47 protein-coding genes, 1 tRNA gene and 1 pseudogene are annotated in these 43,575 nt (G+C 46.8%); 37 read left to right on the top strand and 12 right to left on the bottom strand.

Annotation, left to right across the window (positions count from 1 at the left end):
- Positions 1 to 80: 80 nt before the first annotated feature.
- The 3 genes from phaC to phaR all read right to left on the bottom strand — a co-directional run bounded on the left by phaC (position 81) and on the right by phaR (position 2,609).
- Positions 81 to 1,169 carry a class III poly(R)-hydroxyalkanoic acid synthase subunit PhaC gene (gene phaC, locus ADA01nite_RS03055; protein WP_146808431.1) on the bottom strand — a complete coding sequence of 363 codons (1,089 nt, stop codon included), beginning with the start codon at positions 1,167 to 1,169 and terminating at the stop codon, positions 81 to 83.
- A gap of 101 nt (positions 1,170 to 1,270) precedes the next feature.
- Positions 1,271 to 2,014 carry an acetoacetyl-CoA reductase gene (gene phbB, locus ADA01nite_RS03050; protein ID WP_146808430.1) on the bottom strand — a complete coding sequence of 248 codons (744 nt, stop codon included), beginning with the start codon at positions 2,012 to 2,014 and terminating at the stop codon, positions 1,271 to 1,273.
- Positions 2,015 to 2,114: 100 nt separating this feature from the next.
- Positions 2,115 to 2,609 carry a polyhydroxyalkanoic acid synthase subunit PhaR gene (gene phaR / locus ADA01nite_RS03045; RefSeq protein WP_246147197.1) on the bottom strand — a complete coding sequence of 165 codons (495 nt, stop codon included), beginning with the start codon at positions 2,607 to 2,609 and terminating at the stop codon, positions 2,115 to 2,117.
- A gap of 516 nt (positions 2,610 to 3,125) precedes the next feature.
- Here phaR and phaQ point away from each other — a divergent pair.
- The 9 genes from phaQ to ADA01nite_RS03005 all read left to right on the top strand — a co-directional run bounded on the left by phaQ (position 3,126) and on the right by ADA01nite_RS03005 (position 10,740).
- Positions 3,126 to 3,572, top strand: coding sequence for a poly-beta-hydroxybutyrate-responsive repressor (gene phaQ / locus ADA01nite_RS03040; RefSeq protein WP_371863529.1), 447 nt, complete (start codon positions 3,126 to 3,128; stop codon positions 3,570 to 3,572).
- A gap of 79 nt (positions 3,573 to 3,651) precedes the next feature.
- A complete protein-coding gene (gene phaP, locus ADA01nite_RS03035) occupies positions 3,652 to 4,230 on the top strand; it encodes a polyhydroxyalkanoic acid inclusion protein PhaP (protein WP_146808428.1) in 579 nt (192 codons plus the stop codon).
- Between the two features lie 93 nt (positions 4,231 to 4,323).
- Positions 4,324 to 4,767, top strand: coding sequence for a MaoC family dehydratase (locus ADA01nite_RS03030; RefSeq protein ID WP_146808427.1), 444 nt, complete (start codon positions 4,324 to 4,326; stop codon positions 4,765 to 4,767).
- A 182-nt stretch (positions 4,768 to 4,949) separates the two neighbouring features.
- Complete coding sequence (locus ADA01nite_RS03025; RefSeq protein ID WP_146808426.1) at positions 4,950 to 6,905, top strand: methyl-accepting chemotaxis protein; 1,956 nt, start codon at positions 4,950 to 4,952, stop codon at positions 6,903 to 6,905.
- An 18-nt stretch (positions 6,906 to 6,923) separates the two neighbouring features.
- Entirely contained in the window at positions 6,924 to 7,082 is a 159-nt protein-coding gene (locus ADA01nite_RS21885; RefSeq protein WP_170230124.1) for a hypothetical protein, read from the top strand.
- Between the two features lie 327 nt (positions 7,083 to 7,409).
- Positions 7,410 to 8,111 (top strand): class II aldolase/adducin family protein, encoded by a 702-nt coding sequence (locus tag ADA01nite_RS03020; protein ID WP_146808425.1) that lies wholly within the window; start codon positions 7,410 to 7,412, stop codon positions 8,109 to 8,111.
- Entirely contained in the window at positions 8,108 to 9,169 is a 1,062-nt protein-coding gene (gene mtnA, locus ADA01nite_RS03015; RefSeq protein WP_146808424.1) for an S-methyl-5-thioribose-1-phosphate isomerase, read from the top strand. The genes ADA01nite_RS03020 and mtnA overlap by 4 nt, the downstream gene beginning before the upstream one ends.
- A 316-nt stretch (positions 9,170 to 9,485) precedes the next feature.
- Positions 9,486 to 9,716 carry an ammonium transporter gene (locus tag ADA01nite_RS03010; protein WP_146808423.1) on the top strand — a complete coding sequence of 77 codons (231 nt, stop codon included), beginning with the start codon at positions 9,486 to 9,488 and terminating at the stop codon, positions 9,714 to 9,716.
- A gap of 4 nt (positions 9,717 to 9,720) precedes the next feature.
- Positions 9,721 to 10,740 (top strand): putative nucleotidyltransferase substrate binding domain-containing protein, encoded by a 1,020-nt coding sequence (locus ADA01nite_RS03005; RefSeq protein ID WP_146808422.1) that lies wholly within the window; start codon positions 9,721 to 9,723, stop codon positions 10,738 to 10,740.
- 282 nt (positions 10,741 to 11,022) lie between these two features.
- Here the strand turns inward: ADA01nite_RS03005 and ADA01nite_RS03000 are convergent, their stop codons facing one another.
- From ADA01nite_RS03000 to ADA01nite_RS02990, 3 genes are all read right to left on the bottom strand, one after another.
- A complete protein-coding gene (locus ADA01nite_RS03000) occupies positions 11,023 to 11,322 on the bottom strand; it encodes a YxcD family protein (RefSeq protein WP_146808421.1) in 300 nt (99 codons plus the stop codon).
- Positions 11,310 to 11,753: a hypothetical protein gene (locus ADA01nite_RS02995; protein ID WP_146808420.1), complete on the bottom strand. Its 444-nt coding sequence runs from the start codon at positions 11,751 to 11,753 to the stop codon at positions 11,310 to 11,312. Before ADA01nite_RS02995 ends, ADA01nite_RS03000 begins: the two co-directional genes overlap by 13 nt.
- Before the next feature lie 67 nt (positions 11,754 to 11,820).
- Entirely contained in the window at positions 11,821 to 13,584 is a 1,764-nt protein-coding gene (locus tag ADA01nite_RS02990) for a UbiD family decarboxylase (protein WP_146808419.1), read from the bottom strand.
- Positions 13,585 to 13,752: 168 nt separating this feature from the next.
- Between ADA01nite_RS02990 and ADA01nite_RS02985 the strand changes: the two genes are divergently transcribed.
- From ADA01nite_RS02985 to purU, 3 genes are all read left to right on the top strand, one after another.
- Positions 13,753 to 14,562 (top strand): Cof-type HAD-IIB family hydrolase, encoded by an 810-nt coding sequence (locus ADA01nite_RS02985; protein WP_170230123.1) that lies wholly within the window; start codon positions 13,753 to 13,755, stop codon positions 14,560 to 14,562.
- 207 nt (positions 14,563 to 14,769) lie between these two features.
- On the top strand, positions 14,770 to 15,363 hold the full coding sequence (gene folE / locus ADA01nite_RS02980) for a GTP cyclohydrolase I FolE (protein WP_246147196.1): 594 nt from the start codon (positions 14,770 to 14,772) through the stop codon (positions 15,361 to 15,363).
- Between the two features lie 120 nt (positions 15,364 to 15,483).
- The gene (purU, locus tag ADA01nite_RS02975; protein ID WP_146808416.1) at positions 15,484 to 16,377 is read left to right on the top strand and encodes a formyltetrahydrofolate deformylase; all 894 of its coding nucleotides are present in this window, start codon (positions 15,484 to 15,486) and stop codon (positions 16,375 to 16,377) included.
- 90 nt (positions 16,378 to 16,467) lie between these two features.
- Here purU and thpR read toward each other — a convergent pair whose 3' ends face one another.
- Positions 16,468 to 17,028, bottom strand: coding sequence for an RNA 2',3'-cyclic phosphodiesterase (gene thpR, locus ADA01nite_RS02970; RefSeq protein ID WP_146808415.1), 561 nt, complete (start codon positions 17,026 to 17,028; stop codon positions 16,468 to 16,470).
- 444 nt (positions 17,029 to 17,472) lie between these two features.
- Positions 17,473 to 17,712: pseudogene (locus ADA01nite_RS22530) on the bottom strand (IS4 family transposase); the annotation flags it as partial.
- A 57-nt stretch (positions 17,713 to 17,769) separates the two neighbouring features.
- Between ADA01nite_RS22530 and ADA01nite_RS02960 the strand changes: the two are divergent.
- From ADA01nite_RS02960 to ADA01nite_RS02915, 10 genes are all read left to right on the top strand, one after another.
- Entirely contained in the window at positions 17,770 to 18,033 is a 264-nt protein-coding gene (locus ADA01nite_RS02960; protein WP_146808414.1) for a hypothetical protein, read from the top strand.
- 68 nt (positions 18,034 to 18,101) lie between these two features.
- Positions 18,102 to 18,221, top strand: a complete 120-nt coding sequence (locus tag ADA01nite_RS22995; protein ID WP_146808413.1) for a winged helix-turn-helix domain-containing protein — start codon at positions 18,102 to 18,104, stop codon at positions 18,219 to 18,221.
- Between the two features lie 274 nt (positions 18,222 to 18,495).
- Positions 18,496 to 19,047: a DJ-1/PfpI family protein gene (locus tag ADA01nite_RS02950; protein WP_146808412.1), complete on the top strand. Its 552-nt coding sequence runs from the start codon at positions 18,496 to 18,498 to the stop codon at positions 19,045 to 19,047.
- A 66-nt stretch (positions 19,048 to 19,113) separates the two neighbouring features.
- Positions 19,114 to 19,779: a Crp/Fnr family transcriptional regulator gene (locus tag ADA01nite_RS02945; RefSeq protein WP_146808411.1), complete on the top strand. Its 666-nt coding sequence runs from the start codon at positions 19,114 to 19,116 to the stop codon at positions 19,777 to 19,779.
- Between the two features lie 40 nt (positions 19,780 to 19,819).
- Positions 19,820 to 20,014 (top strand): hypothetical protein, encoded by a 195-nt coding sequence (locus ADA01nite_RS02940; protein WP_146808410.1) that lies wholly within the window; start codon positions 19,820 to 19,822, stop codon positions 20,012 to 20,014.
- 95 nt (positions 20,015 to 20,109) lie between these two features.
- Entirely contained in the window at positions 20,110 to 20,784 is a 675-nt protein-coding gene (locus tag ADA01nite_RS02935; protein ID WP_146808409.1) for a TerC family protein, read from the top strand.
- Between the two features lie 99 nt (positions 20,785 to 20,883).
- Positions 20,884 to 21,087: an alpha/beta-type small acid-soluble spore protein gene (locus tag ADA01nite_RS02930; RefSeq protein ID WP_146808408.1), complete on the top strand. Its 204-nt coding sequence runs from the start codon at positions 20,884 to 20,886 to the stop codon at positions 21,085 to 21,087.
- Positions 21,088 to 21,417: 330 nt separating this feature from the next.
- Positions 21,418 to 23,010, top strand: a complete 1,593-nt coding sequence (gene mbcS / locus ADA01nite_RS02925) for an acyl-CoA synthetase MbcS (RefSeq protein ID WP_146808407.1) — start codon at positions 21,418 to 21,420, stop codon at positions 23,008 to 23,010.
- Positions 23,011 to 23,262: 252 nt separating this feature from the next.
- Complete coding sequence (locus ADA01nite_RS02920; RefSeq protein ID WP_146808406.1) at positions 23,263 to 24,237, top strand: CoA transferase subunit A; 975 nt, start codon at positions 23,263 to 23,265, stop codon at positions 24,235 to 24,237.
- Position 24,238: 1 nt separating this feature from the next.
- Positions 24,239 to 25,048: a CoA-transferase subunit beta gene (locus ADA01nite_RS02915; RefSeq protein ID WP_146808405.1), complete on the top strand. Its 810-nt coding sequence runs from the start codon at positions 24,239 to 24,241 to the stop codon at positions 25,046 to 25,048.
- A gap of 105 nt (positions 25,049 to 25,153) precedes the next feature.
- On the opposite strand, the gene ADA01nite_RS02910 is transcribed toward ADA01nite_RS02915, so the two are convergent.
- Entirely contained in the window at positions 25,154 to 26,104 is a 951-nt protein-coding gene (locus ADA01nite_RS02910; RefSeq protein WP_146808404.1) for an S-layer homology domain-containing protein, read from the bottom strand.
- Positions 26,105 to 26,242: 138 nt separating this feature from the next.
- On the opposite strand from ADA01nite_RS02910, the gene ADA01nite_RS02905 reads away from it, so the two are divergent.
- Positions 26,243 to 26,917 (top strand): DUF2953 domain-containing protein, encoded by a 675-nt coding sequence (locus ADA01nite_RS02905; RefSeq protein ID WP_146808403.1) that lies wholly within the window; start codon positions 26,243 to 26,245, stop codon positions 26,915 to 26,917.
- The gene (gene ytfJ, locus ADA01nite_RS02900; RefSeq protein WP_146808402.1) at positions 26,890 to 27,384 is read left to right on the top strand and encodes a GerW family sporulation protein; all 495 of its coding nucleotides are present in this window, start codon (positions 26,890 to 26,892) and stop codon (positions 27,382 to 27,384) included. Before ADA01nite_RS02905 ends, ytfJ begins: the two co-directional genes overlap by 28 nt.
- Positions 27,385 to 27,430: 46 nt before the next feature.
- Here the strand turns inward: ytfJ and pyc are convergent, their stop codons facing one another.
- Positions 27,431 to 30,886 carry a pyruvate carboxylase gene (gene pyc, locus ADA01nite_RS02895; protein ID WP_146808401.1) on the bottom strand — a complete coding sequence of 1,152 codons (3,456 nt, stop codon included), beginning with the start codon at positions 30,884 to 30,886 and terminating at the stop codon, positions 27,431 to 27,433.
- Between the two features lie 180 nt (positions 30,887 to 31,066).
- Between pyc and ADA01nite_RS02890 the strand changes: the two genes are divergently transcribed.
- From ADA01nite_RS02890 to ADA01nite_RS02870, 5 genes are all read left to right on the top strand, one after another.
- Positions 31,067 to 31,990: an RluA family pseudouridine synthase gene (locus tag ADA01nite_RS02890; RefSeq protein WP_146808400.1), complete on the top strand. Its 924-nt coding sequence runs from the start codon at positions 31,067 to 31,069 to the stop codon at positions 31,988 to 31,990.
- Positions 31,991 to 32,071: 81 nt separating this feature from the next.
- Positions 32,072 to 32,353, top strand: coding sequence for a hypothetical protein (locus tag ADA01nite_RS02885; protein WP_146808399.1), 282 nt, complete (start codon positions 32,072 to 32,074; stop codon positions 32,351 to 32,353).
- Between the two features lie 238 nt (positions 32,354 to 32,591).
- Positions 32,592 to 33,653, top strand: coding sequence for an ABC transporter substrate-binding protein (locus tag ADA01nite_RS02880; RefSeq protein WP_146808398.1), 1,062 nt, complete (start codon positions 32,592 to 32,594; stop codon positions 33,651 to 33,653).
- Between the two features lie 122 nt (positions 33,654 to 33,775).
- A complete protein-coding gene (locus ADA01nite_RS02875; RefSeq protein ID WP_146808397.1) occupies positions 33,776 to 34,723 on the top strand; it encodes an ABC transporter permease in 948 nt (315 codons plus the stop codon).
- A complete protein-coding gene (locus ADA01nite_RS02870; RefSeq protein ID WP_146808396.1) occupies positions 34,716 to 35,510 on the top strand; it encodes an ABC transporter ATP-binding protein in 795 nt (264 codons plus the stop codon). The genes ADA01nite_RS02875 and ADA01nite_RS02870 overlap by 8 nt, the downstream gene beginning before the upstream one ends.
- Before the next feature lie 40 nt (positions 35,511 to 35,550).
- Here the strand turns inward: ADA01nite_RS02870 and ADA01nite_RS02865 are convergent, their stop codons facing one another.
- A complete protein-coding gene (locus tag ADA01nite_RS02865) occupies positions 35,551 to 36,048 on the bottom strand; it encodes a DUF2062 domain-containing protein (protein WP_146808395.1) in 498 nt (165 codons plus the stop codon).
- A 145-nt stretch (positions 36,049 to 36,193) separates the two neighbouring features.
- On the opposite strand from ADA01nite_RS02865, the gene namA reads away from it, so the two are divergent.
- Both namA and ADA01nite_RS22520 read left to right on the top strand, forming a co-directional pair.
- Positions 36,194 to 37,216, top strand: a complete 1,023-nt coding sequence (namA, locus tag ADA01nite_RS02860) for an NADPH dehydrogenase NamA (RefSeq protein WP_146808394.1) — start codon at positions 36,194 to 36,196, stop codon at positions 37,214 to 37,216.
- Between the two features lie 208 nt (positions 37,217 to 37,424).
- Positions 37,425 to 38,477 (top strand): YkvA family protein, encoded by a 1,053-nt coding sequence (locus ADA01nite_RS22520; protein WP_246147195.1) that lies wholly within the window; start codon positions 37,425 to 37,427, stop codon positions 38,475 to 38,477.
- Between the two features lie 50 nt (positions 38,478 to 38,527).
- Here the strand turns inward: ADA01nite_RS22520 and ADA01nite_RS02850 are convergent, their stop codons facing one another.
- The gene (locus ADA01nite_RS02850; RefSeq protein WP_146808393.1) at positions 38,528 to 39,025 is read right to left on the bottom strand and encodes an N-acetyltransferase; all 498 of its coding nucleotides are present in this window, start codon (positions 39,023 to 39,025) and stop codon (positions 38,528 to 38,530) included.
- Positions 39,026 to 39,580: 555 nt separating this feature from the next.
- On the opposite strand from ADA01nite_RS02850, the gene ADA01nite_RS02845 reads away from it, so the two are divergent.
- The 6 genes from ADA01nite_RS02845 (at position 39,581) to ADA01nite_RS02820 (ending at position 43,491) form a co-directional block, all read left to right on the top strand.
- Complete coding sequence (locus ADA01nite_RS02845) at positions 39,581 to 40,528, top strand: hypothetical protein (protein WP_146808392.1); 948 nt, start codon at positions 39,581 to 39,583, stop codon at positions 40,526 to 40,528.
- Positions 40,529 to 40,551: 23 nt separating this feature from the next.
- Positions 40,552 to 40,833 (top strand): hypothetical protein, encoded by a 282-nt coding sequence (locus tag ADA01nite_RS02840; RefSeq protein ID WP_146808391.1) that lies wholly within the window; start codon positions 40,552 to 40,554, stop codon positions 40,831 to 40,833.
- Between the two features lie 146 nt (positions 40,834 to 40,979).
- A tRNA-Arg gene (locus tag ADA01nite_RS02835) sits at positions 40,980 to 41,056 on the top strand.
- A gap of 331 nt (positions 41,057 to 41,387) precedes the next feature.
- Positions 41,388 to 41,786 (top strand): S-layer homology domain-containing protein, encoded by a 399-nt coding sequence (locus ADA01nite_RS02830; RefSeq protein WP_170230122.1) that lies wholly within the window; start codon positions 41,388 to 41,390, stop codon positions 41,784 to 41,786.
- Positions 41,746 to 43,071: an Ig-like domain-containing domain gene (locus ADA01nite_RS02825; protein WP_146808389.1), complete on the top strand. Its 1,326-nt coding sequence runs from the start codon at positions 41,746 to 41,748 to the stop codon at positions 43,069 to 43,071. Before ADA01nite_RS02830 ends, ADA01nite_RS02825 begins: the two co-directional genes overlap by 41 nt.
- A gap of 132 nt (positions 43,072 to 43,203) precedes the next feature.
- Complete coding sequence (locus tag ADA01nite_RS02820; protein WP_146808388.1) at positions 43,204 to 43,491, top strand: hypothetical protein; 288 nt, start codon at positions 43,204 to 43,206, stop codon at positions 43,489 to 43,491.
- The last annotated feature ends 84 nt before the right edge of the window (positions 43,492 to 43,575 follow it).

The following is a 43,575-nucleotide window of genomic DNA, read 5'->3' as shown; positions in this document are numbered from 1 at the left end:
TTCCTCTTCCCCTTCCTTCTTTTCTCATCATTTTCATAGAAAAAGAGCGGCGCAGGCCGCTCTTTTTTCGTCTTTCCGTATTATTTTGACCGCTGCTCAAGCCAATCGCCGACAGTCGGGTACGTCTTGTTAATCGCCTGGCGGCCGAAACATACCGACACGTGTCCGGTCGGCATTTCCACATAGGTTTTATCCTTGCTGGAGATGACCGGCATCAATGCTTCTACCTGGTGTGGAATCGCAATATGATCGCGCTCGGCAGCGATATTCAGCACATTTGCTTTAATATTGCTTAAATCAACCTGGCGGCCGCGGATATATAGCTCACCCTTAAGCAGCTTGTTATGCTGGTAGAACTCACGAATCCACTGGCGGAACGCTTCACCGGGGAACGGAATGCCGTCGTTGACCCATTTCTGCATAAGCTGCCAGCCATTCACGAAGTTGGTGTTTTCCGCCCGCTCCACAAGATTGACATACGGACCGTAGAAGTTGACGATCGGTTTGAGCATCTTGTTTCCGAAATCGATCATCTCCGGTGGAATGACACCCATCGTATCCACCATTTTATCCAAATTGAAATATTTTTCATTGAGCCAGTTCGTAAACAGGCCGGCATCAGCAAAATCAAACGGACTCGTCATGAAGATAATGTTGCGGATTGGAAGCTGCGGATGCAGCGAGGCGAAGATGGCTGTCATCGTACCGCCCATGCAGTAGCCGAGCAAAGAGATTTCGTCAGCTCCCGAGGCTTTCAGCACTTTACGTACTGCGCGCGGGATGTAATCCATAATGTAGTCGTCCAGCTTCATGTTGCGATCTTCGAGTGCGGGCGTACCCCAATCAAGCAGGTATACATCAAACCCGCGATTGACCAGATATTCGATAAGACTGTTGCCCGGAGACAGATCCAGAATATATGGTTTGTTAATTAACGCGTATATCATCAGAAGCGGCACGCGGTGTTTCTTCGGCAGGGACGGCTGGTAACGGTACAGCTTTGTTTTATTTTTCGTCCAGATTGTTTCTTTCGGTGTTAGACCGACCTGCGGTTCGGCTTCGGTTGTTAATATTTCCGCCGCTTTCTTAAACCGGCGGTAGGTGCGCTGTACCTCCTGGGGCAGGGCATCCAATGCGTCTTCCCAACTTTTCGTTACCGGAGCTGACATGGTTTATCTCCTCCAACCTATAGGTATTCTCTCTATAAAAACTATACCAAAATGATTCAGATAAGACGAAATATTTCGCAACTTAATTTATTGCTATGTATTTACATGTAAAGACCGCCGTTGATGTTTAGCTGCTGGCCTGTGATATATTCGCCGTCCCGGCAAAGATAGAGAACGCCGCGCGCGATTTCTTCCGGCATTCCGAAACGGCGCGCCGGAATTTTAGCCACAATCTGCGCGCGAATCTCATCCGGAATCGCTTGTACCATCTCCGTATCGATAAATCCGGGGCAGATTGCGTTTACGGTTGTGCCTGATTTAGCCAGCTCAAGTGCAAGTGATTTGGTGAAGCCGATCATGCCAGCTTTTGCCGCGGAATAGTTTGTTTGTCCGAATCCGCCGGCCTGACCGATAATGGAGGAGATGTTGATAATGCGGCCCGCATCCGATTCTTGAATATGGGAAAGTGCAGCTGTTGTCATATTGTAGACGCTGTTTAAGTTGACTTGAATGACTTGATTCCAATCATCTTCGGTGATTTTGCGGAAAGTGCGATCACGGGTAATCCCGGCATTGTTTACCAGAATATCGAGTTTGCCGTATTTGTTGATCGTTTCTTCGACAAGAACACGCGCTTGCGCAGCATCGGAAACATCGGCTTGCGCAGCAAACGCTTCGCCGCCGGCCTGCTCGATTTCCTGAACTACCGCATCTGCAGCTTCGTTATTGCTGTTGTAATTAATGACGACTTTTACGCCGTTTGCGGCCAGTTCTTTGGCAATTGCCGCGCCGATTCCGCGGGACCCGCCCGTTACAATCGCTACTCTACCGTTTAATTTCACCATAAACAATAACACCCCTTAGCTGACGTCAAATTTTATAAAAGAAAATGATGAATTCAGAACATGCACATAAATCTCTTCCAAATGAAACGAACAAATGAGTTTATGCCTCTTTTTTCCCTGTGTCTTTTGCTTGCTTGTCTTCTTTTGTCACTGCCACTTCTTTTACGGAAACTTCTTTTGTCTCCGTTTGCTTTTGCAGCAGTTCTATTACTTGATCAAGCTTTTTGTCGAGACTTTTCATGTCGGTTTTCAACTGGCTGACTTCCTGGCCGACATTCAGGCTGCTGATTTGGTGCGATAAATCTTCTTCGATCATTTCTTCTAAGTTATCAACTTTAGCTTCGAGGTTGACAATTAAGGAAGCCAGATTGGAAAGATCGGCGCGGGAAGGCATGTTCGCCTGGGCCAGGTAATTTTCTGTCGATTTTTTCACCATATCCTGGTACTGCAAATACATATTCAGGAACTGGCCCATCCACTCCGAGAAATCCTCTTTCCTCATTGATTCATCAAATACCTTGCTCCATTGGGATTCTGTCTTGTCATACAAATCTTTCCACATCGCAAACGGATCAAACGGGTTCTGTTTGCTCACTGGTTCATCTCCTCTCCGGTTTTTTCACCTTACCATATATATGAGCAGCGGTGAAAATTATGTTGAAAAAGGTATTTCATGTAAAAGTATAGTAAACCAAACTTTGAAACTCAAATAAAAAGATTCGATAAATTACGGCATTTTTTTTAAGTTTTTGTTAACATCTTGTGAATGTCCATAGACAGAAAACGACCATGGCATCTCAGCGCAACTCCGACATGAAAATCACCATGGCGTCTCGGCTGCAACCCCGACATGAAAATGATGGGAAAGAGGCTGACTTTTGTGGTACGAAGGAAAGAAGAGAAAAGAACGAGACAATGATTTCAATGAGAAAAAAGGCGAACGCCTTTTTCTTCCTTAGATCTCATTTCCTCTTTCTCTCCTTCTTTTCTCACGATTTTCACAGAAAAAAGCGGTAGTTTCTAAGATTTAGAAAAAAAGTTTTCGGGAAATGTTTGACAAAAAAACTCCATAGGTGTAAATTACATATAAGAGATATTTACAGATTTGTAGGTGATGCACATGTCTGCGAGTGATGAGAAATCTCGCCCTGACACACAGGCAAAAGAGGATAAGACAATTGGTGGTGCGCCGAAAAATTTAATGGTACCGTTTCTGCTGTTGAGTTTACGCGGATGGAATGTTCACGGGTATGAGTTGATTCAGCAGTTGATTAAATTTGGATTTCCTTCTATTGATCAGGGGAATGTATACAGAACACTGCGGCAGTTGGAGAAGGATAATATGGTTAAATCAGAGTGGGATACTTCAGCCGGCGGTCCGGCAAAGCGAATCTATTCGCTAACGGACGCAGGTGAACAGTATTTGAATTCATGGGCTGCATCCCTTGAGCAATATCAATCCATGCTGGACCGATTCTTTACGATGTATACAGGATTCTTTATGCCGGGTTCAGTTAATAAACCGGCGGCAGATACAGAGGAGAAAGACAAGAAATAGTTTTGTGGCGGTACTGCAGCAAGCTGCACTTACCATATATGTTTTTCTTTTATTCAAGTTCTTAAGGAGGAATTAAACAATGGCGATTAACAAGAAGACGGAGAAAGATCCGGTGATGGTGCAGGCGCAAGCTCAGGAGAATGCGAACGTAAATATGATCGATGCCATATGGGATGGCTGGATGAACGGCGTGAAATTGATGTACGCTTACCAGCGAGAGATGGAAAACCTAACGCTGCAGACGCTTGAGCGCCAGAAAGAAATCTGGACCAAGACAACAGAAAATATGGACAAAATGGAAGAGGAAATGAAAAAGTTCCTCGAAGACGTGAAAGTCAACTATCAAAATAACGTGAAAAATATCAGCGGTGAGCAGATGGGCAAGACGTTCGAAGAATGGACACAACGCCTTGAGGAAATCGCAAACCGCATCCAGCAGCTTACATGGACACCGGGCAAAGCTAACCTGAATATAGTGAACAAATCCCAGGAGCAACTAGAGACTTCCTTAAAGAACTTAATCGCCCAGCAGCAAAGAACGCGTGAGGAAGTGCAGACATTAATGGATAACTTCCTCCAGCAGGTAAAAATAACGCAAAAGGGATTGCTTGACTCTGTTGAAGCCAACAAGAATAATACAATGAGCCTGTTCAAATAATATCTTCCCCCCCTATAGCCGGGGGGGTTTTCCTTGCTTTTTTTGTCGAAAAATGTCAAAGTCATAAGAAATAAAGAGAAAGAGGAAAAGAAGATGAATATATACGAAAAAGCTAAGCATGTAGTGGAACGCTCTTATGCTGATATTAATATTGGAGATATAGCGGAAATAGTGAAAACTATTACAGATGAAGATATCGTTGCATTCGCCCGATTGACCGGTGATGTTAATCCTATTCATCTTGATGAAGAATTTGCCAAGCAGACGTTTTTCAAAGGGAGAATTGCGCACGGCATGCTGACGGCGAGCTTTATTTCTACTGTGCTGGGCACGCAACTGCCGGGAACGAACACAATTTATTTATCGCAGAATTTGAAGTTCAAAGCACCGGTTAAAATCGGTGATACAATTACTGTGGTTGCTGAAGTGATTGAAAAGCGGGACGATAAAAAATTAATCAAGCTGCGCACCAATCTCGTAAATCAGGATGGGAAAGTGGTTGTCGAGGGTGAAGCAATGGTAATGAAAATGGAGTAGCGCCGGCTACTCCATTTTTGCTGCGTTCATTTTATTAGTTTGTAAATCGATCAGAATGATTGTGATATAAGGAGTATCCGATTTGACAAATTCAAAAACGAAAAAGTAGAGGAGAAGGAAAAAAATCATATTTGTCGAACTGAATCATATAGGACTTGGGATATGTTAGTTAGGAGAAAGGAATGTACACAATGAAGAATTGGTCCGTAAAAAGAAAACTGTTCTCCGTATTGTTTGTGGTCGTATGTGGGTTTACGCTGCTTCTTCTGCTCAATGAATGGTCAAAAAGCCAATTGTTGGATGCTTCAGCGGAAAAGGATCTCGCCAGTCAGAAAATCAGAATGACGCATACGATCGTACTGGCGATGGCGGATGCGCAGCGCAGTGCTTCGGAGACACTGCTGGCCCCTGATAAGACAAAAGCGGACGAGGTGCTAAAACAAGTAGAGAAAGCGCACCAGACGCTCGCACAAATGCAGAAAGAGGCGAAAAGCCCGGAAGAGCAAAAAATATTAAAAGAAGCACTCTCGCTAACAGAAACATATAAAAGCTTTTTTAGCGGGGTCTATCAAATCGAAGAAAGCCTCGGAAAAGTAGGAGAAACCAAAAATAAACCTGCTTACCAGATTCTTCTTGAACAGATCGAGAAAGAGATTGTCCAGACAGAGAATCAGACAGCACTTAAGTCGCTGCTTACGGCGAAAAGCTTAGAAAGCGAGTACCTATACCATCAGGGAAAGAAGAACACGGAACAGATGAAACAGGTACTGGCGCAGATAAAGCAAGCGGTACCGCAACTTGCTCCTTCTATAGATAAGTATGGTCAAGCGTATGAGAAGCTCGTCTATGCAATCGAAAACGAGAAAGTCATGATTGCGATGTACCATGACGCTGCCAATAAAATGAATCCGCTCGCCGCTTCCATTCAGAAAGCAGCGGAAGCGAAATATAAAGCCGCAGAAAATAAAGAGCAGGCGGCGATTGCGGCAATGAAGTGGATACCGCCGGTGGTGACCGGACTGATTCTGGTTCTTACCGTTCTGTTTATGCTTTATATTAATCGAGGGATCCAACGCTCCATTCAATTGCTGCTGCAAATTGCCGACCGGTTGAAACAAGGAGATTTGCGCGGCGAAAGCCGGGAGTATTCAAGCGACGAGCTGGGGCGTCTGGCTCAAGCGTTTGATGAAGTACGCCAGTCGCTGCGCCGTATCATTGAATCGTTGAATCGGGATGCACAGGTTGTGAACCAGTCATCTACCAATTTAACAACGGTTTTTCATCATTTCTCATCACAAAGTCAGGAAACGGCAAGCGGCATTGATTCCATTGCACATCATGCCGCAGAGCAAAAAGATATTAGCCGCCAGTTTGCTTCGCTGATGCAGGAATGGGAGCAGGATATGGAGGAAATCACCCTGCAAACCGAGCGAACGGACGAGAAAGTCAAAGAGCAGGGGAACATTACGGAGCGGGGCGTGAAAGCGTTGAGCAATCTGGCTCAAGCGACGGATATGAGCTACGAATTGTTTAGAAGAATCGAAGAAGTCGTAGAGGAGTTGGCTACTAAGTCGCAAAATATCGAGAAAATCACCGGTGTTATTAGCGGTATCGCCGAACAGACCAATCTGCTGGCATTGAACGCTTCCATCGAAGCAGCACGGGCGGGCGAAGCAGGCAAAGGATTCAGCGTTGTGGCGGACGAGGTGCGCAAATTAGCGGAACAATCACAGCATTCTGCACATGAAATCCAGCAGTTTATTGAGGAAATGAAGAAACAGGTGGCGGATGCGGTTCGCTCGGTGCAGGCGGCTGAAGGCCAGTTTGCACAGCAGAAGAAGGAACAGATTAACACGCGGCAGGTGTTCGACGCAACGCAGGCAGGCATGCGGTTGATCGAAGAATTTACGGAAACGACAGGAATGCTGGTGAAGAAAATGAACACACAAAAAACCCAGCTGGTAAACTATATTCAAAACATAAGCATATCTTCACAGGAGATGGCTGAGTCCACGGCACAGCTGGCCAGTGCAAGTGAGCAGCAGGCGCTGGTTCTGCAGGAAATCTCGAATAGCGCAGATGAGCTCCGAGGCCTGGCTCATTCGATTGTCCGTCAGGGTGAGAAATTTGCACTGTAGCAACAGGAGGATGTAAAAATGCGTGAATACGTCGGAGTTTGTGTGGAGTGCGGAGCAGAAGTGTATTGTCATGACGGATTTATTGGAGGAATTGTATTAGAGAAGGGAAAGCTAATTTGTTTTCCCTGTTCCGAAGCAAAGGAAAAAAAGGAGACGAACGACGAAATAGAAGAATAAGAAAATACCCCGGACGCCTAATTCGGGGCTTCTCTTATTTATTCCATCAGGATTTTTCTTTGGCTTCAGCGATCATCCGGGTAATCTCATATACACTCGGAAATTCCCATTCGCTCCATTCATTTTTATCCATTGTTCTTTTCTCCTTTCTTGCAGTTTGTAATATATCAACGTATACTCAATGAGTGAACCGTAGGAAGATAGCGGTAGTAACTTTTTTCATGTAAGTGTAATTTTCACTTATTCTCTATTATTTTACCCAAAATGATCGATTTTATTCCCTGTTTTATAAATTCACGGGGGCGTATTTGGAAAGGGGAGCGAGCAATGAATAAGGATAAGCTGGCTCACGAAATTGTGGAAGCGGGACGTCGCATATACCAGAGTGGATTCGTCGCTGCCAACGACGGAAATATTAGCGTGCGAATTGATACAGAGCATGTGCTGATTACACCAAGCGGTGTCAGCAAAGGATTTATGGAAGCGGATGCGCTTCTGCTGGTCAATCTGACTTCGGGGGAAACGATAGAGGGACAGGGGCGCCCATCCACTGAGAGTGCCATGCATTTTGATATTTATCGACATCGGCCTGATGTGCAGGCGATCGTGCACGCTCACCCGCCGACAGCGACCGGGTTTGCGGTGGCGGGAATCCCGCTTGATGAGCTTGCGCTGCCTGAGCTTATCGTTACGATGGGTACGATTCCTCTTGCGCCGTATGCCACTCCCGGCACGGAAGCACTGCCTGAGACGCTGCGGCCTTTCTATAAAGAGCACGATGCCATCCTGCTGGCCAACCATGGCGCCGTCACAATGGGACAGAGCTTGACGGAGGCGCTGTTCAAGATGGAATCGGTTGAGATGTGCGCTAAAATTTTGTTTACTGCACGTATGCTTGGACGTGTACAGGAGCTGTCTGACGAACAGGTGGACAGGCTGGTGGATGCCCGTTCTTTCTACGGGCTAAAAGGGGCCCACCCGGGCAAGAAGATTATTGAACAACGCCGCAACAAGGAGGAAAAATCATGACGAAAACATATGAACCTCTCCAGTCTGTGCGCTGGGAAAACGACGAACTTATTTTGCTTGATCAAACCAAACTGCCGGAGCAAACTGAATTTCTTACCTTGTCTGATGTAAAACAGGTATGGGAGGCAATCGAGCGACTGAAAGTACGAGGCGCGCCGGCGATTGGCATTACCGCCGCCTATGGCGTATATGTGGCTGTGCGCAGCTTCGCATCTGCGACAGTGGATGAACTGCTTTCAGAAGTGAAAAAACAGGCGGATTACCTTGCCACTTCGCGGCCGACAGCCGTTAATCTGTTCTGGGCGTTGAACCGAATGGTGCGCAGAGCGGAAGAGTCCGCTGCAGCGGGGCAGTCTCCGGCTCAAATCAAGCAGGCATTGCTAAAAGAAGCGCAGGAGATACAGGCGGAAGACGAAAGGGTCTGCCGTGCGATTGGGGAGCATGCGTTGACACTGTTTTCGGACGGAATGGGAGTACTGACACATTGCAATGCCGGTGGACTTGCCACCGCCAAGTACGGAACGGCGACAGCTCCGATGTATCTCGCGCATGAAAAGGGATGGAATATTAAAGTGTTTGCCGATGAAACCCGCCCGGTGCTTCAAGGAGCGCGCTTGACCGCGTATGAGCTGCAGCAGGCAGGCATCGATGTCACGCTCATCTGTGACAATATGGCGGCGAAAGTCATGTCGAACGGCTGGGTGCAGGCAGTTATCGTCGGTACGGACCGTGTGGCGGCAAACGGCGACGTTGCCAATAAGATTGGCACGTACGGTCTGGCCGTGCTGGCACGGGCGCATAATATTCCGTTCTACGTCGCAGCTCCGCTGTCTTCAATTGATCTTACGACACCAACCGGTAAAGAAATCCCAATCGAAGAGCGCGAAGCGGAGGAGGTTACCCGGGGGTTCGGCCGTCAGGTGGCACCGAACGATATCAAGGTGTACAATCCGGCTTTTGATGTGACCCCGAACGAGTACGTAACAGCCATTATTACGGAAAAAGGCATTGTGCGCGCGCCGTATAGGGAGAATCTGCAGGCGTTATTTGAGAAATAAACGGCAGGAACCGTGTAGAAACTTCTATGCGGTTCTTTTTTGTTGACATTTCGTTGATATCATCGGCTGGAATACGTGGAAAAGTATAGGTGCTGATATATAATGTAAATAGATGACAGATACAGGAGACTAATATGATTCATTTGATTATACTGAAAACCATATAGGCCCGGGTATATGGTTTGCGAAAAACAAAAAGAAATATTGCGTAAAGCAAGATATAAATTTCATATGTTATATTATCTGACTCAAAATAAACAATACATTGCTCTTTATATTATAATGCAAAAAAGTTGACGTATAGGGGGATGGAAAGATGAAAACAGAACCATTGCCTGGGTGGGCCGCTGCCTATGTTGCCATCCTCAGCTTCATTATCCTGTATGTGCTGAAAGTGATGACGGGACTGAAGGGGACACCGGGGGAAGAGATTACCGGACTGGATTTGAGCGAGCACGGAGCATACGGATATCCAGAGCATCTGGAATCGGCAGAAAATCCGGCGTTTGCGGTAGAAAAAACCGATATGAAAGTTGTCTCGAGGTAACGCTATGAGTACGTTGGAAGATGTAAAGCGCAGTGTGGAAGAAGAGGCTGTCAAATTGGCAGGTTCTTCTCTTCCTGTCTTTGAGAAGTACCGGATGCTGAATCTTCTGCACGACAGATTATGCCGCGAAGCGGTGCAGCGTGCGGAAGAGTGGATGGTAGCCCAGGGCTTCGGAGCTCCCCGGGAGCCGTACTGCTGGTTTGAACTCGGCAGCGGAGGGCGTGGAGAGCGAACCATCGGCAATGACCAAGATCACGGATTGATGTACGGTGATATGGACGTTACGCAGCCTGAATTAATGCATACTTCTTCGCATCAGGAATATTTCGCTTTGTTCAGTCAGCGCATCTCCTACGAATTAGAACAGGCGGGATATCCGCTTTGCTCAGGAAACGTAATGGCATCTAACAGGCGCTGGCGTCACGATATGGCAGAGTGGCAGCAGACCATCCTTTCCTGGATAGAAAGCCAAGGCATTGATGAGATACGGTATCTGCTCATGCTTTCGGATATGCGTGCCATATATGGCGATCGTATGCTTTGTTACCGCTTGAAAGCCTGGATGCATCGACGCCTGTATGAAAACAAAAAGCTGCAGCATCGCTTCGCACAGCATTCTCTTTTGCATGACATTCCGCTCGGGCTGTTTCGCAATCTCCGCTACGAGCGGTGGGGTGAGCATGCAGGAGAGTATGATTTAAAGGAAGGCGGCTATTATCAACTGGTGAATACGGTTCGTATCCTGGCTATCGCCCATCATATCGAAGCCACAGAAACGAAGGAACGGTTAAGCGAGCTGTACCGCAGCGGTGTACTCTCCGTATCGGATTACGAACGATGGCTCGATGCGCTGGCCTGTATGCTGAATGTTCGATTGCAGCATCATGTCAGGCTCCATGAGGAAGGGAAGGCGCAGCATAACTATATAGATGCAAGAAATTGGGGGCGTGAGAGGCTGAAAGAGTGGAAAGATATACTAAGCTTCTTGAAGCGTCAGCAAAAACGATTGAGGCAGATAGTGTAGTAAGTAGTAAGTAGTAAGGCAAGAAAAATGAGAGAAGAAAGAAGGATTTTCACAGAAAACCACCATGGCATCTCAGCCGCACCCCCGACATGAAAATTGTGGGAAGGGCGGCTGACTTTTGTGGTATGAAGGAAAAGAGAGAAGAGAACGTGACAATGATTTCAATGGAGAAAAAGGCGAATGCCTTTTTCTTCCCTGGATCTCCTTTCCTCTTTCTCTCCTTCTTTCCTCACAATTTTCACAGAAAAAAGCACGGGTGTAATCCCGTGCTTTTTTCTGTGCTTATCTATAGTAGTTGGCAAACGCGATAATTCCTTCATCATCGTCGAGCACCAGCTCGAGGCTGGCCGCAAAAGGGTCGCGGTGAAGCTCGTGACGAAGCCAGAAGCGAATTGCTTCAATCATATTAGCTTGAATAAGCATCTGTGTGCGGCCGTTTTCCATGGCTGATGCGGAGAAGCCATAGTCTTCATCCCACATTAATTCAACGCTGACATCATGCGGACTGATTTGTTTTTTGTCCGCAATGTACAGGCATAGCGCGTTTACGATATCCTGTTCCGACAGCTTTAGTTTCTCCATATGTTCGCTTCCTGTTCTTTCTTCTTCGTTTTATAGGCCACATACAATTTGCGGATAACGGCGATTACCATAACGACAAACAGAACATTAATAAGCAAACCGAGAATGGCGCCAAGCGAACCCAGATTGCCGAGCAATCCGCCGAGCAGAAGTCCTGCCAGGCCGCCGAACAGTAAGCCTTTCATCAGGCCGCCGCTTTTGCTTTGAGTCGGTGCTGTGGTGCTCTTAGCCGGTGCTGTATTTTTAGCCGGGCTGTTTACGACCGAGTTCTGGTTGGAAATGTTAGAATTTTGGCCGCTTCCAGGCTGGAAGTTTTTCGTGCCGGAATTGTATGATTTTCTTCCTTTGGCGTCAGCGTGGTCGACATTCACGAAAGCCCCGGTACTAAATACGAGCGCGACAGCCATGAATAGCGTAAGAATTTTTTTCATAGGTTGTGTAAACCCCCCTCTGAAATCTTGATACATGTATTAGATACGGTCGCACTTCAGTTTGGTTTCAAAATTTTTGAGGAAAATATTCGTTCCAGCGGCGATCCACCAGATCGACGATATCTTCACGCGGCACAAGCTCGTCCGGATAAAACGGCTTCATACGCGCATCAATGACAATCGGACCTTCAAACTGCACTTTATTATGGCTGAGCTTCGTTTTGGCGTATACATCATGCGCCGGATCAAAGCGAGTAAATGTTGTCCAGAGGAATGACGTCTGATCGACAATGTCATCCGCGTCATCGACCAGGAATACGAGCGGCCAGTCAGCCAGCTGGGATTGTGCATGTTCGATCAATACGGAAGGAAGCTGCTCATCCTCCGCATAAGATTTGCCGGAGATAACCAGGCATCCGCCGCAATATGCTTTAAGTTTATCGATGCCCGGAAGCATATTGCCTGTGTATTCATACGCAAGCTCACGAATCGGCTCGCCGATGCCAAGCATAATCGCTTTGCTGCCATGGTTGAACTTACGACCCGTATAATCGAGTGTATCCATAGACGTATCATGTACAATCAGTAAATCGCGCTGCGGATTGAAGCGTGCGAGTATCGTCTCCAGGAATCGTGGGAAGTCCTGCAAATTGCAAGGCGTGTCCGTTAGCATCAAGAATTTGGTAAGCGTCAGCTGGCCTTCACCCATAATGCGGAATGCATGCGCCATCGCTTCGCGGTAGTAACTCTCCCGTACGATTGCGCCCGCCAGTGAATGGAATCCCGTTTCTCCGTACGTCCACAGGGCTTTTACACCAGGCATTACCACCGGGAACATCGGGGATAGGAGGCTCTGCAGGTAGTCGCCGATAAAATAATCTTCCTGCCGTGGCTTACCGACCACGGTGGCCGGATAAATCGCATCTTTGCGGCGGTACACCTGTTTGATGTTGAACACAGGGAAATCGTGCGTCCATGAATAATAGCCGTAGTGATCACCGAACGGTCCTTCCGGCTCGCGCACATGCGGCGGTACTTCACCGCAGAATGCAAATTCTGCCTGGGCAATGAGTTTATGTGCGTGGTTCTGCACTTGTGTTACATCCAGCTTATCGCCCATAAGAAACGAAGTGAATATTAATTCCGGCAGCATTTCCGGCAGCGGCGCAATGGCCGTGACAATCAATGCCGGAGGGCCTCCAAGAAATACGGTAACCGGAAGCGCCTGATTGCGCACTTCTGCCTCATGATGATGGAAGCCGCCGCCTTTATGAATCTGCCAGTGCATACCGGTTTTATTCTTTTCCTTTACCTGCATCCGGTACATGCCGAGATTATGTTCTTTTGTTTCCGGATGTTCCGTGTAGACCAGCGGCAGAGTGAAGAACGGGCCGCCGTCAAGTTGCCAGCCGGTCAGAACGGGAAGCTTATGCAAGTCCGCTTCTTCCCTGACTTCAAGCACCGGCGCTTTGCCGTTCCCGACAGTGCGTAGACCGGTTTTGGCCACGTCTAACAGCGGCGTGCGATATTTCCATATTGTTCCGATTTTCGGCGGCAGCAGTTTGTCCATTGCGCCGATAAGCTGCTTAACCAGATTTTCCGGACGGGGACCGAATGCCAGTTCTATGCGGCGCATTGTACCGAACAGATTCGTTATGACCGGAAAGGAACTTCCTTTCGGATTGGTAAATAAAAGCGCCGGGCCGCCCTCATCAATGACGCGCCGATGAATCTCCGGAAGTTCCAGGTTCGGATCAACCGGAGCGTCAATCTCTACAATATCATTTTCTTTTCGCAATGCTTCAATAAAAGTTCGCAAATTGCTGTGCATACAGTGCGGTCTCCTTGCTTCATAGTATTCTCCATTGATATTGTACATGGTTTACTTGACCAGTGCACAAAAAATCGTATTTTCTTAATATTTTTTCGGGTGAAAACCGCTAAATTATGTATGTTATGATAGAGGAAGAAAGAATTCATGGATAGAGAGAGGATGCTTATGGCATATAAATTAGCTGCAATTGACATAGACGGTACGTTATTGACTGATGATTATAAAATAACGGAGAAGAACAAGAACGCGCTAAAAGCCGCAGAAGAAGAAGGGGTGCAGATTGTCCTCTGTTCCGGGCGCGCTCCGTTTAGCGTGACACCGCTGCTTGAAGAGCTTGGTATCGCCGGTTATTTCATTTGCCATAACGGAGCCGTTACGTCCCATTCCAACACAAAAGAAATTTTGCATGAGGTGGGATTTACGATAGATTCGCTCAAGAATGTGCTGGATTACTGCCGGACGGAGAATATTCACACCGATTTCTGTACGGCATTCGATATGTACACGGAGAGCCTGGATAGGGAGGATGTGCGGGCGATGTACGCCAAATACCTGGCTCAACCGAAGCTTGTGGAAGATGCGCTCAGCATGAAAGATACGCTGGTTAAATTTACGCTGTTCGGCACGGACGCTCAGTTGAATAAAGCATACGACGAGCTGGCGGCGATGAATCTTCCTCTACGTATGATTCGCAGCGGCCCGTCGTATATTGATATCATAGACCAGACCACATCAAAAGGATCGGCCTTAAGCAATCTGGCGAAACATCTTGATATTCCTCTGAGCGATACGATCGCCATCGGGAATTATTATAACGACCTGGATATGATTACAATGGCGGGTATCGGCGTGGCGGTTGGAAATGCCCCCGGAGATGTTAAGGAGCAGGCGGATATGGTGGTTGCGTCCAATAACGAGAGCGGCGTAGCAGAAGCGCTTGAGCGGCTCGTATTAGGAAAGAAGCAGCAAGTCTAAGAGGATTAAGATAAAGTGAGAAGAGGGAGCAGGGCCAGAAGAGGAGACTGCCTCCCTTTTTTATTTTTTATATTGCACCTGTTTTTATGGTGGAAGAGAATATTTAAAGCTTGCAATTCTTAGACAAATACTATAGGTTGTTTTTATGAGAACAGACAGCTGGCACTGCTCACTCTGTTCTATATATGTATCAAGGAGATGAACGCCATGCGCGCAGAAGCAGTTAAGTCCAGTGAAACATTTATTGACCCGATTGAAAAACATTTTTATGATATTATTCATTTGATTGGAGAAGACCCGGAACGCGAGGGTTTGAAAGAGACACCGAAGCGCATCGCCAAGATGTACCGGGAAATTTTCAGCGGCCTGGATGAAGATCCGGCTGAGGTACTCGGGAAAACATTCCCGGCAGAAGGCGCGAACGACATTGTCATTGTGCAGGATATTCCGTTCTACAGTGTATGTGAACATCATTTTGTTCCTTTCTTCGGAAAGGCGCATATTGGATATATTCCAAATGGCCGGATTGTGGGCTTAAGCAAATTTGCCCGACTGGTTGAAATTCTGGCGCGTCGTCCGCAAGTGCAGGAGCGTATTACAAACCAGATTGTCGACGCGCTTGAACAGGTAATTCAGCCCGTTGGCGCGATTGCCGTCATCGAAGCCGAGCATATGTGCATGAGCATGCGCGGCGTAAAAAAGCCGGGCAGCAAAACAAGAACGATTGCCCGTCGCGGCATTTTCGCGAAAGACAACGGAGTACAGGAAGAACGTTTCTTCCGCCTCCTGGAAAAAGAATAGTCAAGATAAAAGAAGAGAAGAGACGAGGCTATTGTCTCTTTTTTCTTTGCCGGGAAACCGGAATAAGGTATAATAGTCAGAAAAATAACCTTATACATAAAGTGTGGAGGCTAAGAAGAGATGGTTGCACAGCACGTGAAAACAGTATTCCAGGAAAAATATCGGGGAGTGGGCCGCATGCTGATCGCATGCCCGGACCGTCCGGGGATCGTGGCGGCGATATCTAGATTCTTATACGAGAACGGCGCCAATATCCTGCAGTCCGATCAGTATACCCAGGATCCGGAAGGCGGCATGTTTTTCATGCGGATTGAATTTTTTAAAGAAGGTCTTGAAGATAAAATTGACGATTTGTGTCAGGCATTTATTCCGATAGCGAATGAATTTGGAATAGACTGGAAAATTACCCGGGCGAGCCAGCCGAAGAAAATGGTTATCTTTGTATCGAAAGAGGATCATTGTCTTCAGGAACTCCTGTGGAACTGGCGCGCGGGTGATTTGAATGCGGAAATCACGATGGTAATTAGCAATCACGAGGATTCGCGCGAACTGGTAGAATCGCTCGGCATTCCGTTCCATTACCTGCCGGTAACGCCGGAAACGAAGCTTGAAGTTGAAAAAAGGCAGCGTGAATTGATGGAGGGCAATGTAGACTTTATCGTGTTGGCCCGCTATATGCAGATTCTGTCTCCGTATCTGGTTGAGCACTACCGGAACCGGGTGATTAATATTCATCACTCCTTCCTGCCGGCGTTTATCGGTGGTAAGCCGTATGATCAGGCACACAAGCGCGGCGTGAAGATTATCGGTGCCACCGCTCACTATGTGACGGAGGAACTGGACGCCGGTCCGATTATCGAACAGGATGTGAGCCGCGTTAGTCATCGTGACGACGTCAGCGACCTGAAAAAAGAGGGACGCCACATCGAACGTATTGTACTAGCCCGTGCCGTGAAATGGCACATCGAAGACCGCATCCTCGTTGACAAGAACAAGACTGTTGTATTTACGTAAACGCAAAATAATAGCAAAGCATAAAAAACGGCGCCTATTGGCTCCGTTTTTTCGGTTTGAAAAAGTCCGTGTCGCGGTGACCGCACCTCATCAAGAGGAGCCGAGAAGCGGACAGGTAACCAGCGGTTTGTAAATCGGACCTGACCGGGTAAGTGTCGACTGAAACAATACAATCGAATCCACACGCCAGGCGATAGAGCGAATCTGGATCAACTTCTCAACAGGTATCGTTTCACCTGTCATATCCGGATCTCGCCCCAGTGTGATATGCGGTGAATAGCTCCGCTCTTCTTTATAAAGCTGTGCCTGTACAAAACGATCTGTTAATGACTGCTGCAGCGCGTGCAGATTTTCGATCTGTCCGCCAATTCCCGCCCAGACGACGCGAGGACGCTTTATATTCGGAAACGCTCCAAGGTTTGTAAGCTGTATGGAGAAGGGGGAAACAGAAGCGGTCGCCTGTGCCATTTCCTTTTTTATGGCTTGGGTTTGTTCGGCGGAGCACTCCCCAAAGAAATGCAGGGTCAAATGCATTTGGGCCATTGTTTGCCATCTGCGGCACGCGAGCGGCCCGTTTTTTAGTTCTTTTTGTAGACGTATAAGCTCCTGCTTTACCTCTTGGCTGAGTTCGATGGCGGTAAATAATCTCATTCAATACCCTCCTTCCTCTTTATACATATAAGTTGAACTAAAGGATTTTAACGATTTATGTCAAAATCATCTTCTATCGTGACTTTTACGTATAGAAGAGCGACAACCGTGTTGATATACAGGAAGCCAAACAAGGTCATGAAAACGACAAAGGATAAACGCATGTTTGAACGTTATTAAACAGGATACCCTCATCTTTGCGGAAAGAAAAACAAAGACATTGCCGGGCTTCTTGACCGTACGCCGCAACAAGAAAAACGAGTGGTTGAGCGGGTTGCCACAAAGCATCCTGTTGATGTACCACCATGGTTCCTGCCTTTTAGATTTTCACAAAAAAACACCCTCCTTCCATTAGTTTAGAAAAAGGATAGTGTTCTTGGTTTTGGAAGTGCCAAAAAGTGTTAGTTTGATGGCGATGTGGTGCTCTCTCTTAATATACTTAACTCAACTTTCGCAGAATGAAATCGGTAAATAAGCCTTAATATAGGCAGGAAGGCTGGCAATCCACTGCTGAAGTTGACTTTCAATCATTGTTTTGATTCGGCTGTTTGTCTTTTTCAGGGTATCTTGAAGAAGCTCGACTAGCTGCTGAAGTGCGACCGCCCAATCGAGATCTTGTATTTCATCGCAAAGTTCGTAAAAGAAACCACCAAGCGTCCGGTCGTCGGTGTTACAGCGGTTTTGCCTTTGTTTGGATTAAATTGGTTTTATTTAAAAATTATTTATTAGGGGGAAAGATTAGTGGGTTTTTCAGAGGTATTACTATTACTGTTGAGTATGTTTGCACTTTGGTGGGTGCTTGAATTTTCAACAAGATGCCTTATTCCTAGCGTTCGAAAGCATTATTATCCGAGCTGGCTTAGGTATATATGGAATATTATTATATTAATTTTAGTTTGGAGTTTTGCTAAAACTTTTGGGTTATGGATTGTTGGAGGTACGGCAATAATTATTTCCTTTGTGTTAGAAAAGTTATTTCCTGCTAAACCAAAAAATAGTACTTAAACTTACCACCCTATGTGGCGGTTCCTGTGGTTTCAGACTTCTTTGGCTGTTTTCGTTCATAAGCCTCAATGGCTGTACTATATAACTGGACAGCCGGGTTGATTGGACAATGGATCAAGCGTGAATGGGACATTTCTTATACGGTAAAAGGGATCACAATGGAAATGGCTGAAAAAATCCATCATTGAAAATGTATTTTACCCCTCTGTGAAGGAGATTCGTGCCCGTGTGCAAGCGTTTATTCAATATATCAATCAAGCTTTGTCCTGTACGATTAATCGTTTGTGTGTAAAAATGTGATTTCTTTAGTTCATTTTATATAGTTTGCCACCTCTTCTTAAATTCCTTGCGTAAAGGGCAAGCAGGAATTCGCACTGTGCCGTCGAAAGTAATAAAAAGTCGGGTAAAAACAAAACCTGAGTTCTGAAGCATCACTATTTTTATTTAAACGGGGTGAATTCAATGAGCAAACGTGTGTTAATCATAACGGGAGACGCCGTAGAAGCACTGGAAATTTTTTATCCGTATTACCGCTGCTTGGAAGAGGGATTTGAGGTAACCATTGCCTCTCCTTCCGTAAAGAAATTGCAAACCGTCAGCCATGATTTTGTGGAAGGCATGGAGACGTATATAGAAAAACCTGCATACGGATTAGAGTCACACGCCGCGTTCGCCGATGTGGATCCCACACAGTATGACGGTCTCATTATCCCGGGCGGCCGCGCGCCGGAGTATATTCGTCTTGATGAGAGTCTGCCGGGCATTGTGCGCCATTTCTTTGAAGCGAATAAGCCGGTCGGAGCCATTTGCCATGCCGCTCAAGTGTTGTCTGTTGTGCCGGATTTAATGAAGGGAAGAGAGTACACTGCCTATTCTGCATGCAAGCCGGATGTGGTAGCATGCGGTGCGACGTATATTGACAAAACGCTACATACGCATCAAAATCTGGTATCAGGTCATGCATGGCCGGATTTGCCTGGTTTTATGCGTGAATTCATTAAATTATTGCGATAAAATAACAGGGGCGCTGCTGTTTTAGCGGCGCCCTGTTTTTCCATGGAAGGAAGAGAGGGAGAATAGGTGGAGCATAAGTCGCTGCGAGAGTTTCTCGGTACAGTATCGCTGTTTGCGTCTCTGACTGAGCAGGAGCGGGACGCAATTGTTGGCGTAATGTCCCATAAAAAAGTAAAGAAGCGCGAAATTTTATTTTATGAGGGAGAGCCTTGCACAGCCATCTACCTGCTTGCGCACGGGACGGTAAAAGTATATAAAACGACTGAAGACGGGCGGGAGCAGATTGTCAACGTACTGTACGAGCGAGATATGTTTCCCCATATCGGTATGTTCGGTGGCAGTCCGTATCCGGCGACAGCGGAAGCGATGGAAGAATCCTTACTCTATTCTATTAATGTCCAGGAGTTGACGGCGCTGCTGAAAGGGAACTCAGCGCTGTGCATTCGCCTTCTACAGATTTTGGAAGGGAAAATTCGTGACCTTCAACGCCGTCTTTCGGATGTGCTTAGCAAAGATATGAAAGAAAAAATTATGAATACGCTTTCTTCTCTGGCTAAATCCAGAGGAACAGAGGTGGCGGGAGGCTATTCACTGAAAATGGAGCTGACACATCAGGACCTGGCAGATATGGTGGGCACGACCCGGGAGACAGCAAGCCGGATTATAAGTCAGTTGAAGAAGGAAGGGCTTATCGAATTTGATGCGCATTCTATCTGGATTCGACATCAATAGTGACAGGTTACGCAAGAGGGGATGGAAAGGGGCTGTTTACATGGATAAGGCAAAGAAAAAAACAAAGCATAAGTGGATGCTTATTCCTGCCGGGTTTCTGCTCTGGAGTGTTATTTATACGCTGCTCGTGCTCTATAAACAGCGCGATCCGGGTTTTAATGCAAACAACTGGAATGAACATAAAATGCAGGTAAATCTACCTGCTGCGTCCCCGCTATCTTCTCCAGCCAAGTAGTGAGGAAAGAGAGACTGCCGAATCAGCTAATTTAATTGGTATAGCCCGTCTCAGCACTGAATATATTCAGTGCTAGAAGGTGGTGGACAGGACTCATGGATGCGTCGTTTTGGATCGGATTTATTAATATCGTTATTATTGACGTAGTGCTTAGCGGCGATAACGCCGTAGTTATCGGGATGGCGAGCCGGAGACTCCCGCCTGTCCAGAGAAAAAAGGCTGTTATGTACGGTACAGTGGGAGCGGTTGTACTGCGCATTGTGCTGACAGCACTGACGACGTGGGTACTGCTTATTCCGTATTTGAAGGCGGTCGGTGGCGTTGTGCTTGCCTGGATTGCTTTGAAGTTACTTATTGGTGAAGGAGAGGAATCCTCGGATATTAAAGCCGGCCATACGCTGGCTGGAGCGGTGCAAACAATTATCGTTGCGGATTTTGTTATGAGTCTTGACAATGTGCTGGCGGTTGGAGGAGCAGCACACGGTGACTTTGTTCTGCTGCTGTTCGGGTTAGGTCTTAGCATTCCGCTTTTGATGGTCGGGAGCAACGCTGTGGCCGCGCTCATGGACCGGGCGCCGGCTCTTATTTATATCGGTGCGGGTGTTCTTAGTTATACGGCAGGCAAGATGGTTATGTCTGAAGAGGCAGTACAGCAGCGTATTGCACCTATGTATTATTATCTTGATTGGCTGTTTCCTCTGTTGCTTACTATGCTGGTGCTGACGGCGGGTATCTGGTGGCGTAAACGTCTGTATCATTCCGTTCTTTAATCTACGGGAGCCTTCCAACATTTACTGTGCTTTTGGGTTGCATGTAACCTCCGTGTTGGTGACATTCTATAGATACACCACATAAGGAGGTGAAATAACATGGCACAACAACAAGGTAACAGAAACAACCTGGTTGTTCCTGGCGCACAGCAAGCTCTGGACCAAATGAAGTATGAAATCGCTTCTGAGTTCGGCGTACAACTGGGAGCGGACACAACTTCTCGTCAAAATGGTTCTGTTGGTGGCGAAATCACAAAGCGTCTTGTTCAATTAGCTGAACAACAGCTGGGTGGTCGCGCATAATTACATGAATATCTGGTAATAGGAGCCGGCGATTTCGCCGGCTTCTTTTTTCTGTGAAAATCATGAAGAAAGAAGAAGAGGGAGGAAAAAAGATCTAAGGAAGAAAAAGTCCTTCGCCTTTTTCCACATTAAAATCATTGTCTCGTTCTCTCCTCATTTTTCCATTCTTGTGACGAAATTTTGAAATAAATATTTTCCTGATAATTATTCAAAAACAAAGCAGGAATATGACAAAAAAGATGGAATAGTTAGTTTATAGTAAACGTTTTCATTGCTTAGAAAACGTTTGCAGTTCTTAAAAAAGTAAATGGAAGTTGGAGGAGATGGAGAATGACCGAATTGCAACTGCATGCACCTGAGTACTACAATATGGTGAATGACATCGAACGACACGCCGCCGATCCGGACAAGTTGGCTTTGCTGTGGGAGAATGAAGCGGGCGAGACAAAGCAGTTCACATACGCTCAATTAAGTAAAGTATCGAACCAACTGGCAAACGGACTAAAAGAACTCGGCATTCAAAAAGGCGATAAAATCATGATTATCCTGCCGCGTATCGAGCAGGCATACATTAGCTACATGGCGGCACTGAAGATTGGCGCTATTGTGCTTCCGGGTTCGGAAATGCTAATGCCGAAAGATATTTTATACCGTGCTACACATGCAGGCATCAAAGCGGTTATCTCCTATCATGATCTGGTGAGCCGTATCGATGAAGTGAGGGCGGATTGCCGTACGCTGGAGACGTTTATCGTATGCGGAGGAACGAAGGAAGGCTGGATTTCTTTCGACAAGGTTATAGAGGGACAAAGCGAAGAATTTGAAGTCGAGAATACACGCGCCGATGATATCGCATTTCTTAACTACACATCCGGTACGACAGGCAATCCCAAAGGCGTTATCCACACACACAGCTGGGCATACGCACACCAGGCGGTGGCAGCAAAGCTGTGGTTGGATGTGCGGGATGGAGATGTAGTATGGGCTACGGCCGGTCCCGGCTGGGCAAAGTGGAATTGGAGTCCGTTTATTTCCGTGCTCGGTTCCGGTGCAACTGGCCTTGTTTATTTTGGCAAGTTCGAGCCGAAAAAATATTTGTCTCTGCTTGATAAGTATTCGGTCAATGTATTATGCTGCACACCGACCGAATACCGGATTATGGCCAAGGAAGAGGGCCTTGACCAGTATAAATTGGAGCATCTTCGCAGTACGGTAAGCGCCGGCGAGCCGCTGAACCGTGAAGTTATCGATACATTTAAGAAGTATTTCGGGGTTACCGTGCGTGACGGTTACGGGCAGACAGAGAATTCGCTTCTGATCGGTACGTTAAAAGACATGGAAGTAAAACCGGGTTCGATGGGCAAACCGACGCCGGGCAACCGAATTGCCATCATTGACGAAGAAGGAAACCCGGTCGAGCGCGGCCAGGTAGGCGACATTGCGGTACACCGCAGTGTACCGGCTCTTTTTAAAGGATATCTGAACGATCCTGAACGTACTGCCGCTGCTTTTCGCGGAGATTGGTACTTAACGGGCGACCAGGCGAAAGAAGATGAAGACGGCTACTATTTCTTCGAGGGACGTTCGGATGATATCATCATCAGCTCAGGCTATACCATTGGACCGTTCGAGGTAGAAGACGCGTTAGTGAAGCATCCGGCCGTTAAAGAATGCGCGGTTGTTGCAAGCCCCGATCCGGTACGAGGCAGTATTGTGAAGGCATTCGTCATTTTGCGCGACTCGAACGCTGCTTCTGAAGCATTGGTGAAAGAGTTGCAGGAACACGTGAAGAATATTACCGCTCCGTATAAGTATCCGCGTGAAATCGAATTTGTGTCTGAGTTGCCGAAGACGACCTCCGGCAAGATTCGCCGCGTCGAATTGCGTCAGGCGGAGAAGGCGCGTAAAGCCGCACAAGCGTAAACATGAAAAGAAGTCTCTGAGGTTATCCTCGGAGACTTCTTTTCTCTCTGTTCCTTCGTACCACAAAAAGAGCAGCCGCTCTTTCCGTCATTTCCAATGGTAGTTATTTCAATGAAGCAAACAAGCGCTCCTTCAGTATAAAGAATGCTTGACGAAAAAAGAAAAACATGCATAGTAGACATTTTTCAGAATTTCTTTAAAAATAATATTATGAAACAAAATATATAGAATAGGAGCAAGGAGGGATAAATCATGGTGGATAAGCGCTGTTCTCTGCAAGAAGCGGTGCAGATGATCCAGGATAACGACATGATTACGTTCAGCGGTTTTGTCATTTGGCGTCGTCCGATGGCGGCGATTTATGAGATGCTGCGTCAGGAGAAGAAAGGATTACATCTTGTAGAAGTTAATTCCGGCACGCATGCGGAACTTCTTGTAGGTGCTGGGGCGGTCTCCGTCTGGGAATCGTGCTGGATTGGCCATGAACTATACGGCAAGGTTCCTTATTGTTTGGACCGTAAAATGAGAGAGCGCTCAGTCATAATAGAGGACTACAGTCATCAGCAGATGCTGTACCGCATGACGGCCGGAGCAATGGGAATTCCGTATTTACCGACCTGGGCATCACGCGGGACTGACATCTTAAATCCTGAGTATGACATGCTGGAAAAAGCCGGCCTGCGTAACGGAGCAAACGAAAAAATTCCGGCGAAGAAATTCGATTTCGTACAGGATCCATTCTATAACGAAGGTGAATTGATTCACGTGCCGGCCGTACGCCCGCGTGTGTGTATCGTGCACGCCCAGCAGGTAGGAGAAGAGGGGACGATTCGGATCGCGGGACAAACCTACTCGGACGAACAGGCGATTAAAGCGTCTGATCTGGTGATTGTACTGGCGGAAGAGATTGTACCAGAGTCCTATCTTCGCGAAGAGCCGGAGCGTAACCTGATTCCGGGCTATCTGGTGGATGCGATCGTTGAATTGCCATGGAGTGCGCATCCGACCGGCGCATATGGCTTCTATGATGTAGACGGCCCGTTTATCCGTGAATTTGCGGCGGCTTCCAGGACAGATGAAAGATTTGTGGCCTGGGTGGATGAATGGGTATATGGCGTAAAAGACCATGAGGAATATCTGAATAAATTAGGTGTGTCCCGTTTGGAAAAACTGCGGGCCAATTCCTACCGCAAATACAGCACCAAAGTGAAACGGGGGTCGAGGTAAGATGGCGGATAAACAGTATGCAAAACCTGGCGAATATTCCGTTGTGGATATGCTAGCAGTGGCGGCGGCACGCGAAGTGAAAGACGAGGAAGTTGTTTTTGCCGGTACCGGACTGCCGATGCTTGCGATTATGCTGGCGCAGCAACTCGGCGCACCGAACTGCAAGCTAATCTACGAGGCAGGAACCATTGACTCCAAAGGCGATTCGCTTCCGTCATCTGTCGGTGATCCGCGCTGCGTGACGAAGGCATCAGTGGCTTCGGGGTTGTTTGATGTGTTTAATCAGCTTCAACGCGGCAAAATTGATTTGGCGTATCTCGGAGGTGCGGAAATCGATAAGTACGGCAACGTTAACACGACCGTTGTCGGTGATTATCTTGCGCCGGTTATGCGTTTTCCGGGAAGCGGCGGCAATCCGGATATTAACTCGCTCGCCAGGCGTACCGTATTTATTATGGTACAGGAGAAGCGCCGTTTCAAAGAGAACGTCGACTATATCACATCACCGGGTTGGATGGTAAAGAAGTGGCCTGAAGGAACGCTTGTACACCGCAGAGAAGCTTATGGCAAAAAGTTTTTGGGAGGACCGAGCGCAGTCATTACCAATATGGCGGTATTCCGGTTTAATGAAGAGACGGGAGTCATGTATGTAGACACGCTTCATCCCGGCATAACCCGTGAGCAGCTTCAGGAAAATACCGGCTTCGAGCTTGATTTCTCACACTGCAAGGGAGAAACGGAGCCGCCTACGTACGAGGAGCTTCGCATCCTACATGATGTGGTTGATCCTGAAGGTATTTTTTTGCCGTGACCGAAATATAGTATGAGCATTCAACTTCCACACCTTCTTACTTCTTGTTCAAAAAAGAGTAGAGCGGGGAATTCCTTATCCCTGCTCTACTCTTTTTTGAAATGATTATACGTTGAATCGTGCTTCTTCTTTTCCATTCACGCGGACAATAATGGTTCGCACGTTGCTTTCATCTACGACAATCGTGCGGGTTTGTTTAAACCCTGAAGCGGAGGAACTGCTGTCGAGCTTAACTTGCTCCACATCGATCTTCAATTGCTGTCCGGAGCGGGTAATGATGATAATCTGGCCGCTGTATCCGGCGCTAGGAAGCTGATAGGTAAAGGTAATATACAATCGTCCGTTTTTGTAATAGGCGTCCTGGATCTTGGCCAGTTGAGAGCCGGAACGCACGCCGATATCATCATACGGCACCAGCTGTCCGAAACGGTAGATGACATAGGCTGCTTCTGCCCGGGTTAGTGTAGCGCGCGGATCGAATTTCCCGTTATCGCGTCCGCTGATTAAATTAATTTTATCTGCGATAACGACATCATCCCGATAACCGGGTGCAATTTCACCTGCGTCTTTAAACGGAACATTTTTAACGTTAATAATCGAAGATAAATCCTGTTTGTAGAGGTAACGGTATGCATTGGTAAGATAGTGCGCCATTTCCTGCCGGGTAATTTTCCGCTCTCCGTGAAACGCGCCACGGTCATCAATTACACCGGCTTTGCGAAGACGGACCAGCTCATCCGCGTAATAGTCCGATTCATCCACATCAGAGAAATATTTTCTTGCCTCCTGCGCCGTCCCCCGTGTGGTCAAATTGCTTTTAAATACTTTGGCAAGCATAACGACGAACTGGCCGCGAGTTAGAGGCCGATCGGGCGCAAACGTATCGTCGTTTATCCCATTTACGATTCCCTGGCGGGCAAGCGAGAGAATCTGCGGCTCCGCCCAGTGATCATCTATATCAGAAAAAGGGGTGGCCGCAGCGGCGGAATGCCCGCCGGCCAGCAGGCTGCCGGCGACGAAAGGGGCTAAAGCCAGCGCCATCCAATGTTTTTTCAATTTTGTCACGTCTCCTATATTGTTTGATGTAATAATATCAATTGTTTTGACTCATTATCTGTGGAAAAGTTGCTTTTATTTTCTGTATGTTACAGAGGCAATACGCTCATACTACCTGTGTGGGAAGGTGGAGCGGATATGAACGGCTGGCTGATTTTTTTGGGTAGTACAGGAATCCTGGGAGTGCTTATCTGGTTTACATCCTTACGCATCCGGATCGTGTACAAGCGAGCAGCGGAGAATGACCGCATTGATGTGGAAGTATCTATGTATAGGCGCTTACTAAAATATCGTTTTACCGTCAATATGCTGCAAATAGAGAGTTTATCCAAAGGGGTAAAAGTATCACAAAAGGCCGAAGTCGGGCAAAAGGGGCAGGCAAAAGAACGAAAAAAAATGTGGATTACCCCGCGTACGATAAAGCGAATGCAGCGAAAGTTCGTACGATTGCTGCGTAATGTTTATGATTTAAACGGGATTATGCGGCACACATTAAAATATGTGCGGGGAGAGATGCTGGAATGGCGGACAAGCATCGGCTTGGGTGAAGCGTCAGCTACCGGCGCAAGCGTCGGTGCCGTGTGGGCCATAAAAAGTTCGATTATCGCCGTTCTTGCGCACTATATCTCTCTTACGACGCAGCCTCGATTGTACGTTCTGCCGGAATTTCATCGTGAAATGCTGGATACTCATCTTGTCTGTATACTGCGTTTCAGGATCGGACATGCTATCATTGCAGTCATTCGAATTGCAGTGCACTATTTCCTGAAAGGGCGTGAGCGCGTATGGGAGAACATCCGATTCAAGGCTTAATGCAAACAGCAATGGAAAATATTAAAGAAATGGTGGACGTTAATACCATCATCGGCGACCCGGTGGAAACACCGGACGGAAGCGTTATTATTCCGGTTTCCAAGGTTGGTTTCGGCTTTGCCGCCGGCGGCAGCGAATTTGAAACGTATGAGGAAACCGATCGGCGTCATGACCGTACTGATGGAGATGCGGCCCGCCAGCACGTAAACGGGGGACGAAGAAGCGATCTTCCGTTTGGCGGGGGGAGCGGCGGCGGTGTTTCCATTACGCCGATTGCGTTCCTTATCGTCGGTAAACACGGCGTGCGTTCCATCTCACTGCAGGGACAGTCTCACCTGTATGAACGAATGATGGATTTGGCGCCCGCCGTAGTCGAGAAAATTCAGAGTATGATTCGCGGCGATAAAGGCCGGGAAGAAAAGCAAGAGGGAAAACGCGACGAGCAGATTATTGATGAGCTTCATTAATGAAAAAAGAGCACGCAGCGGTGCTCTTTTTTCTTCGAAAAGCTATTTAGCTTTTATTAATTACAATTAGCAAATCGCCTGATTCGATTGTATCGCCGGCTTTGACATGAATTTCTTTCACGATACCGTTAAATGGAGCTTGCATTGTCGTCTCCATTTTCATCGCTTCGGTGACAATCACATGCTCGCCTTTTTTCACTTTGTCCCCCTGCTCTACCATGACTTTCAGCACTTTCCCCGGCATGGAAGCGCCGATTTGGCCCGGCTCCGACGGGTCCGCTTTCGGACGCTGAGCGATCGTGACTTTAGCGGATGCATCCCTGATGTTAATTTCACGCGGTTGGCCATTCAGTTCAAAATAAATCGTGCGTGTACCGTCCGGGCTGATTTCACCGATGGAAACCAGCTTTACCATCAGTGTTTTTCCCTGTTCGATGTTGACCGCGATTTCTTCACCCAGGCGCAGACCGTAGAAGAACGTCGGCGTATCAAGCACAGATACGTCGCCGAATTCCTGCTGGCGCTTCTGCATGTCTAAAAATACCTGCGGATACATAACATACGACAGGAGATCGAAATCAGTAATCTCACGCTCCAGCTTTTCTTCAAGCATTGTTTTGATCTCCTCAAAGTCGGCGGACGGCAGCAACTCACCCGGACGGGATGTAAAGTAGTCCCGCCCTTTCAGAATCACACGCTGCAACTCTTCCGGAAAACCGCCGTGCGGCTGGCCGAGATATCCCTGGAAGAAGGTAATCACCGACTCAGGGAAATCGATATTTTCTCCACGCTCATATACGTCCTTTTCCGTCAAGTTGTTTTGTACCATAAACAGCGCCATATCTCCCACCACTTTCGATGATGGTGTGACTTTGACGATGTCTCCGAACATGCGGTTCACGGTGGAGTACATCTCTTTCACTTCGCCCCAGCGGTCGCCAAGCCCGACGGCTTTGGCCTGCTGCTCCAGGTTGGTGTACTGCCCGCCCGGCATTTCATGCTTGTACACTTCAGCGTTGCTTGCTTTCATATCGGTCTCGAATCCGACATAATATTTGCGGACGTCCTCCCAGTAGTCGGCGAGCTTTTGATAGTTCTCGTGATTGAGTCCGGTCGCACGTTTGTCGTGCTCAAGCGCGTAGGCGAGTGCATTCAAGCTGGGCTGCGACGTTAGACCGGACATAGAGCTAAGTGCCGCATCCACGATATCGACGCCAGCTTCGGCCGCTTTTAGCAGCATCGCTCCCGCATTTCCGCTTGTATCATGCGTATGCAGGTGGATCGGAATGCTGATTTCTTGTTTCAGCGCTTTGACCAACTCGTACGCGGCGTATGGCTTTAAAAGACCGGCCATGTCTTTGATCGCAAGAATATGCGCGCCCGCTTTTTCTAACTCCTTCGCCAGGTTGACGTAATACTGCAAGTTGTATTTCTCACGTTTCGGATCGAGAATGTCGCCGGTGTAGCAGATAGCGGCTTCCGCAATCTTTCCAGTCTCGCGTACGCTCTCGATCGCGAGGCGCATGCCGTCCAGCCAGTTTAGGCTGTCGAAAATCCGGAAGACATCAATGCCTGCCTTCGCGGACGTTTCGATGAATTTCCTGATCACATTGTCCGGGTAGTTCGTATAGCCAACGGCGTTGGCGCCGCGGAACAGCATTTGGAACAGCAGGTTCGGAATCTTTTCGCGCAGCTTACACAGACGGTCCCACGGATCTTCATTTAAGAAGCGCATGCTTGTATCGAATGTAGCCCCGCCCCACATCTCAAGCGAGAACAAGTCAGGGGCCAGTTTGCCGGTCGCTTCCGCAATCTGCAGCAAATCGTGCGTACGCACACGGGTAGCGAACAGCGATTGGTGCGCGTCACGGAACGTCGTGTCGGTCACCAGCAGTTTTTTCTGCTGCTGAATCCATTTGACAAGGCCTTCCGGTCCCTGCTCGTCTAAAATTTGTTTGGTTCCCGCCGGATACTCCTGTTTATAGGATGTTTCCGGAATGCGGGGAGCCCCGAACAACGGTTTTTTGTCCGTCTTAGTAAGGCCCGGGTGGCCGTTGACAATCGTTTGTCCAATATAGGTTAAAATTTTTGTTCCGCGGTCTTTACGAATCGGGAACTCAAATAGCTCTGGTTTTGTATCGATAAAGGAAGTATTATAATTTCCGCTTAAGAAGTCCGGGTGCTGCATCACGTTCTCAAGGAACGGGATGTTTGTTTTCACGCCGCGAATCCGGAATTCTTTTAAGGTACGCAGCATTTTTCTGGCTGCTCGTTCGAATGTAAGCGCATGCGTTGATACTTTTACGAGCAAAGAGTCGTAGTGTGGCGTAATCGTCGCGCCATGTGCGCCGATGCCGGCGTCTAGGCGCACGCCAAAACCGCTGGCGGAACGGTATGCAAGCAAACGGCCTGTATCCGGCACAAATCCTTTCTCCGGATCTTCTGTCGTTACGCGGGACTGAATGGCGAAGCCGCGCATCTGTACGCTTGATTGGGAAGGAATGCCGATCTCCGGATCTTCAAGCGCGTACCCTTCCGCGATACGAATCTGTGACTGAACGATATCGATGCCGGTCACCATTTCGGTAATCGTGTGTTCTACTTGAATTCGCGGGTTAACTTCGATAAAATAAAATTTTCCATCCGGTGCGACTAAAAACTCGACCGTACCGGCATTGATGTAGTTGGACGAGCGGGCCAGACGCAGCGCCGCGTTGCAGATCTCTTCGCGCTGTCTTTCCGTAAGAGACAGGCTTGGTGCTACCTCGACGACTTTTTGATGCCTGCGCTGAATCGAGCAGTCGCGCTCAAATAGGTGCACGGCGTGTCCATGCTGGTCGGCCAGGATTTGCACTTCGATGTGCTTTGGATTTTCAAGATATTTTTCAAGGTAGACGGCGGCGTTTCCGAAGGCGGATTTTGCTTCGGAACGGGCGCGATCAAGCGCATCCGTAAGCTCACTTTGCTTGCGGACGATACGCATGCCGCGGCCACCGCCACCGGATGCGGCTTTGATGATAATCGGGTAGCCGTTTTCTTTCACAAAGCGCAGCGCTTCTTCCAGCGTGCGCACCGGTTCCGGAGTACCAGGGATGACCGGAATATCGGCTTCGATTGCCATCTGGCGTGCGGTGACTTTGTCGCCGAATTTGGCGATGTGTTCGGATTTCGGTCCGATGAACGTAATGCCTTCTTCTTCGCAGCGTCTGGCAAATTGTTCGTTTTCGGATAAGAAGCCGTAGCCGGGATGAATGGCATCGACATCGTGGCGCTTGGCTACTTCGATGATGCTTTCGATGTCCAGATAGGCTTCAATCGGGCCTTTACCTTCCCCGATTAAATAGGCTTCATCAGCTTTGAAACGGTGCAGAGCGACATTGTCTTGCTCAGAGTATACAGCGACAGTGCGGATACCGAGCTCGGTGCAGGCGCGGAAAATCCGGATGGCAATTTCGCCGCGGTTTGCCACCAGAATTTTCTTGAACTTTTTAATCTGGGCCATTCAAATCTCCCTCTCCTATATAATTTGTCTCTCAAACCAAAACGGTATGTAAAGTTGAGAACTAAATTAATAATAACACATGAATGAATATTCAAAACACCGAAAAACCGATGAAATTAGCATTTCGGTACAGAAGATATAAGGGAAGTGTTTGGAATTGAAAATGCTGGGGGATAGAACATGAAAGAAAAGCAGGAAAAAAAACAGCAGGTGCTCCGATTTATCGTACCACGAGAGGTTGAAGAGGCAGGAAAAAACGTACGCAGTTTTCTTCGCGAAGATCACGGTATTTCGCGCAGCCTGTTGGTTGAATTAAAACACGTTAAAGGCATTCGCCTGAACGGGGCACCAACGTATTTGGATCATCCGCTGCGAGAAGGAGACACAATTGAGTTATACCTGCCGGAAGAAGAGTCGGAAAATATTATACCTGAGCCGGTTTCTTTCTGTATCACATATGAAGATGAAGACATTCTAGTGGTAAACAAAGCGCCCAATTTATGCGTGCATCCGACGATGCTTTATCCAAGCGGGACGCTGGCGAACGGTGTAGTGTATCACTGGCGAAAGCAGGGCATTTCGCGTAAATTCCGTCCGGTTAACCGGTTGGATAAAGATACATCGGGCCTGGTGTTGATTGCCAAAAGTCAGTATTCGCACCAACAGCTGGCTGCGGTTCAACGACAGAACGGGATTGCGCGTTATTACGAAGCGCTGGTGCATGGACAGGTGGAAAAGGAAGAGGGCACGATCGATGCGCCGATTGCGCGCAAAGCGGACTCGCTTATGGAACGCATCGTTCATGAAAGTGGGCAATGGGCGCGCACCCATTATAACGTGCTAGGCAGATATAAGGAGTTTACGCATCTGAGATTGAAACTCGATACCGGGCGTACACACCAGATTCGCGTCCATATGAGCCATATCGGGCATCCGCTGCTCGGAGACGATTTATACGGCGGGGAGAAAATGCTGATTGCAAGGCAGGCGCTTCATGCACGTACGCTTACGTTTCCGCATCCGCGTCATAAATCCGACCTCTTATTTGAAGCGCCGCTCCCGGAAGATATGTCGGCTCTTCTCTCTTCTTCGCAAAAATTATAATTTCGTGAATATTTTTCTCCTGCTCTTTACCGCTTAGGAGGAACAAAGTAACATGGGAAGCAGTAGAGGGGGAGAAGCGAAATGAAAACATTACTGCGGATGAGTCCGTTTTTGCTGGTGATTATAGGGCTTGCGGCGTATAATTATTCCATTTCGTTTGAAGCGCTGAAAGGGGGAGACGAAGGGCTTAGAATGCGTTTTATTGCGTTGGAGGTCGCTATTCCATTTGTCGGGGTGCTGACTGCGCTTCAATTTGAAAGAGCGAAGAAAAATCGGTTTATGTTCGGGATGTTCGGTTTCTTTGCCGGGTTCTTGCTTTCACTCGATTTGTTTGTGTTTTCTATGATCCAGGGAATTAAATAAATTGTAAGCTAAAAATACTGTTATTTGATTTGTTAATCAAGTAATAGTATTTTTATTGCTGTTCTCTATGAACGCGTTAAAGTAGAAAAATCAAGCGATTTACCTTCTTTAATTTTAAAAAAATAAATTATCTCCGTTATTTTTTTGCTTTAAAGTAAAACAGAACATGCTATAATGTATCTACTGAAGTAAATGAAATTTTTAAAATAAAATAAAAGCTTTGGTAGGGGGAACGTGTATGGTGAAAAAGAAACGGCTGGCAGCGATTCTTCTTGCGGCAATGATGTTGCTGCTTGCTGCTTGCGGCGGACAGGGCGCCAGTAAACAGGCCGGCGAAACGGAGCAGAAGACAGGGGCTGGGACAGAGAAAAAATTTAAGGTAGGTATTTCTCAGTATGTTGAACATCCGGCCCTGGATGCGGCTCGTGAAGGATTCATTAAAGCACTAAAAGAAAACGGACTTGAAGAAGGAAAAAATATCGAAATCGACTATCAGAATGCGCAAGCTGACCCAACAAATACAAATACGATTGCACAGAAGTTTGCGGCTGACAAAAAAGACTTGATTCTGGCAATTGCGACGCCGAATGCGCAGGCAATGCTGCAGAACGTAAAGGATACGCCGATTCTGTTTACAGCGGTGTCCGATCCGGTAGGCGCTAAGCTGGTGGATAACCTTGAAAAGCCAGGCAAGAATATTACCGGTTTTTCCGATACGCCTCCGGACGCGATTCCGAACACGATGGAAGCTATTAAGGATTTCTTTCCGCAGGCAAAAAATGTAGGCATTATTTATAACAGCGGTGAAGCGAACTCTGTGGCGAATGTGAAAGTGGCAAAAGAAGCACTGGGCAAACTGCAATTGACCCCGGTGGAAGCGACTGCAACTAATACAAGTGAAGTAAAACAGGCGGCGGAATCGTTGGTTGGCAAAAAAGTGGACGCGATTTATGTACCGCAGGATAATACGGCGGTCACTGCGCTGAAATCCATTGTAGCGGTAGCAAACAAAAGCAAAATCCCCCTGTTTGTAGGTGAGCTTGAATCCGTACGTGGAGGCGGTTTTGCAGGCGTTGGATTCGAGTATTCTGATATTGGCTATGATACCGGTCTTATGGCGGTGAAGATCTTAAAAGACGGGGCGAAACCGGGCGATTTAGCGGTTGGTTATCCGAACAAGCTGAATCTTGCTATCAACAAAGAAGCCGCAAAAGCTCAGGGCATTGATATTGAGAAGCTGCCAAAAGAGGCGATGGATAAGTGGAATCCGCAGCTGATTGAAAAAACGGAAGCAAAATAATGCATAAAACCGAATGAATGAGCAGGTCCTCACAGGAAAGAAGCTGAAGCCCTGACTTCTTTCCGGAAGCCTGCCATGCCGCATAAATACATCGACAGATGAGCAGGTGAAAGGAGGACGCTATGGGCGTAGCGTTATTAGGATCGATTGAATCAGGATTTATTTTTGCCATTATGGCGCTTGGTGTATATTTAACATTTCGAATTTTAGACTTTCCGGATTTGACGGTGGACGGTAGTTTCGCCACCGGCGGAGCGATTGGCGCCACGATGATTACAGCGGGCTTCGCGCCGTTTTTATCGACGGTATCCGCGCTTTTGATTGGATTGGTCGTCGGTGCGATGACGGGTATTCTGCATACAAAAGGAAAGATTAATGCCCTGTTGTCAGGGATTTTGTCCATGATTGCGCTTTATTCGATCAATCTTCGCATTATGGGCAAGGCGAATGTGCCGCTGCTGGGTGAAGATACGCTGTTTACGCAAATTCAGGATGCGCTTTCTGCGCTGGGAGATTACGGTCTTTTGCTTGCGCTGGCAATCATTGCACTTGTTATTAAGTTCATCAATGACTGGTTTCTTCATACAGAAGTGGGGCTCGCGATTCGGGCAACGGGCAACAACCAGCGCATGATCCGCAGTTTTTCCACCAATACGGATAATACGATTATTATCGGATTAAGCATATCTAACGGACTTGTAGCGCTCTCCGGGGCGTTATATGCCCAGTATCAAGGATTTGCGGATGTATCCATGGGTATCGGGATGATTATCATCGGCCTTGCTTCTGTCATTATTGGTGAGGCGATTTTCGGTGACCGCTCGATTGTGCGCGCTACGTTCGCCGTAATCGGCGGAGCTATTATTTATCGCATGGTCGTGGCTTTGGCAATGCAGGTAGGGCTTGATCCGTCCGATATGAAGTTAATGACTGCCTTAATTGTTATCGCCGCACTGATTGCGCCGCGTATTTCTGCAAGTTATAAAGAGCGGAAGCGTAAAGCGGTGCGGACAAAGAACCGGGAGCAACAGATGGTACATGAAAGAGGCGAGGTGAAGAAGCATGCTTAAGCTCAATGATATCTACGTGGTATTTAATGAAGGAACCGTGGATGAGAAAGTGGCGCTTAACCATGTGAACCTCCATTTAAACCCGGGCGATTTCGTTACGATCATCGGGAGTAACGGAGCCGGAAAATCAACGCTCATGAATATTATTTCAGGCGTGCTGAAACCGGATTACGGAACCGTAGAAATTGACGGCGTGAAGGTAAATAATCTTCCCGAATACAAGCGGGCTCCTATGATTGGTCGTGTATTTCAGGATCCGATGGCCGGTACGGCGCCCGCCATGACAATCGAAGAAAATCTTGCGTTGGCGTATGCTCGGGATAAGCGTCGAACGCTGGGTAGAGGCGTAACAGCAAAAAGGCGTGATGAATTCCGCACATACCTCGAGACGCTTCATCTCGGGCTTGAAAACCGGTTGAGCGCGAAAGTGGGGCTGTTGTCCGGCGGTGAGCGCCAGGCGCTAAGTTTGTTAATGGCAACCTTTACCAAGCCGAAGGTCCTTCTGCTTGATGAGCACACCGCAGCATTGGACCCGGCGCGCGCTCAGCGGATTACAGAGCTAACGGAAGAAATTGTCGGGCGGCAAAAGCTAACGACACTGATGGTTACGCACAACATGCAGCAAGCGCTTGACTTGGGTAACCGTCTTATCATGATGGATAAAGGCATGATTATTCTCGATGTGCCGGAGGAAGAGAAGAAGAACCTGACAATTGAAAGACTTCTGGCTGAATTCCAACGGCTTCGCGGCGAAAAATTCGCAAGCGACCGTGCGGTGCTGGCATAAGAAAGAAGAAAACCCTCCGGAATTTCCGGAGGGTTTGTTGTTATCTCATATCTTTATTCAACTGTAGTGCCAGACGCCGGCTCTCCCGCTTTTTTCGGTACAATTGCAGCGCGTAGAATACAAGCACATAACAGATTAGGGCCATAATCGATCCATTTGCAGCACTGCCAACGAAAAACGCGACGCCCTTCTCTTTAACGAATTCCCACAATGCGATGAATCCCATGTGCCCCATCTCGTTAGTACCGGGGCTAAGTGTATCGCCGATCAGCATGGTACCTACACTCATATTGAGAACAAAAAACAGCGGAAGCACAAATTTGCCCATGATAAATCCGATGAGTGAAGCCGCGAAATTGCCGCGAATCAGCAGATTCAGCGGATACAGAAGCAAGAACGCCGAGCCTAGCGTGGGCAGTGTAATAAACTCGATAAAAATTCCGAGTGAAAAGCTGCGGGCCACTATTGAAGGGGCCCCTTTAGAACGAAGCAGCTTAATGTATTGATACTTCATTTTCCGGTATATTTTTCTCCACATGCAAGTTCCTCGTTTCCTGTGCAGGCTGTCTGTCCAATCAGTAGATACTCATTATTATAGCGAAAAAATGCAACTAATGTTAGTATGTCTTTGGTTTTTATAGTATCATTACTTGTGTAAGTGTGTGGAAAAGGAGGCGCTATATATGTCTGATATTTTTACCCCGTTTACCCAAAAAAATGTCACGCTACGCAATCGAATTGTTATGTCGCCCATGTGTATGTATTCGGCGGGAGATGACGGAAAAGCAACCGATTGGCATTATGTTCATTACGGTACACGCGCTGCAGGCGGTGTAGGTCTTGTCATACAGGAAGCGACGGCAGTAGAAGCGCGGGGCCGGATTAGCCATCAGGATTTAGGAATTTGGAGTGATGAACATATCGAGCCGCTGCGCCGAATCGTATCCTTCGTAAAAGCACAGGGAGCCGCTGCGGCAATCCAGTTGGCGCACGCGGGACGCAAAGCGAAGCTAAATGATACGATCGTGGCGCCGAGCGCGATCCCGTTTGATGATAATTCCAAGGTGCCGCATGAATTGACGGAAGCTGACATCGAAGAAGTGCTAGAAGCATGGCGGCAGGGTGCGCGCCGGGCACGGGAAGCCGGATTTGACATTGTAGAGATTCATGGGGCGCACGGCTACTTGATTAACGAATTTTTATCCCCGTTATCCAACAAGCGTACTGACCGTTATGGAGGAAGTTTGGAAGGACGCTTTCTGTTTTTAAAACGGGTAATTGAAGCGGTGAAGCAAGAGTGGCCAGCGGAAAATCCCTTGTATCTCCGCATCTCCGCCGTTGATCATGTCGAAGGCGGATTGACGATTGAAGACAGCGTACAAATCGCAAAAATGGCGAAAGAAGCTGGTGTTGATCTGATTGACTGCTCATCCGGTGCCATTCTGCCTGTCATGCCCAAAAAGATTTTTCCGGGTTATCAAGTATCTTATGCAGAGAAGATTCGCCATGAAGCAGGCATTGCTACGGGCTGTGTCGGATTAATCGAGGAACATACGCTGGCAAATGAGATTATCGGGAATGAGCGGGCGGATCTTGTTTTTCTCGGGCGTGCGTTGCTGCGTGATCCATACTGGGTGCTGCAGGCTGCAAGGCTGCGTAATCGTGCGTACACCGGGCCGCGTCAATACGAAAGAGGATTTAAGTAAACCTTTTGCCAAGCATTCCGACTTTTTATGTCTGGAATGCTTTTTTGCTGTCTCAGAAGTGGGTACAATATATACAAAGCGATAGATGAGGGGGCAGAGGAGGGGGAGACATTATGATTCAATTGGCCGTTGAGACCGGGGAAGATATTATCGTTGCGGCCACATAAGGGTAAGATAATAGTAAAGGTAAGGAAGGAGTCGATTTCGGATGAAAGTAAGCGAGCAAATGATTAACGCAGCAGTTGTACCCAGGCTCAACCAACGGCTTCCTGACGATATTTGCTTGAATGAGCTCCGCCTCTATGACGGATATGCGGTAGTGAAAGCGCAGATTAAATTACGCGGCGAATGGCTGCCGGTGCTGTATACGCTGCAGTTAGACACGTTCCGTTTTGATGCTTCCGGACGCTACCTTACAATGGTTTATTCAGAAGATGTGCAGAAGGAAAAAGTGTCAATCACACAGAAGCTGATACATGAAACCGAAATGTTTCTAACGAAGAATCTTACCGGCAAATCGCTGCTCATGAATGTTTTGGGAAACGAACGGGATATTCATGTTTCTGACACGCGCATTACTGTACAACTGGCTCCACTTGCCAGTGCCTATCCGGTATTGCAGAATATTACGGTAGAGAAGGTGGCATTTGAAAGAGGGGCACTGCAACTGGAAGTGACAGTGCCTCCAGACATTCTGCTGGAAACGCCGGAGTTTGATTGGATGGAGCCGGTAGAGGACGTGGAAGTATCACCGGACATTGAGGAAGAAGCGTCTCGATCATATAGTGACGGGGAATTGGTCGTGATCGAGCGACAGCATAAGCGCTACTACGATCAACTGCGCGAGAAGATTGAAAAGTATATGAGGGAAAAAATCGGGGAGAGGCGAACGGAGAAAATTACCCCGTATTTGATGCTCGCTCCCGACCTGTTCGTACTGCTCGCCCGTCTGGTCAAAGACAACCGCGTATCGTTCCGTTCCAAGTCGATTGCACTTGCTGCGGTCGTATATTTTATGACACCGTTTGATATTATTCCGGAGATTCTCACCGGACCCGGCGGATTTATCGACGATATCATCTTTGCCACCTTAGCGCTGAATAAGATGCTGATAGATGTAGATGAAGAGGTTATTAACGAGCATTGGAACGGTGATAAGAATATTATGAATGTCATTCGTGATGTACTGGCCAAAGCGAATTCGCTTGTAGGTACAAGCCGGTTCGATATGATTAAAAATGTATTTAAAGGCAGGAAATAAAAAGTGGCGAGGCGGGTTATTCGGGTATTCTTCCGCTTCGCCATCTCTCTTTACTTTATGGTCATTGCAATCGGTGCTAAGTCCTTAATCATGGCAATTTCGTCACAGCTTGGGAATTTTGAGCAGTTGATGCAGTCTTTCCAAACTTTATGCGGCAGCGTTTCTTTCTGGACTACATAGAAGTCGCATTTCTCGAAAAATTTCTGTTGGTACGTTAGTGACATAACGCGTTTTAGCCCAAGTTGCTCGGCTTCGTCGATAAGATGGTTGACCAGCTTCTTGCCAAGCCCTCTTCCTTTTGCTTTTTCCGAAATGGCGAGCGATCGTACTTCGGCCAGATCCTCCCAGAGAATATGCAGACCTCCGACTCCGATGACCGTACCCGGGTCGCTTACTTCCCCTTCATTATCAATGACCACTGAAAAGCAGTGCAGCGTTTCGCAGAGTGATAGCTTTGACCGAGGCAGCATCAGGCCCTGCTGCGCATATTCATTAATTAAAGCCATCATTCCGTCCAGGTCCTGTATTTTAGCCTTGCGAATGAACATAAAGCTATCCCTCCATAGAATTTCTGTCTACGCAACGTTTTTTGAATAATTATTGGATTTACAATAATAAATATACATATAAATTCTTGATATGTCTAGATTGAATATAAGGAGAGATGAATTTTTATAAAAAAAGGCAAAGTCAGGAGTCCGGGCTCCGCTTTGCCTTTTCATGGGTGCATTTTCCATTAAAGTTGCTGTTTACTTTTGATATTTCCTTTCCGCACGAGAAAGAACAAGAAAATTAATGACAATCGGAACGGCGAACATGCCGAATAAAGCCACGATTGCGTTTACTGCGGATACCGGTTCCATTTCTCCATCCCCTTTTTCATAATGAACATGATAAATATGCTACTTACTCATCATACATCTAAAAAGAGGGAAATAGTATTATCTGCAGAACAGTAATTATGAAAAAGTTGTGAGAAAACACATGGTCGAATCGAAGGAGAGAAAGTAGGAAAAATGAACAAAACGTTAAATTACCTGTCCATCCCCGATCAGAACATGGTATGATAATACACGATAAGACATGTGCAAAGGGGTCTTGGGATGAGTGAGTTAGTATACACGCCAAGCAGTATGTTAAAAAAAGTGTTTCGCACAGGCGAACGCTCGCTTTCCAGGCAGGAATTAGAAAGCCGTCTGCAGAATACATACGCTACAAGTTTACGGCGCGTCCATCAATCGCCGTCCGAGGTGATTGATGGGGCGCTGGCTGAAAAAGTCTCCCCGTTCCATGTAGGATCATCCCATGCGGTAGTGGAGATGGAAGTGCCTTTTCGTGACCATATCGCGGAAGAGCTGGTACGCTATTTTCTAGAGAATAAAGGGCCGCTTACTGCGGAACAATGTCTTAAGAAATTGCGTCGGCACAATGTCGTCTCTTATAGCTATACCGAGGACAAGCTCCCGCTGTACAAAGACCCGCGTTTTGTCCGGTTTGCCGGCTCGGAGCTATGGTACTTGGCCCGCTGGGAAATTGCCAATGACCGCCTGTACCGTTTTCTTTCAGATAAGCAGATTAAACAATTGCCTCTTGCGCAGTTGCTGCTGATGATGGAACATGAGCTGAATATCTCGCGTCGTGATTATGTGTTTGTGCCGGAAGGCGATCCGCGTTTTCGCGTTATTGAAGGATTGGTCATTGTCGATTATAAAGAGGAAGATGGCGTAACCGAGACGCAGGCCGAAGAAATTCACGCAACGGAGCTTATACAGGAACGTGTGGAAGAAACAGTAAACATTCAAAGGGAAGAGGAGGTTGCCGCATCGATGGCAAACGATGTAAAAACAGCAAGCGTATTTGAAGATGTACTGGTAAACGCGCAGGATTCCATGGAGAAACTAGAGCAGCGCATCAAAGAAATGGAAGAAGAGGTACTGGAGCACTTCAAAGACAATAACATGTCCGCGATCTCTACCCTGGTGGCGGAAAAAGAAAAGTGTGAGGCGATTGCTGCTGCACTTGAAAAAGTTGTTGAGGCTGTAAACAAATAATAAGAGTAAGGATGGCCGTATAGATGGAAGCGATTGAAGGATTTGACGCATTGCATCGTCGCTTTGAACGTCTGCGGCAGGTTGTGGCTCATAAGCGGCTGCAGGTGCAGTGGATAGAAGAAGAAGTTCGGATGTGCTTTCAGGAAAGTGATATGCAAGGCATCGCCGAACTGGCCCGGGAGCGGAACCATTTGTTGAAATGGATTGAGGCAATGGAAGCATTTGTCGCCAAATGGGAACAATACTGGCAGGAATACGATGCCGCATCCGGCTGGCTGTCCGCTGGGCTGCATATGCAGGAATAATAAAGGCAAGGCGATGCATCGCGCCTTGCCGTTTTCCTATATATCCGTAATTGAAATTTTTACGTTGATTTTCTAAAAAAGGCTCTTGCTTTTATCTTCTTTTGTGTGATAATATAATTCTTGTCGCTGCAATACATTAAAACATTGTCCCAGTAGCTCAGCTGGATAGAGCAACGGCCTTCTAAGCCGTCGGTCGGGAGTTCGAATCTCTCCTGGGACGCCATGCGAAATTTGAGCGCTATATCAACGTTTTAGCATCGTTAAATCAAACGGTGACAAGACGTTGACATAGCGCTTTTTTGTTGGTCAGAAGAAAGCGGCCGGAGGGGTCCGAGGTATCAAAAAGAAATAGAGTGAGCAGCTGAATACCCGATTTATAAAATTATGACTCAGTCATATAGCGTTATAGGTATAATAGTCCTTAAGAAATTGGTTCAAAAAACATAATATTGATAAGTAATGTGACTGAATTTTTACTATGGCGGGATTAGTTTCTTTAATAAGATGGAGAAATATAGAAATTAAAATTCTAGGAGTAGGAGGGGATTAATATTTTGAATAAAACAAAAATTATAGGAATTTTAACTACTGCTGCATTACTTAGTTCTTGTGCACTTCCTGTATATGCATTAACTACTTTCTCAGATATAGATAACTCGTTTGCAAAAGATGCTGTTGCCATGGCAGTAGAGCTCGGACTGCTTGTAGGGAACAGCGATGGCACCTTCAATCCCGGGGGAAATGCTGAAAGGCAAGCGGTTGCCTTGGTAGCAAGCAAATTTCTTCGGGTAGTTGAGGCACAAAAAAAACAAAATCCAATCCAAAATCAACCTCAACCACCAAACACCTCAATTCCTGCACCAGAGCAGACAGAAATTCCTGCGCCGACTCAGAATAACAATAGTAGTTCTAATGGAGGCGGAGCCGGAACAAACAATTACTTATCTACCTGATAATGAGATTCCCGTAGTAACAAATAGAATACAGGATCAATCAGGTACTGTGGGAGGAACAAGGATACAAATAGATTTAAGAGGGTACTTTATAGATCCAGATGGAGATCAATTGCTCTTTGATGTTGTCTCTAGTGACGAAGAGGTAGTTACTGTAGCGCTTGATGGTACTGATATATATATTACACTGAAAGCGCCTGGTACAACGATGGTAACTGTGAGGGCCACAGATGGTAAAGGAGGCACCGTAAGTCAAAGCTTCACCGTAGCAGTGCAGCCGGCACCCGTAGATACAACTCCTCCTGTTGTTCAGGAATTAAATCCAAGTAATAATGCGGTAGGAGTAAGTGCCACAAATGATTTCGCTATAAGTTTTGATGAGAATGTAGCTTTAAGAACTGAAAAAACAATCTGGATAAAGAAAACAATTGATGACAGTATCGTTGCTTCTCTCAGTACAAATAATCAGTCTGGAGTAAGTGTATCGGGAAATAAGGTCACAATCAAAAACCCTGGATTAGGTGGTTCTACACGTTATTATATTGAGATTGAGAATGGGGCTATTCCTGACATTGCAGGTAATTCCTTTGCGGGCATTCAAGACAAAACAATATGGACCTTCACAACTAATGCCAATCGCATACAAAGTAAAGCAATAACTAATTTTGATTTTTCAACTGTATATGCCACTCAAGCCAATCAGCGAAGCAAGCCCATGACATCTGCCGACTTTAGTGGGAACAATGCTAAAACATTTACCATAAGTGATGGTATAACCACTATCGCGATTACTCTAAATTGGAATATACCACGAAATGGTTTTAGCATTGGTCAAGTTATTGGCTCGGCCATTGAAAGTCAAATTCAAGATTATTATTTTGGTCACGGTATCCAGCCTGCTAATTGGACGCTGAATGCAGGCAGTTACGCAGCAGACGATACATTTAATATTAATACCTTCAAGACTGGTAGTAATGCATCCGTTATGTTAGATGGTGATGATTGGAATTACTTTTTTCAAGATAAGTCATTTTCAGGTAGTGATGATGATACTTCTAAGAATTGTTTATTTACTATAAGTGATGGAACTCATACTGCCGAGATTTTGCTAGGGTATCAATATGCTAATATGGACGATTTAGTTGATGATTTGAACTATCAATTAACAAATGCACAAGTGTCTGCTACAGTTAACAAGGTAGAAGCAAGCCATTTTGAGCTTGTTCCAGGCACCCCTGGGATAACGCTTACTACTGGCGGCACAAACGCAAATGAATTCTTTTAATTTTCAAAGATTTTCTTAAAAATGTTTGCATAATAGCAACGTAATGAAACCGCTCTCTGGTATGTTACCAGGGAGTAGTTTTATGTTAATCTTTTGTTATTAAAATCAGAGTTACCAAGGGGAATGTTTGAAATGGAGACAGTCGAATCCTTAGACAGAATTATTACCGATTTGATAAAGATAAAACGCACAAAACCATACCTGCCCACATGGGGCATGATTTTTTCGGTTTTATATAAGGCTAAACGATATGCTGAACAGAAAAACCAAACGGTAGTACTGTATCAGATTAATGGTAATGATGTGTTATATGTCCCCTCCGAAAGAAAATTTAAAATTAGGGTAGAGGATATAAACTTCAATTTAACTTTAGAACAAATGGTTACAGCCCTTCATGAAGAAAGGTTTTTACCATGCTAATAAAACCCCCCTCTGGTATGTTACCGGGGAGTTAATTTATTTTAGATATATATGTATCTAAGAGAATATAAAAATTTCTAACTA

It is taken from the genome of Aneurinibacillus danicus (assembly GCF_007991215.1).
GTDB classification, from domain to species: Bacteria; Bacillota; Bacilli; order Aneurinibacillales; family Aneurinibacillaceae; genus Aneurinibacillus; species Aneurinibacillus danicus.
Note: the sequence above shows the minus strand (reverse complement) of the source record. Positions and strands in the feature narration are given on the sequence as shown.

Excerpts from the sequence above, each read along its gene's own strand:
- ADA01nite_RS02930 (WP_146808408.1), top strand. The coding sequence starts at position 20,884 with ATGGCACAACAACAAGGTAACAGAAACAACCTGGTTGTTCCTGGCGCA.
- ADA01nite_RS02865 (WP_146808395.1), bottom strand. The coding sequence starts at position 36,048 with ATGTGGAGAAAAATATACCGGAAAATGAAGTATCAATACATTAAGCTG.
- ADA01nite_RS02825 (WP_146808389.1), top strand. The coding sequence starts at position 41,746 with ATGGAGGCGGAGCCGGAACAAACAATTACTTATCTACCTGATAATGAG.
- namA (WP_146808394.1), top strand. The coding sequence starts at position 36,194 with ATGTCTGATATTTTTACCCCGTTTACCCAAAAAAATGTCACGCTACGC.
- ADA01nite_RS02920 (WP_146808406.1), top strand. The coding sequence starts at position 23,263 with ATGGTGGATAAGCGCTGTTCTCTGCAAGAAGCGGTGCAGATGATCCAG.
- ADA01nite_RS02840 (WP_146808391.1), top strand. The coding sequence starts at position 40,552 with ATGGAAGCGATTGAAGGATTTGACGCATTGCATCGTCGCTTTGAACGT.
- mbcS (WP_146808407.1), top strand. The coding sequence starts at position 21,418 with ATGACCGAATTGCAACTGCATGCACCTGAGTACTACAATATGGTGAAT.
- ADA01nite_RS02885 (WP_146808399.1), top strand. The coding sequence starts at position 32,072 with ATGAAAACATTACTGCGGATGAGTCCGTTTTTGCTGGTGATTATAGGG.
- ADA01nite_RS22995 (WP_146808413.1), top strand. The coding sequence starts at position 18,102 with ATGGCTGTACTATATAACTGGACAGCCGGGTTGATTGGACAATGGATC.
- ADA01nite_RS02890 (WP_146808400.1), top strand. The coding sequence starts at position 31,067 with ATGAAAGAAAAGCAGGAAAAAAAACAGCAGGTGCTCCGATTTATCGTA.
- pyc (WP_146808401.1), bottom strand. The coding sequence starts at position 30,886 with ATGGCCCAGATTAAAAAGTTCAAGAAAATTCTGGTGGCAAACCGCGGC.
- thpR (WP_146808415.1), bottom strand. The coding sequence starts at position 17,028 with ATGAGATTATTTACCGCCATCGAACTCAGCCAAGAGGTAAAGCAGGAG.
- ADA01nite_RS02940 (WP_146808410.1), top strand. The coding sequence starts at position 19,820 with ATGGATAAGGCAAAGAAAAAAACAAAGCATAAGTGGATGCTTATTCCT.
- ADA01nite_RS02915 (WP_146808405.1), top strand. The coding sequence starts at position 24,239 with ATGGCGGATAAACAGTATGCAAAACCTGGCGAATATTCCGTTGTGGAT.
- ADA01nite_RS02875 (WP_146808397.1), top strand. The coding sequence starts at position 33,776 with ATGGGCGTAGCGTTATTAGGATCGATTGAATCAGGATTTATTTTTGCC.
- ADA01nite_RS02845 (WP_146808392.1), top strand. The coding sequence starts at position 39,581 with ATGAGTGAGTTAGTATACACGCCAAGCAGTATGTTAAAAAAAGTGTTT.
- ADA01nite_RS02880 (WP_146808398.1), top strand. The coding sequence starts at position 32,592 with ATGGTGAAAAAGAAACGGCTGGCAGCGATTCTTCTTGCGGCAATGATG.
- ADA01nite_RS03000 (WP_146808421.1), bottom strand. The coding sequence starts at position 11,322 with ATGGAGAAACTAAAGCTGTCGGAACAGGATATCGTAAACGCGCTATGC.
- ADA01nite_RS03020 (WP_146808425.1), top strand. The coding sequence starts at position 7,410 with ATGAATAAGGATAAGCTGGCTCACGAAATTGTGGAAGCGGGACGTCGC.
- phaC (WP_146808431.1), bottom strand. The coding sequence starts at position 1,169 with ATGTCAGCTCCGGTAACGAAAAGTTGGGAAGACGCATTGGATGCCCTG.
- mtnA (WP_146808424.1), top strand. The coding sequence starts at position 8,108 with ATGACGAAAACATATGAACCTCTCCAGTCTGTGCGCTGGGAAAACGAC.
- ADA01nite_RS02905 (WP_146808403.1), top strand. The coding sequence starts at position 26,243 with ATGAACGGCTGGCTGATTTTTTTGGGTAGTACAGGAATCCTGGGAGTG.
- ADA01nite_RS02820 (WP_146808388.1), top strand. The coding sequence starts at position 43,204 with ATGGAGACAGTCGAATCCTTAGACAGAATTATTACCGATTTGATAAAG.
- ADA01nite_RS02990 (WP_146808419.1), bottom strand. The coding sequence starts at position 13,584 with ATGCACAGCAATTTGCGAACTTTTATTGAAGCATTGCGAAAAGAAAAT.
- ADA01nite_RS02850 (WP_146808393.1), bottom strand. The coding sequence starts at position 39,025 with ATGTTCATTCGCAAGGCTAAAATACAGGACCTGGACGGAATGATGGCT.
- ADA01nite_RS03005 (WP_146808422.1), top strand. The coding sequence starts at position 9,721 with ATGAGTACGTTGGAAGATGTAAAGCGCAGTGTGGAAGAAGAGGCTGTC.
- ADA01nite_RS03010 (WP_146808423.1), top strand. The coding sequence starts at position 9,486 with ATGAAAACAGAACCATTGCCTGGGTGGGCCGCTGCCTATGTTGCCATC.
- phaP (WP_146808428.1), top strand. The coding sequence starts at position 3,652 with ATGGCGATTAACAAGAAGACGGAGAAAGATCCGGTGATGGTGCAGGCG.
- purU (WP_146808416.1), top strand. The coding sequence starts at position 15,484 with ATGGTTGCACAGCACGTGAAAACAGTATTCCAGGAAAAATATCGGGGA.
- folE (WP_246147196.1), top strand. The coding sequence starts at position 14,770 with ATGCGCGCAGAAGCAGTTAAGTCCAGTGAAACATTTATTGACCCGATT.
- ADA01nite_RS03030 (WP_146808427.1), top strand. The coding sequence starts at position 4,324 with ATGAATATATACGAAAAAGCTAAGCATGTAGTGGAACGCTCTTATGCT.
- ADA01nite_RS02950 (WP_146808412.1), top strand. The coding sequence starts at position 18,496 with ATGAGCAAACGTGTGTTAATCATAACGGGAGACGCCGTAGAAGCACTG.
- phbB (WP_146808430.1), bottom strand. The coding sequence starts at position 2,014 with ATGGTGAAATTAAACGGTAGAGTAGCGATTGTAACGGGCGGGTCCCGC.
- ADA01nite_RS02935 (WP_146808409.1), top strand. The coding sequence starts at position 20,110 with ATGGATGCGTCGTTTTGGATCGGATTTATTAATATCGTTATTATTGAC.
- ADA01nite_RS02985 (WP_170230123.1), top strand. The coding sequence starts at position 13,753 with ATGGCATATAAATTAGCTGCAATTGACATAGACGGTACGTTATTGACT.
- ytfJ (WP_146808402.1), top strand. The coding sequence starts at position 26,890 with ATGGGAGAACATCCGATTCAAGGCTTAATGCAAACAGCAATGGAAAAT.
- ADA01nite_RS02870 (WP_146808396.1), top strand. The coding sequence starts at position 34,716 with ATGCTTAAGCTCAATGATATCTACGTGGTATTTAATGAAGGAACCGTG.
- ADA01nite_RS03025 (WP_146808426.1), top strand. The coding sequence starts at position 4,950 with ATGTACACAATGAAGAATTGGTCCGTAAAAAGAAAACTGTTCTCCGTA.
- ADA01nite_RS22520 (WP_246147195.1), top strand. The coding sequence starts at position 37,425 with ATGAAAGTAAGCGAGCAAATGATTAACGCAGCAGTTGTACCCAGGCTC.
- ADA01nite_RS02995 (WP_146808420.1), bottom strand. The coding sequence starts at position 11,753 with ATGAAAAAAATTCTTACGCTATTCATGGCTGTCGCGCTCGTATTTAGT.
- ADA01nite_RS21885 (WP_170230124.1), top strand. The coding sequence starts at position 6,924 with ATGCGTGAATACGTCGGAGTTTGTGTGGAGTGCGGAGCAGAAGTGTAT.